Genomic DNA, 57,671 nt, shown 5'->3' with positions numbered 1-57,671 from the left:
CTTCGCCAGTATTAACTGTGTCAGGTTCAATGGGTATAATCTCAGCTTTCCGCACCCCAAATGTCACTACTATATTCATTTATATTCGATATTACCATATCGATATGAAAAAGGAAACCTAAAAATAACTATTATTTGAGTTATGCAATTTTACATAGCAATATTTATGTTTATCAATTATTTTCCGGTCAACTTTTTATAAAAAATAGCGTCGCATCAAAGTATATAAACTCTGATACGACGCCTTTTATAAGATGGACCGACAGGGGCTCGAACCCTGGACCCACGGATTAAGAGTCCGTTGCTCTACCAACTGAGCTATCAGTCCAAATTCATTAATTTGCCAAATACAATACTAAAATTCTACACCCAATCAAGGAATCTTTCAAGGCATTGTACTTAAAAAATATATATTTATCCTAAATAGCCATCCCTCAAAAAAAGGATGGCTAATTATTTTAAGTATCAAACTTTTTATAACTATACTTTAAAGCACTTTAAGCGAAGGGCATTTAACAACACAGAAACTGAACTCAAGCTCATGGCTGCACCAGCAAACATAGGACTTAGTAATGGGCCACCAAACAGGTAGAGGATACCCATGGCAATTGGAATCCCAACTACATTATAGGCGAAGGCCCAAAAGAGATTTTGTTTAATGTTGAGAATAGTTGCTTTACTCAACTCAACTGATGTTGGTACGTCCATTAAGTCGCTACGCATCAAGACAATATCTGCTGATTCAATGGCTACATCAGTCCCTGAACCAATGGCAATTCCGACATTGGCTTGGGCAAGCGCTGCCCCTGTCCCAATAGCAATCAAAGAGTCCATATTGGGATGTCCTTTAAAGAGGGCTTTAAAACCCACTTTGTAGAAGTCGCGTCCCAAATAGACAACTGGTAAGGTCAGCAACAACTGAATGACCGCAAAATTCATGGCATTGGTCATTGGATTCAAGAATTCAGGTAAGGGTAAACCGCCAAAGGGTAGCATGGGACCCATTGCTATATAAAGTAAAGGCACAGTAAATATGGTAGACCACAAAAAGCGACGCCATAAAGCTTGGATATGGGCGCTTTGACGCTCAGCTTGACTAGGCCCCTCCTGTTCACTGGTTCCTAATTTAGCTTGGTAGCCCGTATCTTCAACTGTACGGACAATATCAGAAACATTTAAGGCCGCCTCATCAAAGGTTACTGTCATTTTTTCAGTGGCTAAATTTACATTCACCGAGGAAACAGCAGCTAATTTACTTACCGATTTCTCAATGGCTTGGGCACAAGACGCGCAGGTCATCCCTTCAATTTCAAAGCTAGTCACCGATAAATTCTTCACCGCCTTATAACCTGCATTCTCAACTGCCTGAGTGATATCAGCCTCTGAAACTTGTTGGTTGTCATAAGTAACCGTTAACTTTTCAGTTGCCAAGTTCACATTCGCAGCATCCATGCCCGTTAACTTGGCGACCGATTTCTCGACCGCTTGCGCACAGGATGCACAAGTCATGCCTTCAATTGTATAAGTATCTTTCATTATAGATTCTCCTTTAGACGAAAATTATTGCGGGTTGGCTGTATAGCCCGCTTCCGCAACAGCAGCCACAATGGCCGCACTATCTACTACTTGATCATCAAATCGGACCGTTAGAACGTTACTTTCAACCGGTACATCCGCCACTTCAACACCTTTTAAGCCAGTTACTTCCTTTTCAATACGCGCCTTGCAGTGGGCACACGACATATCTGGAATTAAATAAGTTTTCGTATTCATGTTAAATCGCGCCTTGTTTATGTATGTGTTTCATTTGTTTACATTTGTAATCTTAATAAACTAAATATACCTCGACTGATTACACTTGTCAACGATAAAGTCAACATTTTTTAATTTCCTGAAATAATGAAGGCTAACTAGCTCATATAGTGAATTTTTTATCATCAATTTGACTCATCTAAAACTACTCCTACTAATGCTTGATTTCCCTCCTAGTTTCGTAAGTGCAAATCATTTCAATTTCATCTAAACTTTGATAATTACTTAAAAGAAAAAAGCAGGACTATCAAAGCCCCGCTTGTGAATATCTTATAAATGTTGTATCTAATTAGCTATTCCAGATATCGTCTAAAATGTTTGTTTGCGTACGGTCTGGACCCACAGAGAATGTCGCAATATTTACACCAACTAATTCCGATACACGTTCAACATATTGACGTGCGTTTGCTGGTAATTCTTCTAAAGATTTACAAGCAGTAATATCTTCAGACCAACCTGGTAACTCTTCATAAACTGGTGTACATTCAGCTAATTGTTGCAAACTAGCTGGATAATGTTCAATACGTGTACCATCTGCTGTTTCATAGGCAACGCAAATTTTTACAGTTTCTAACCCTGACAATACATCAATTGAATTCAATGATAAATCAGTTAATCCAGAGATACGCTTAGAGTGACGCATCACAACAGAGTCGAACCAACCCACACGGCGTGGACGGCCAGTAGTTGTACCAAATTCGCGCCCAACTTCTCTGATTTGATCACCAACTGCATCAAATAATTCAGTTGGGAAGGCACCTTCACCAACACGAGAAGTATAAGCTTTCGCTACACCCACAACTTTATTAAAGCGTGTTGGTCCAACACCAGTACCAACTGTCGCACCACCTGAAACTGGATTAGATGAAGTAACGTAAGGGTATGTCCCTTGGTCAATATCCAACAGGTTTCCTTGAGCACCTTCAAATAACACATTTTCGCCGCGATCTAAGAAGTCATTAATAATCACTGAAGTGTCTGCTACATAACCTTTGATTTCTTGGCCATAAGCGTAGTATTCGGCATAGACTTCTTCAAAGTCTAAAGGTTGACCGCCATAGATTTTGGTAATAATTTGATTATTATAATCAAGATTGGCTTTTAACTTCGTTGCAAAAGTATCTTTTTCCAATAAGTCACACATACGAATACCGCTACGGCTAGCTTTTTCAGTATAAGCTGGTCCAATACCTTTAATTGTTGTACCAATCTTGTCGTCGCCCTTAGCTTCTTCTTGAAGACGGTCCAACTCAATATGATAAGGTAAAATCACATGGGCACGATCTGAAATACGTAAGCCGCTCACATCAATGCCATGGTCCTTTAGGTAATTCAATTCTTTAATCAATGCTTTCGGGTTTACAACAACGCCGTTTCCGATGACAGATAACTTCTCAGATGAAAAGATACCTGATGGAATTAAGTGTAATGCGTACTTGGTGCCGTCAAATTGAATCGTGTGACCTGCGTTGTCCCCACCTTGGTAACGTACGATCACAGATGCATCTTTGGCTAGGAAATCGGTAATTTTACCTTTACCTTCGTCTCCCCACTGTGTACCTACTACGACAATCCCTGACATAAATGATTTTCCTCTCTGTTATGCAAACATTTCGTCATCAGTTCTAAAACTCACTGATGAGAATTTGTTAAATTCTTTTGTAAAAATAAGTTTCACTGTTCCACGCGCACCGGACCGGTTTTTCTCGATAATAACCTCTACGATATTATCTTCCAATCTCGGTTCGCTACCACCATCATCATCTTCGCCCTCGCCACGTTCGTAATAATCATCACGATATAGGAAGGCGACGATATCCGCATCCTGCTCAATCGATCCCGACTCACGAATGTCAGAAAGGACGGGACGTTTATCCTGTCGCTGTTCCACACCACGTGATAACTGAGATAAGGCGATTACAGGTACGTGTAATTCTTTGGCGATTTTCTTTAATTGTCGCGAAATATCAGATACTTCCTGTTGTCTGTTTTCATTTCGTTTACCAGACCCCTCAATTAATTGAAGGTAGTCTATCACAATTAAGTCTAGCCGCCCCCGTTCTTTAAGTAGACGCCTACTCTTAGAACGGATTTCGGTTACCCTAATACCTGGTGTATCATCAATATAAATATCCGCTTCTGATAGCGCCCCTGAAGCAACGATCAAATCTGACCATTCATCTTCAGTTAATTGTCCAGTCCTTAAATGACCCGCATTTATACTACCTTCCGCACAAATCATACGATTTACCAGGGATCCAGCCCCCATCTCCAAAGAAAAGACTGCGACAACACCATCTTGCTTAGTCGCCACATTCTGTGCGATATTCAAAGCAAAGGCTGTCTTACCAACGGCCGGACGTGCTGCCAGAATAATCAACTCTTCTGGTTGCAACCCGGCTGTCATCGCATCTAGATCAGGGTAACCAGTTGGAATACCAGTTACATCCTGACCATTTTTAGATAAATCATCTAAATTTTGCATAGACTCGAACACGACATCTCGAATATGGATAAACCCATTTCGATTTCGGTTCTCTGCTACGTTTAAAATAGACTTCTCAGCCTCATCTAAAATGACAGATACTGACTCTTCTTGCTCAAAACTCTCGCGGGCAATCTTATTAGAAGCTTGAATCAGCTTTCTCAATAAAGACTTCTCTTCAACTATGCGGGCATAGTATTCCGCGTTCGCTGCAGTCGGCGTATCATTTGCCAATTGGAAAATATACTCATAGCCGCCAACATTCTCAAGCATATGCATGTTATTTAATTTTTGTTGAACCGTCAACGCATCAATAGCCTCATCATCCCGGTTCAGTTCTTCCATCGCTTCAAAAATAAGTTGGTTTGCACGACTATAAAAATCATCGGCAGAAACATACTCCAGCACTGAAATGAACACATCGGAATCAAGTAAGATGGCACCGAGCACAGCTTGCTCAGCCTCTATACTTTGAGGCGGTGTTGTATGATCTAAATTCTCCGCCAAATCAGCACCTCCATCACCTAACTATTATACTAAAAAACATAAGCACATTGATATAAAAATTGAATAAAATAGGAGGCCAGGAATCCATCCTAGCCTCCAATATATAGGTAGACTAGCCCTATTCTTCGACGATATGTACGCGAATAGTAGCTTCAACCTCATGATGCAATTTTACTGGTACATTTGTGTAACCAAATGAACGGATTGGTTCGTCCAAGTCCATTTTGCGTTTATCTAATTTAATACCGTATTGTTTCAACATAGCAGTAGCAATTTGTTTAGATGGGACTGAACCGAATAAACGGCCATCTTCTCCACCCTTAGCTTTAATCGTTACAACTGTTTTTTCGTCTTCGATTTTCGCTTTTAAATCTTTTGCTTCTTGTAATTTTTCTTGCGCTTGCTTCTCGTTGGCTTTTTCTTTACCACGTTGCGCAGAAACAGCACTTGCTGTGGCTTCTTTAGCTAAACCTTTTTTCAATAAAAAGTTTTGTGCATAGCCATTAGGGACTTCTTTTACTTGACCCTTTTTACCTTGATTTTTAACATCTTGTAGAAAAATAACCTTCATAATTATTCATCCTCCTCATCTTTATCCATAATAACAGATTTTAACATGTCTACTGCTTCAGAGACAGTCACATCTGAAATTTGTGTAGCAGCATTCGATAAATGACCACCGCCACCTAACTCTTCCATTGTACGTTGAACATTAATCGTTCCAAGACTACGTGCAGAAATACCTACACGACCATCTTCTCTTAAGTAAACCACAAAAGACGCATCCACATTACGCATAGATAACAAAGTATCCGCTGCTTGAGCAGCCGTAACTGAGTCATAGACATCGTCATCTCCACCACTAGCAATACCCAGATTGCCAGAAATCAATTCAACATTTTCAATTAATTGATTACGTTTAATATAGTCCGTTAAGTCCTCTTTCAATAGGTTTTGAATCATAAATGAATCAGCACCTACAGATTTTAAGTAACTAGCCGCATCAAAAGTTCTTGACCCTGTACGGAGAGAGAAATTTCGTGTATCCACAATCATACCCGCTAACATAGCAGTTGCTTCAATTCGTTTGATTGGTTCACTTTCTTGATTTTGATACTCGAAAAACTCTGTAATTAACTCACTTGCAGAAGAAGCATAAGGCTCAATATATTCTAACAATACATTATCCGGCACTTCTTCACCCTTACGGTGGTGGTCAATAATAATAACAGGTCTATTCGGTGTAATCAAGTCTGGTGCAATGGTAATTGACGGACGATGCACATCCACCAAGAATAATAATGAATCCTGTGCCATCAACTCTTCTGCCTGTTCAGGCGAGATGATTGACTCCGCAATTGATTCATCTTTACGAAGTTCTACCAATAAACGTTCAATATCATCATTAATACGACTTTCATCGATAATCACATAACAAATTTGATTATTCATTTGAGCAATACGACGAATACCCAAGCAGGCACCAACAGCATCCATATCTGGGTAATCATGCCCCATAACGAATACGGAAGATGTATTTTGAATCATTGTTGAAATAGTATTGGCGATTTGACGTGAACGCACACGTGTACGTTTCTCCATCGGGTTCGTCTTACCACCATAATAACGCGCTTTTTGATTTTTAGTACGGACAACGACTTGGTCACCCCCACGACTTTGCGCAAGGTCCAAGTTTGACTGTGCTTGGTCAGAAATATCATCCACATCAATAACATCATCTTTCTCTTGGTATGAGATCCCCATAGAAATTGTTAATGGCGTATTAGCCTTTGATGTCTTCTCACGAAGGTTATCAACGACCACAAACTTGTTCTCTTCCATTCGAGACAACTGACCATAAGTTGATACCAGTAAGAAATGATCATCATCCAAACGTTTAATGTAAGAATCATAGTTTTTAGCCCACTTAGACAAGTCACTCGTTACCAAGTTGTCAATCGTAGATTTTCTTCTATCATTCATTGAAGATACCGTTTCATCATAATTATCGATCACAATATGACCAATGACAATACGCCCAAGGTCAGCATTCTCAGCAATAACCCCGTACTTGGTTGCATCAATAAAGTACATAGCATGCTCATCCCTTAAATAAGTGACCTCGAAATGTGCATTCTTCCACTGAAATCGTTTAGATTTCAATGACGGGTCTTCCTGAAATTCCTTGTACAATTCAAAAATCTCTTCATCTAAATCATTTATATTTAAGCCAATGATTTCCTTCTGGTAGAAGTACTTTTGTAAAAAGGGATTTACCCATTCAATTGTTGGGTCATTTTCATCGAAGACAATAATACCGATAGGCATCTTCAATAAAATTTCACTTTGCACAGATTTAATCTGGTTACCTAATCCTAATATATATTCACTCAAAGCGGTTAACATCTGGACCAAAGCAAAACCAAGCAAACCTATCACAACAACAATCAAACTAACAATTACAAAACCCATTTGTAAACTAACTGTTGCACTAAGACCAATCACGATAATCAATAATAATAGCGCAATAATAAGTGGCCATATAATTGCCGACTTCAATAAGAAAGAAGGAATTTTAGACTGCCAATTCTCTCTTTTCATAATAATCTCCTTTAGGTCAAAATTCGATATTTTAACATATACCATTTTAACACAATCTTAAAAAACAATCATTTTTATATATTTTAAGTTTTTACAAACATATGTTCTTATATATTGTTTCACGTGAAACAATCAAATAATATCTAATCATAATGGAACTATTGAGTTCTGAATGAAAAATTGTAATATGTCCATATTCTATAAAAATCCTATGTCTTATAAAATTAATCTAAAACTCTATTGTCTATGCATTTTGAAAATAGATAAGCACCTACAGTAGATTTGATGTTGTTTCTGGGAGCGAAATATGAATGTTTTATCACAATAAGTAAGTAGAAAAGAAATATAGCTCCCCTTTAAGTCGCTACCATCATGTCTTATTAATAATATCAAAGTCAAAACTTCTTTAAGAATACTCCATATGAAGATTTCACGTGAAACATTCATATAAATATCGCGAATCCTCAAGATTGCTTGTTTTATAATGTTTATTCTTTCCAATACGGAAATCTTCTCACAGTCCACTAATAAATACTTCTAATGATGACATATGTCATTCTATTAACTCCCCTTAGCTTTAACTTATCCGCATAGCAAGTTTTCCTAAAGTGAATTGATTTTTATACCGTCCTATCCACTCTCACTAGAAGCTATTTATTCATCGCACATCAAAGTGATGAATGAAAGTAACTATCCAGTAGCTGGTTGCAAATTAGAATGTGTGGAGTCAAATCTTTCTTTTTCATCATTACCTGCATTCATTATTTATTAGCTATACCAACTATCATTGATAACATAAGAAAAAGAGGGATACAAATTTGTAAATCTTTGTAATAATCATAGGCTTCTGCTGATAGTTTAGTTTATTAGTACCGTAATAGTTTAATGATTAACTAACGGATATCATTACAATTAAATGAATGCAATACTACATAGAATCTCTCATTGTTACTATGAATGGATATTGGAATAACCCGACTATGAATGATGTTTCACGTGAAACATCATCAAGATCAAATTGACTTTAAGTTTATTGAAGTAGCTGCTATATGATCTTAAATCAACAGAGCACACCATATGATTAGTCAATTCTATGTTAATTAGAAATCTAACTTACAAGCTATTGGGTACTACTAATTACTCAACACATCAATACATCAACACATCAACACATGGCATTATCTATTAAATCTAAAATTAATTGAAGTTACTTGTGGTTTACTACTATAGAATTTTTTTAATATAGCCCGCCCCCGCCGCCTGCTGCGCATCTAAAAAATAAGTATTTATATCACAGAAAACTCGATATACTGCATTAATCTTTTACCACTATTATTGACATATCATTACCATTACCATTACCTTTTCCTATATATAAGTCCTATTAATCTTAAAAAAACTTCTATTTACATCAGAATAATACTAATAAATTTTTTTTGGACGATTGTTTCACGTGAAACATACGAAAATAGGATAATTTTATCAGTGTTTATAAAAAAACTTTTTTAAAGTAAACATAGTGAATAACTATAAAACATTGTAATTTATAAACTAAAAAACTATAGCATCAGCCACGAGTGACTAATAATTAATTCAAATTTATCTAATATTGACTTAGTACGGTGAGAACTAATACTTTTTCTCTTTAAACATGATTTGGAAAGAAATACCCAGCTAGAATTAGTCTGTTTGTATAAGGATTATAAGCCTAAGGCATTTAATTTTTGCCACGCATAGAGGGATAATTAATACTAAAGCGGAATGTTTCACGTGAAACATTCCGCTACCTTATTAAAAAAACCTAGTTAAAGTTAACTCAACATCTAAAATAATATAAGTCATTCTATAATCACAGAAACTGTTGTCACTAATTATAGTAGACGATCTGTTTTACTTTTAACAGGTATATGGAATGATGATTTTCGTAACCGATACTCTAAAAATTGTCTAAAATAAGCTTTATTAATAAGATATTGGCCAAAAAAAGTCAAATTCTCATACAATAACCTTTTATTGGACAAGACTTTAATCAATCAAACTATATAAGAAGAATACACTAAATAACGCCTTCCTAACTCTTATCTGCTGCTGAAAATTACCAATTAAGTAGAGATAGGAACAAGATAAGCACGTAAGAAGGGTGCTTATTCATACAGTTCCAAGTGAAAGCTCATCAAAACTAACCGTCTGGTAATTTACTAACTTTCTTCTTCTACTTTTCTTAGTTATATCCATACATCTCTTAGTTATTCACTTGTTTCAAGTGTAACTAACACATTACCTATCTAAATTATCCTATTAGCCTGTTATATCTATATCTAAGCCATCTGAATGCTTTCTTGATGTTTTTGCAACCTCATTTGCTTGTGAAATTTTACATCAATATTCACTTGAAAAGAGATACTCCTCATTCTTTTCTACTTTTGCTGCTTTGAATATATCTCTTTATTTTTAACGACTTATTACCATCTTATTGGATCGATTATCTTTTATCTACTTTTTATCTCTCCCACCCTATTTTTTTCACATAAAGCCACTAGCAATCCATATTCATTTTTTAAAAATTGCAATCTTTTCACCTAAAATTCCTTCACTGTACTACAACAATTAGTAATTGTATATGTTATATATCCTTACATGACATAGGCTATTTTTGCTTCTTATTTCGTTTTCAAATACTTATATACCATCAATTTATTGACACCAATATCCAGCTATTTTAACAACAGTTTTCATGTGAAACAGCCATTTTATTAAAAATTATTGGTTAGAATCTACCTATCTCCACATGTGGATAAGTCATTTATACTCAGGAATCTAATCAACTTTTTATTTTTATCCACAAGATAATTGCGTACAGCACCAGGATAATTCGAACGTTTTTTCGACTTAGTCACAGACTTATCCACAAACGCATTTTTCCTATTTTGAATTTTATTTTCAAGCTGCTTAATTCACTTCTCTTCCTATTATTATTAAAACAATAAGAAGTAATATTAAAAACAATTAAGAAAAATGTTACGAAATTATGAACAAAAATCTATTTTTCCTTGAAATTTTAATCTAGTTCATGTAAAGTATTTAAAAATCAAAATGATTAGAATTAAATTAAAGAATTTACTGAAATATCATTTTTTAAGGAGCTGAAACCATGTCCTCTAACCAGGTATTATTAGAAATTAATCATTTACATACAGGATTTCGTTTTGGCGATGAGTACTTTAATGCTGTCGATGATGTCACTTTGACTTTGAATGAGAATGAAGTCCTTGCTATCGTAGGGGAGTCAGGGTCTGGTAAAAGTACTTTAGCTACCTCGATTGTTGGCTTACATAATCGAGCGAATACGCAAATCCAGGGAGAGATTCTCTATAGAGGGGATAATCTTTTAGAAAATACTGAAGCGCAATTTAATAAAATCAGGGGAAATGATATTGGGATGATTTTCCAGGATCCTTTAGGTTCTTTAAACCCCTTGATGACAATACAAGATCAAATTGAAGAAACATTATTGTATCATTCAGATTTATCCAAATCTCAACGTCTTGCAAGGGTGGAGGAGCTATTAACACAGGTTCAAATTCCTCATCCAAAACGTGTGATGAAACAATATCCGCATGAATTGTCTGGTGGTATGCGTCAACGGGTAGTGATTGCTATTGCTTTAGCAAACAAGCCTGCCATTATTATTGCTGATGAGCCGACTACTGCCTTAGATGTGACTGTGCAAGCGCAAATCTTAGATTTAATGAACGATATTCAAGATGAGACGGGATCTGGCATCCTATTAATCACCCATGATTTAGGGGTAGTTGCACAAACGGCAGATAAGGTAGCCGTGATGTATGCCGGAGAGGTAGTTGAGATTGCTGATGTGGGTGAACTATTTAATAATCCAAAACATCCTTACACGCGATCACTGTTAAATTCAGTGCCACACGAACTTGAAAATGAAGAAGATGAACTTCATGTTATTCAAGGGACTGTGCCTTCACTGCAAAACCTGCCAAGAAATGGTTGCCGTTTTGCCAGTCGTATTCCATGGATTGATGATAGTGAGCATGAAGAAAAACCGACCATGCATCAGCTGGCCCCTAATCATTTCGTGAAATGTACTTGTTGGCAGCATTTCGATTTCCCTGAGGAAGAGGATGTTGCGGACTTGAAGGAAGGGGTCGAGTAATGGGATTTATTGAAGTAAAAGATTTGAAAGTACATTATCCTATTCGCGGCGGATTCTTTAATACGGTACAGGACAATGTGCTTGCCGTGGATGGTGTTGATTTAGAAATTGAAAGCGGCAAAACTTACGGCCTAGTTGGTGAATCAGGTTCTGGTAAGACGACTATCGGCCGTGCCATTATCGGTTTGGAGAAAGCGACTGCTGGACAAATTTTATATGAAGCAACCGATGTCACCAATAAAGCGCGGAAGCGGTCTGGTAAATACGGCGAATATAACCGGAATGTTCAGATGATTTTTCAAGATTCGACTATGTCTTTGAATCCGAAGAAACGGATTTTAGATGTGATTGCTGAACCAATTCGCAATTATTATCAATATTCTGAAAAAGAAGTGAAGCATCGGGTAATCGAGCTGTTAGAGATTGTTGGTTTGAATGAAGATACAATCTATAAGTATCCGCATGAATTCTCGGGTGGTCAACGGCAACGTTTAGGGGTTGCTCGGGCAGTAGCCAGTAACCCTAAACTGATTATTGCCGATGAACCCACTTCAGCCCTTGATTTATCGGTTCAAGCGCAGGTTTTAAACTTTATGAAGCAAATTCAAAGTGAATATAACTTGAGTTACTTGTTCATTTCCCATGATTTAGGGGTTGTGGAACATATGGCAGACGAAATTGCTATTATGCATAAAGGACGATTTGTTGAGCGTGGTTCCAAGAAAGAAATCTTCAATAACCCGCAACATATTTATACTAAACGGTTATTGGCTGCAATTCCTGAAATGGATCCAAATAAACGGGCTGAGATTAAAGCACGACGTCAGCAAATTGATGCTGAGTATCAAAAGACGTCTAACATTTATTATGATGAAAATAATCGTGTTTATGATTTATCTCCATTCTCAGAAAATCATGATGTTGCCTTTGATCAATCATTGAAAGGGGGCAATTAATATGTGGAAAACAATATTTAGAAGAGTTCTGTTGATGCTACCGCAAATTTTAATTTTGAGTATCTTAGTATTCGCGGTAGCTAGGTTGATGCCTGGTGACCCATTTACAGGGCTTATCACACCAGAAACTGATCCTTCAACGATTGAAGCCTTGCGTGAACGAGCTGGTTTGAATGAACCGATTATCGTCCAATATTTGAATTGGTTGAAGAATGCCTTTCAGGGTGACTTTGGGATGTCTTATACCTATAAAGTGCCTGTATCCACTTTAATTGGTGGACGGGCGGTTAATACGATCTTCCTATCATTACTCACTTTGATTTTTACCTACTTAATTGCCATACCGCTTGGGATTTTATCAGGTCGTCATAATAATTCTTCTTTCGATAAAGGGGTCGTATTATACAACTTCATTTCCTATGCAATTCCAACTTTCGTACTTGCTTTACTAATGGTTTGGCTATTCGGGTATGAGTTGCAGTGGTTCCCAACAAATGGATCAGTATCTACCGGATTAGATGCCGGTACACCTGCTTATTATTGGGACCGGTTCTACCATATGTTACTACCGGCAATTACCTACGCCTTGCTTGGTACAACAGGGATCATCCAGTATTTACGGAGTGAGGTAATTGATGCAAAACAGCAAGACTATGTGAAGACGGCTCGGTCTAAAGGGGTACCTGAGAATGTGGTGTATAACCGTCACATTTTTAGAAACTCGCTATTACCAGTGGCTTCAACATTTGGTTATGAAATTACTGGTTTAATCGGGGGTTCAGTATTTATTGAACAAATCTTCGCTTATCCTGGTATGGGTCAACTATTTATTCAATCGATTAATAGTCGTGACTATTCGGTCATTACTGCCCTGGTATTGATATTTGGTATTTCAACAATTCTAGGTACGCTACTTTCTGACATTATTATGACGATTGTAGATCCTCGTATTCGAATTGATTAGGGAAGGGGTGATGACGAATGGAAAATTATAAAAAAACAACTGGGCAAGATGCGATTGCACAAGAATTAGCTAGTGCACCGCCAACTGGTTTGCGCGTAATTTGGCGTGAATTTTTAAAAGATAAGCTAGCACTATTTAGTTTAATCTTATTTATCCTAATTATTCTTGGGGTATTCATTGGGGCAATTGTCATCGACCAAGATGAAGTATTGCGAATATCTCTATTAGATTCCTATTTGCCACCTAATGATGAATTTATCTTAGGAACTGATTCCGGTGGTCGTTCTATTTTTGGCCAACTGATTATAGGTGCTAGAAACTCCATTACAATTGGTTTTACCATTACGGCACTTACCAGTATTGTTGGGATTACGATTGGTTTGGTTGCTGGTTACTATGGCGGTATTATTGATAATTTCTTGATGCGGATCATTGATTTTATCATGTTACTTCCAACAACTATGTTGATCATCGTATTTATCACACTGGTTTCAGACTATAATGTGTGGACCTTTATCCTCATCATGAGTGCCTTCTATTGGGTAGGGCAAGCGCGGTTAATCCGTAGTAAAGCCTTATCTGAGAGTCGAAGAGATTATATCTCAGCATCAAGAACGATGGGGACACCAACTTACAAGATATTATTTAGGGAAATTCTCCCGAATTTAAGCTCTCTGATCATCGTAAATGTCACTTTGAACTTTGCCGCAAATATCGGTATTGAAACTGGGTTAAGTTATCTAGGATTTGGGTTACCTACTTCCACACCTAGTTTAGGGACATTGGTCAGCTATGCTCAGTCACCAGATATTCTGGAAAATAAGACTTGGGTATGGCTACCTGCATCACTACTGATTTTAGTATTGATGCTTTGCATTAACTATGTGGGTCAAGCTTTAAAACGATCTGCAGATGCAAAACAACGTTTAGGGTAATTATATTTTTTAAAATTACAACATCACAATTTAGTTTAGGAGGAAAGTGTATGAAGAAATGGTATAAGTTATTGGGTTTAACAGCTGCTGCAAGTTTGGCTTTGGTGGCGTGTGGTAACAATGATAGTGACAGTGAAACTGCAGATTCATCTTCTAGTAGCGAAAGTGGTGAGGTAGTTGCACCAGAACTAGCGACTACAGTTGATAATGAAGGTGAAGCAATTGATGGTGGTACCTTACAAGTTGGTTTAGTAACGGACTCACCTTTCCAAGGTATTTTCTCTTGGGAGTTTTATGAAGATAATTATGATGCAGAAATCATGCAGTTTGGTTTTGATTCATTATTTGGCACTGATGATGACTTCCAAATTGACGACTCCGGTAAAGCCACGTTAGCATTAGATCAAGAAAATAATAAAGCAACAATTACCTTAAAAGAAGGTTTGAAATGGTCTGATGGTGAACCATTAACTGCCGAAGATGTTATCTATTCTTACGAGGTAATCGGTCACCCAGACTACACTGGTATTCGTTATGATGGTACCTTCCAAAACGTAGTCGGTATGGAAGAATACCATAGTGGGGAAGCTGATACGATTTCTGGTATCACACAAGTTGATGATGTCACTGTTGAAATCGAATTCCAAGAAGTAAGCCCTTCAATGCTTCAAGCAGGTGGGGGTGTTTGGTCATACGCAATGCCTAAACATTATTTAGAAGATGTTCCAGTAGCTGAATTAGCTTCATCTGAGAAAATCCGTTCAACACCAGTTGGTGACGGTCCTTTCCGTATTACTAAAGTAACACCAGGAGAGTCCGTTGAATATGAAGCCAATGAATACTACTGGCAAGGTGAACCTAAGTTAGACAATGTTGTCGTTGAAGTAGTGCCTTCAAGTTCGGTTGTACCAGCTTTAGAAAATGGGAAATATGACGTTGCTTTAAGTATGCCAACTGATTTATATGAAAGTTATGCAGAATTACCTGGTTATACATTACTCGGTCGCGAACAATTATCTTATACATATATTGGATTTAAGTTGGGTAAATGGGACTCTGAAGCCGGTGAGGTTGTGTATGATGAAGATGCCAAAATGGCTGATAAATCCCTTCGTCAAGCAATGGGGTATGCTATTGATAACGATGCTGTAGCACAACGATTCTATAATGGTCTACGTTCCAATGCAAATACCGTTATTCCACCTGTATTTGGTAGCTTTGGGGCAACAACTGAAGAAGTACCTGGCTATAGCTACGATCCTGATAAAGCTAACCAACTATTAGATGATGCTGGCTACGTAGATACAGATAACGATGGTATTCGTGAAGATCCAGATGGTGAACCATTACAAATTAACTTTGCCTCTATGGAAGGTGGAGAAACGGCTGAGCCGATTGCACAATACTATATCCAAGCTTGGAATGAAGTTGGATTAGATGTCCAATTAACAGATGGTCGTTTACTAGAATTCAACAGTTTCTATGACCGTATTGAAGCAGATGATGAAAATATCGATATCTATCAAGCTGCTTGGGGTACAGGTACTGACCCAGCACCAAACGGTTTATACGCGCGTAATGCTGCCTTTAACTATACACGTTGGGCAACTGAAGAGAATGACCAATTCATGGCTGACTTTACAAGTGCAGAAGCCTTTGACGAAGAATTCCAACGTAATACCTTTGTTGAGTGGCAAAAATACTTCTCTGAAGAAGCACCAGTTATTCCAACATTATTCCGTCAACAAGTTATGCCTATTAACAACCGCGTAAAACACTTTGACTACGCGCATAACCCAGCGGATGACTTCGGATGGCACACAGTTGAAGTAACAGCTGATGCACCCGTATCAGAATAAAGTAATTTCAACTAGATCTTACAACCACTTTTAGATAGTGATTAGGCGTATGTGGCGTGGCCATATACGCCTTTTTATTAAATAATTTTAATTTATTTACATTTTTATTAGATTTTTTTCATTTTACCTATTGCAATCATTATTATTTTAGGTTATATTAAATTCACATTAGAAAACGAAAGAGGTAGTCTCATGAAAAAGACAGCACAAGTGGTCATTATTATTAATAAACAGGACTTTACGAATTAGTGTTTTTCACTAATAACAAATCGTAAGTCCTATTCGTGCTTGTTAACGCTGAATGGGACTTAGGCCTCCCACCAGCGCGTGGGGGGCCTTTTCTTTTGCTAATAAATTGCTGATATTGTTACTTAGAAATTAAACTTAAAGGAGTTGCTCTATATGACTGACAAATTAAACTGGGATGAATTAGATTTTTCTTATACGGAAGTACCATACCGCTGGCGTGCATACTGGAAAGATGGCGAATGGTATAAAGCAGGATTAGAAACAGATCCTCAATTACCCATTCGTGAAGCTGCTCCAATCGTCAACTACGGCCAAGGGGTATTCGAAGGTAATAAAGCTTATGGTACAAAAGATGGCAAGATTGTTTTATTCCGTCCAGATGAATTTGGTGAACGTTTAAACCGTGGTGCTCGTCGTATGGCGATGCCAGAAGTACCAGTTGAAGAATTTGTCCGTGCTTGTAAGGAAGTTATTAAAGCTAACCGTGACTATGTGCCACCATACGGCCACAACGGTGCTGCAATGTTTATCCGTCCTATGTTATTAGGTATCGGTGACCACGTACAAGTATCAGCAGCTGAAGAATACTTATTTACAATCTACGTAACACCAGTTGGTCCATTATACAAAGGTGGTTTAGCACCACATAACTACATCATCGACCACGAACATGACCGTGTAGCAGCTGATGGTACTGGTAACATCAAAGCAACAGCTAACTATGCATCAACATTAGCAACAGCTAAACGTATTCAAGAATCTGGTTACGATGACGTATTATACTTAGACCCAGCAACACATACTAAAGTAGATGAATTCTCATCAGCAAACTTCTTTGCTATCGAGAAAGATACAAACAAATTTGTAACACCTAAATCAGATACAGTATTACCATCAATCACTAAAAAATCATTGTTATGGTTAGCGGAACACCGTTTAGGATTAGAAGTTGAAGTTGGTGACATCAAAGTGGACGAATTTGACAAATATTCTGAAGCAGGAGCTATGGGTAACGCGGCTGTTATCTCTCCAGCTGGTTCTGTAACATACAAAGACAACCGTCACGTATTCTTCTCAGAAACTGAGGTTGGTCCAGTATCACAAAAATTATACAAAGAATTAACGGGTATCCAATTTGGTGAGTTAGAAGCGCCTGAAGGATGGATCGTAGACGTTGATGAAGATTAATCATTTTGCAAAAAGCCTTTTAAACCAAGCATAAATTAGTTTAAAAGGCTGATTATGAAGAAAGAAGGAAAATAAATATGTCTCTATCAGTAAACCTACCAAATTTAACAATTGGTGTTGATGCCTTTGATGCAATTGATGAATATTGTAGTCAATTTGGTACAACCGTCGCGATTCTAGGTGGTGAAAAAGCCTTGGCAGCTAGTAAGGAACGCTTAACTGCTGCCCTAGAAAAATCATCATTAGAAGTGGCTACCGTGCAAGTCTACGGTAAGGAAGCATCTTATACCAACGTTGAGAAAATGAAAGCGATCAAAGAAGTGCAAGATGCGGATATGATCTTTGCAGTTGGTGGGGGACGCGCGATTGATACAATTAAGGTAGTAGCTCGTGACTTAGACAAACCATTATTCAGTATCCCAACTCTAGCTTCCGTTTCTGCGCCAACTTCGTCAGTATGTGTTATGTATCATGATAACCATGAGATGGCTGGTTTAGCTTACCGTAAAGCACCAGCTGACCATACCTTCATCGATACACAAATCATCGCTGAGGCGCCTGTTGAATATTTATGGGCTGGTATTGGTGACTGTATGTCTAAAGAAGTAGAGACTAGTTTTTCTTCACGTGGCAGAGACCTAAGCTTTGAAAATCGTTTAGGGGTAAATATTGTCAAAGGTACGAATGATAAATTGATGGCTGTTGGTGCTAAAGCTTTAGAAGCTGTACGTAACCAAGAAGCAAACCAGGCCTTAGAAGATGTGGTCCTAGAAATTATCGGTGCATCAGCTTATGCGTCTGTATTAGTTGAGAATGACATCAACTCAAACATGGCACATGCCTACTACTATGGCTATACTGTTCTGCCACAAGCCCATGAACACTTACACGGTGAGGTAGTTTCATATGGTATCTTGTTATTACTAACAATGGACCATCAATTTGAATACCGTGACCGTATGAAAGCATTCATGGAATCAATTAAATTGCCAACTAAATTGGCAGCTCAAGGGGTAACAACGCAAGAAGATATCGACAAATTAGTTGATAAAGCGATGACTATGGATGATTTAACATTCTCTCCATATACCATTACCCGTGAGAAATTTGAACAAGCAATTAGAGATGTTGAAGCGCTAGACTGATCCGATTTTCCTCCTTAGAACATGAGATTAAACAAGTAATCAACATACTTAACATAGGAATTCTCCTACCAACGAGTTGTGACTAGTGTCACAGCTCGTTTTGCTTTATCATATGATGTGTAAGCGCATTCTAAATTGTACACTAAAGGAGTTTATATATGAAAATTGAACACGTTGCTTTATGGGTGACTGACTTAGAACTTGTCAAAGCTTTTTATGAAAAATACTTTGAGGCCGAAGCAGGTGACCGCTACCATAATCCTAAAACACGTTTTTCATCATACTTTTTAAGCTTTGATGAGGGCAGTCGCCTAGAATTAACCAATAAAAAGCATTTAAGCCCCCGTATTGCTGATGCTTTAGGTTACGGACACATTGCCCTAGCAGTAGGCGATAAAGAGGCTGTAGACGGAAAAACAGCTCAATTAGTCGCAGATGGGTTCCCACTTTTTTCTGGTCCACGAACAACCGGTGACGGCTACTATGAATCAGTAGTCCAAGACCCAGAGGGTAATCTAGTCGAAATTACGACGAATTAAGTCGATTTAAGCGAAGAAAAAAACCATTTCACCAGAAGGCGAAATGGTTTTTTTGATTAGTATTAGTCTGCTGTAGTAAATGGAATTAAAGCCATAATACGAGCGCGTTTAATACCAGCTGTTAAAGTACGTTGGTGTTTTGCACATGTACCAGTTACACGACGAGGTAAGATTTTACCTTTTTCAGAAATATAACGTTTTAATAAATCTGTGTCTTTGTAATCTACATGATCAATGTGGTTAGCGCAGAAGAAACATACTTTTTTACGTCTACGACCACCGCGGCGTTGTGCTGCCATATTTTTTACCTCCCTCACTTATACCATTAGAATGGTAAGTCATCATCGGTAACATTGATTGAACCAGAACCATCATTAGATGATGGGAATGGGTTATCGTTACCATTGTTAAATGAAGAGGAGTTTTGATTAAAGCTGCTTCCACCAAATGGATCAGCATTTTGATTGTCATAGCTGTTGTTGTTTGCGTTATTGTTATTAAATCCACCAAAACCACTGTTATTGTTATTATCAGAGGCAGGGCGACTTTCAGTAACTGATTTTGATTCTAATAAACTAAAGTTATCAACCAAAATCTCAGTAACGTATACACGTTGTCCTTGGTTATTCTCGTAGTTTCGAGTTTGGATGCTGCCTTCAACACCTACTAATGAACCTTTACGGGTAAAACGCGCAAAATTCTCTGCTGCTTTACGCCAGATAACACAGTTAATAAAATCTGTCTCACGTTCACCTTGGGCATTTTTAAAGTTTCTTTCAACGGCAACGCTAAAAGATCCAACGGCAACGCCACTTTGCGTATAACGCACATCGACGTCACGAGTTAAACGGCCGACCAGTACAACATTATTAATCATGAAATAACTCCTCTCTCACGAAATATGTATTGTTAATTAGTCTTCGATTTTAGTAATCATATGACGTAAGATATTGTCATTGATTTTGGCAAGACGGTCGAATTCGTTGATTCCTTCCGCATCGTCAGCTTCCATATCAACTAAGTGGTAGATACCTTCTTTGTAATCGTTGATTTCATATGCAAGACGACGTTTTGCCCAGTCTTTAGATTCATTAATTGTTACACCGTTTGAAGTTAAGATTTGATCGAATTGTTCAACCAAAGCTTTTTTAGACGCTTCTTCCATATCAGGACGAATAATGTATAAAACTTCGTATTTAGTAGTGTTTTCACTCATCAGACTTTTGCACCTCCTTTTGGTCTATTGGCTCTCAACATCCTTGAGAGCAAGGAGAGTATATTAATACTCACAATAAAGTATTCTATCAAAATAATCCATATAAATCAAGTGATATTTTAAGAATCAGATGTATATTGGTAAGAAAATAATTTAGGTTAATATACCAGAATAATCTAAATGACATCAAAAAAAACCATGAAATGGCTGTTGATACGCCATTTCATGGGATTTTTGCAACTTTTTTACTGTGTTACCAATTTTAGTCTTCTGTTTCTTCTTGGTCAGATAGGGCGTCGTCTGCGAATTCTTGCATACGAGAAACCATTTCTTCTGATGGTGCATCTGCTAATGTGGTACCAACAGCTGGTTCACCTTCAACTGGTGTTACGGCAAGATCTTCTTCTTCAACTGCATCTACTTTGGTAATGGTAGAAACGACAGCTTCATCGGATAAACGAATGAGACGGACACCTTGGGTTGCACGACCGGTTTGAGAGATGTTTTTCGCGTGGAAGCGAATGGCTACCCCTTGGTTGGTCATTAACATGATGTCCTCTTCTCCTGAAACGGTTGTTAAACCAACTAAGATACCATTTTTCTCGGTAACATTAATGGTTTTAACCCCTTTACCACCACGGTTTTTAATACCATATTCGCTGGCTGGTGTTTGTTTACCGTAACCTTTTTCAGTAACCACTAATACACTGTCGTCTGGTCCAAGTACAGACATTCCAACCACTTGATCGCCTTCGTTTAAACGAATACCGCGAACACCTGTAGCGGTACGCCCCATACTACGGACGTTTGTTTCTTGGAAACTTACAGCATAACCATCTTGGGAAGCAATAATAATATTGTCATCACCACTAGTTAAGACAACTTTCACTAATTCATCGCCGTCAGCTAGTTTCAAGGCGATTAATCCATTGTTACGGATATTGAAGTAGTCACTAGCATTGGTGCGTTTTACGGTTCCGTTTTTCGTTACGAATAATAGGTGTTCTTTTACTTCTGCGTCTTCAATTGGGGTCACGTTGATCATGGCTTGAACAGTTTCGTCTTGTTGTAAGTTCAATAGGTTCACAACTGGAATCCCTTTGGCTGCGCGACCAAACTCTGGAATTTCATAACCTTTAGATTGGAATACGCGACCAGTGTTGGTGAAGAATAGAACTGAGTCGTGGGTTGAGGTGGACAGCATGGTTTCAACGAAGTCTTCATCGTTCATGCTCATCCCTTTAACCCCTGTACCACCACGATTTTGGGCTCTAAATTCTATATCATCAATACGTTTGATGTAACCGTTATGCGTTAGGGTAACAATCACGTTACTTTCTTCAATTAGGTCTTCATCATCGATATTGTGGATTTCACCAACCATTAACTCTGTACGACGGTCGTCACCGAATTTACTTTCGATTTCAACTAATTCATCATAAATGATTTGGTAACGCATTGTTTCAGATTCTAACACTTGGTTTAAGTAGTCAATTTGCGCCATTAATTCGGCGTGCTCTTTATCAATTTTCTCACGTTCTAAACCAGTTAGACGAACTAGACGCATGTCTAAGATAGCTTGTGATTGTTTATCTGATAGCTTGTAGTCCTCGATAAAACGGGCTTTTGCTTCGTCACCTGACCGAGACGTCCGTAAGATATTAACGATTTCGTCAATATGGTCTAAGGCAATTTGCAACCCTTCTAGGATGTGGGCACGCGCTTCAGCCTTGTTTTTCTCGAAAATCGAACGACGACGGATTACTTCTTCTTGGTGAAGTAGGTAATTTTCTAGGATTTCTTTCAAGCTTAGGGTACGGGGTACACCATTTACAATGGCTACCATGTTAATACCGAAGTTTGTTTGTAATTGCGTGTATTTGTAAAGGTTATTGACGATTACAGATGCGCTGGCATCTTTACGGCATTCAATAACGACACGCATACCTTCACGACCAGATTCGTCACGTACAGCGGTGATCCCTTCTACCCGTTTGTCGCGGGCTAGTTCAGCAATACGTTCGACTAATTTAGCCTTGTTTACCATGTAAGGAATTTCATGAACGATAATCCGTTCTTTACCTGAAGACATGGTTTCAATGTCTAATTTAGCACGGACGATGATGCTCCCTTTTCCAGTCTCATAAGCCTTACGGATACCTGATTTCCCGATGACAATACCACCGGTTGGGAAGTCTGGTCCTGGTAAAGCCTCCATTAATTCGTTGGTTGTTGCATCAGCATTCTGCATTAAAATTTTAATGGCGCCGATGACTTCGCTTAGGTTATGGGTTGGAATATTGGTAGTCATCCCAACTGCGATACCGGTTGTCCCGTTAACTAGTAGGTTAGGAAAGCGAGCTGGTAATACTTCTGGCTCACGCTCTTCACCGTCATAGTTAGGGATAAAATCAACGGTATCTTTATTCATGTCACGAACCATTTCGTGGGCAATCTTACTCATACGCGCTTCGGTATAACGCATAGCTGCCGCTTGGTCACCATCGACTGAACCGAAGTTCCCGTGACCATCCACTAGCATGTAGCGGTAAGAGAAGTCTTGAGCCATACGCACCATTGATTCATAGATAGCCGAATCACCATGCGGATGGTATTTACCCATTACGTCCCCAACGATACGGGCTGATTTTTTAAAGGGTTTATCTGAGGTAACCCCTAATTCATTCATCCCATAAAGGATACGACGGTGAACGGGTTTTAAGCCATCACGGACATCCGGTAGGGCACGTGCCACAATAACTGACATGGCATAGTCAAGAAATGACGTCCGCATTTCTTGCGATAGCTCACGTTGTGGGAATTGTTCTTTAATTTCTTCACTCATGAAACTTTTCCCTCCTTACTATAAATCGATGTTGGCGTAGGTAGCATTATCTTCGATGAAATCACGTCTTGGTTCAACGTGGTCACCCATCAACATATTGATGATTTTGTCTGCTTCTACTGCATCATCTACGTTTACTTGTAATAATGTTCTGTTAGTTGGGTCCATTGTGGTTTCCCAAAGTTGTTCAGCATCCATTTCACCCAAACCTTTATAACGTTGAATGGCTGGTTTTGGTGTTGTTGGGATAGTTTGTAGGTACTCTTCTAATTGATTTTCAGTATCTAGGTAGACAATCTTTTTACCTTGACGGACTTGGTATAAAGGCGGCACTGCGATATAGACGTAGCCAGCGTCCAATATAGGGCGCATATAACGATAAATTAAGGTCAATAGTAATGCACGGATGTGTGCACCATCGACATCGGCATCGGTCATAATAACCAATTTGTGGTAACGTGCCTTGGTGATGTCGAACTCATTTTGCCAGCCTGTACCCATTGCAGTAAATAATGAACGGATTTCTTCGTTGGCTAAAATTCTGTCCATCGATGCTTTTTCAACGTTCAGGATTTTACCTCGAATCGGCAAAATAGCTTGGAAGTGACGTGAACGGCCTTGTTTGGCTGATCCACCGGCCGAGTTCCCCTCAACGATGAATAATTCAGATTCTTCTGGATTACGGCTTGAGCAGTCGGCTAATTTACCTGGTAGGTTAGAAATCTCTAAACCTGATTTTTTACGAGTCATTTCACGGGCACGCTTAGCTGCTAGACGGGCTTTAGAGGCTACAGTCCCTTTATCGACAATACGACGGGCAATTTGCGGGTTTTCTAACAAGAAAGTTTCAAAATGCGCTGCGAATAAGTTGTCGGTAATCGTCCGAACTTCCGAGTTCCCTAATTTCATCTTGGTTTGACCTTCAAACTGTGGGTCTGGGTGGCGAACAGACACAATCATAGTGATTCCTTCACGCACATCTTCCCCAGTTAGGTTATCGTCATTTTCTTTTAAGATTTTTTGTGAACGAGCGTAGTTGTTAATGACACGGGTTAGGGCTGTTTTAGCACCTGATTCATGCGTACCACCCTCAAAGGTATGGATATTGTTGGCGAAACTTAGGATATTTGAATGAAAGCCATCTGTATATTGTAAAGAGACCTCTACTTCAATACCATCTTGCTCGTCTTCAAGATAAATTGGTTTTTCAAATAAGACATCTTTGTCCTTATTCATATACTCAATATATTCTTTAATCCCACCTTCATAGTGGTAAGAAGCTGTTTCTTGGTTTTCTGATCTAGCATCCGTTAAAGAAATACGAAGGCCCTTATTCAAGAAGGCTAACTCACGGACACGACGGTTTAAAACTTCAAATTCAAAGATGGTTGTATCGGTAAAAATCTCTGCATCCGGTTTAAAATGCACAACCGTACCATGGGTATCTGTATCACCAGTTTGTTCAACATCAGACACAATAGCCCCTTGTCGGAATTCTTGGTGGTAGATGCGACCATTTTTATGGACATAGACATGCAACCATTCAGAAAGGGCGTTTACAACAGAGGCCCCAACCCCGTGAAGACCACCGGATACTTTATACCCGCCACCGCCGAATTTACCACCGGCATGTAGGACAGTAAAGACTGTTTCTACCGCTGGACGACCGGTATTTGACTGGATATCAACGGGAATCCCACGGCCATCGTCGACAACTGTTATGGAATTATCTTTTTCAATGGTGACTTGGATGTGACCCGCAAATCCTGCTAGGGCCTCATCAATTGAGTTATCGACAATCTCCCATACTAAATGGTGTAAACCACTAGCTGAAGTTGAGCCGATATACATCCCTGGACGCTTACGTACAGCTTCTAGACCTTCCAATACTTGAATTTGGCTGGCATCATAGTCTTTCGCCAATTCGCGTTTCTTAGCCATTTTTTCTTCTTCAGAAACAAGCTCCTCTGGTTGGACGAGTGCTTCTTCATTGGTCAACATTTCGTTTTCATTGTTGTTATTTTCATTTGCATTGTTTGCCATTTTCCCACTCCTATTACGTGAATTATTCAATCTCAATAGCGCCATGGGATTTTAGGCCACGCCTCACCCGCACGCTTACTTATTCCGCTATCGCGCCTGCATCAATATTGAAAACTCTTGGTTGTTCAATTAATTCTCTTTGAATACCATCTAAACTTGTTGTTGTTATAAAGGTTTGGACTTTCGACTGTATAGACTTCAACAAGTGGGTTTGCCGCTCATTATCTAATTCACTGAGTACGTCATCCAAGAGTAAAATAGGATATTCCCCTAAAACTTCATGCATGCATTCGATTTCTGCTAATTTCATACTCAATACAGTCGTCCGTTGCTGGCCCTGGGAACCAAATTTCTGCACATCACGGCCATTCACCTTAAAGGTCAAATCATCCCGATGTGGACCAACCAAAGTAACCCCTCTGGCTAATTCATGGTCTTTTTTCTCTTTAAATTTCGTCATCAACTGCTGGTAGATGGCATCTTCAGTCATATCTAAAGTCAATTCAATTGGACCACGATAGGCTAAGGTCAACTCCTCAAGTCCATGTGAAATGGTTGAATGAATGGGTTTAGCCCATGATTCCAATTGGTCTACAAAACGTAGCCGTTGGTAAATAACATGGGTAGCAGACGCCGCTAACTGTTCAGTGAGGATATCTAAATAGATTTGGTCTTGGGTTTCTTTATATAATAATTGCTTGAGGTAGGCATTTCGTTGCTTTAATAATCGATTATATTGGACCGACTCATACAGGTATTTTGGGCTCATTTGCCCAAGCTCCATATCAATAAACTTCCGTCTAAGTTGCGGGGCACCTTTAATTAGTTCTAAATCTTCCGGGGCAAAAAGGATCACATTCAATTTGCCAATATAATCACTCATCCGGTTTTGGTTCAAGTGGTTGACTTTTGCGCGTTTACCAGATTTCGTGATGGTCAGCGCTAGTGGTAATTCTGGATTCGTACTCGTTGATATACTACCTTCAATACGCGCAAAGTCTTGTTGCCAACGGATGGTATCTTTTTCATTGGCCGTACGGTGACTTCTTGCCAGTGACATCATATAAATAGCCTCTAATAAAGATGTTTTCCCCTGGGCATTCTCGCCGATAAAGACGTTCACCCCAGGAGAAAATGTGACTGTTAGATCTTCATAATTTCTGAAGTCCTTTAGCTTAATGTCATTTAGCTGCATGTCCATCACCATGCGTTTCATGGCTTTCGATGATAAATTCACCTTCATTCGGTATCGCAATAACCATACCTGGATACAATTTACGTCCACGTCTATTATCAATTTCGCCGTCTACAACGACATCATTTTCTTGTAGATACCATTTCGCTTCTCCGCCAGTACCTATCGCACCAGAAATTTTTAATAACTGACTCAATGTAATATATGCTGTTTCAATTTTTACGATTTCAGCCATCATTTCACCCCGCATTCATCTTCCAAATTCGCTCTTCACATAAAATAAATCGTCTCTTCTTGCCATCACTGGACACAGCTAGTGGTCCTTAGCAGATTCAACGATTTCACTTTTATTTATACCCCTTAATTATACGCTAATTTACCGTATTTAGCAAATAAAGGCCCTGTATTAAAAGTTGTCATTTTGGATAGGGAAATACCTAGAATCTTACTTAAAGGGCTTAAAAGTCAAAAATTGGCACATTTTTATACATAGACCGAAAAAAAGGATCAAAACCAGTAAATGATTTTGATCCTTATTCATATGGTTAACCATATGAAGATGATCCGACGGTCGAGATCATCTTAACGACTTTTGTCAATTAGCTTCAATTAGCCTCTTGGTGTACGAATTGGGGTAATTAATTGAACGAAATTGAAGTTATCCGTTTGATCACTTGGTAATAGGGTGAAGGGATGTGAGGATGACTGGAAGCCAATTTGTACGTTTTGTTGACCAAATGATTTCAAGGCTTCACGTAAGTAGTCAGGGTTGAAGGAAATTTCTAAAGCTTCCCCTTCAGCTTTCACTACATTGATTTCTTCTTCTACATTCCCAACTTCAGCAGACTGACTAGATAAGATAATATCTTGGTCTGAAATATTCAAACGAACCACATTATTTTTACCTTCATGACTTAAAATCAAAGCACGTTCAACAGCATTCACTAATTCACTCGCTGCCACTTCAATAACTGTTGAGTGGTCATTAGGTAATAAACGGTCTGTATTTGGGTAATTACCTTCTAGTAAACGAGAGTATAGGTAGATATTACGAGCTTTAAATAGTACTTGATTGTCTGTCACCATCATCTCAATGTCTTCATTACTATCTACAATACGGATTAATTCTTGTAATGAACGACCAGGAATATTGATGTCTAACACTGTATCACCAGCCGCTTCTGGCATTATTAACGGCATAACACGTTGACTTAAACGATGAGAGTCAGTGGCAACTGCTTTTAACTCACCATTCCCAATTTCAAAATGAATCCCAGTGAAAATAGGGCGAATTTCTTGGTTGGATACAGAAATAATGGTTTGATTGACCACTTGCTTAAAGGTATCTGTTGGTAATGCGTAAGTCTGTTTTGCATCAATTTCAGGTAAACGTGGGTATTCATTACCATTAATGCCATTTAAGGTAAATGATGCACGGTCAGAAGTGATTTCTGTTTGGAAGTTTTCAACAACTTCTAAATTCATCATATCTGATGGTAATTTCTTCACGATTTCACCTAGGAAACGAGAAGGTAAGACAATATCACCAGTGGCTTCAATTTTTAACTTATTGTCATCATCTTTAGCGTCAATAAATGCCTCAATGGAAATTGTTGCATCAGAACCAGTTAAATAAAGGCCTTCTTCTTTAACTGAGATTTTAACACCTGTCAAAACAGGTATTGTTGTTCGTGAACTAATAGCTCTTTGAACGTCCGTCAAATTTTGAATAAAAACAGAACGATTAATAGAAAATTTCATGTGTGCACTCCTTGTTTATATATTTTAATTATAGATAAAAAAATAGTAATAGTAATAGGCCCTGTTAATCTTGTTGATAACTTTTAGAAAGCTTGTCAAAATATACTTTTCCACATGTGTATAAACTGTGGAAAAAACAGAGAGGTTATGAACAATTATCCACAACCTCCTTTTCTTACCTATATTTTAGCATAAGTCATTTCAAACGCTGACTTAGATGATGTAGATAAGTCATTATTTTTCTAATAAACGACGAATACTGTCAACATCACGTTCTAACTCACTTTTTTCATCGATATCTTTTTTAATCTTGTCATAAGCATGTAGGACCGTCGTATGGTCTTTACCGCCGAATTCTTGCCCAATTTTCGGTAGAGAAGCATCTGTTAACTCTCTACTTAAATACATGGCAATTTGGCGTGGAACCACGATTTGACGTACCCGTTTCTTCCCTTTAAGATCAGAAACCTGCAAATTAAAGTATTGGGCCACCGTCTCAAGGATATTTGGAATGGTCGGTGAATTACTTTTCACATTGCTCTTGTAATTTCTGAGCGCTTTAGCTGCAGTATTTGGCGTTAAGTCCTCTTGGTTCATGACCGCAAAGGCCTGTACGCTGGTTAAGGCACCTTCCAATTCACGAATGTTGGAGTCAATTTGTCCAGCAATATATGAAAGGGTATCGTCTGGAATTTGTAAGCCGTTGACGTTGGCCTTATTGCGCAAAATGGCAATCCGTGTCTCTAAATCTGGCGGTGTAATATCAGTTGATAAGCCTTGTTTAAAGCGGGAAACTAACCGGTCCTCTAACTCAGGGATCTGACTAGCGTCACGGTCACTGGTTAAAACGATGTGTTTATTATTATTGTAGAGCACGTTAAATGTATGGAAGAATTCTTCCTGGGTGGACTGTTTGTTCCCAATAAATTGAATATCATCCACTAATAACATATCGACTGTTCGATACTCTTGGTGGAAGGCGTCTGTAGTGTTCTTACGAATGGCATTAATAAAGTCATTGGTGAAGGTTTCACTAGAGACGTATTTTATTTTGGCATTTGGGTTTGTTCGTAATACTTCATGGCCAATTGCTTGCATCAAGTGGGTTTTACCTAACCCTACACCACCGAAGAAGAATAGGGGATTGTAGTCGCGGCCGGGGCCTTCTGCAACAGCTAAGGCTGCAGCGTGAGCCATTTTATTGCCTTCACCGACGACGAAGTTATCAAAGGTATATTTTGGATTTAATAGATCTGATCCGTTGTCTTCAATATTGTCATTATGATTGTTTACTTGAATTTGATTGGCAGATTGTGACCGATCATCCTTTAAACTCACGACTAGATTCACGTCATGGTTTAAGTATTCAAATAAAACTTGTCGAATCTGTATCGAATAATGTTTCTCAATATGGTCCTTGTGCAGCACTGAAATGGCTTTTAAATACAAGGTATCGTTCTCAAAGGCAACAGGATCTAGGTCTTTAATCCAAGTATCAAAACTTGTTTTAGGCAACTCTTCTTTGAAGTATTGGGTGACGTAATCCCATAATCGGTTTAATTCACTCATATATTTCCTAGCTCCTTAGTGTACAAAATTTCTACATCGAACATATTTCAATAAGTTGGTACGACGAATCTTTAAATTCGTTAAGCTTATTCATAATATCATGAAAAAAACCAGTTTTCCACAGAAAAATCAGGATGTGAATAAAAATAATCCCAACTTTTGACAAATGTTTTCCACAAGATGTGAATAAATCTTTTGATTTTTCAGCAAGTTTAAAGCCTTGTGTATAATCACCCTTATTCAAAGGGCAAGTTATAAGGGTTTTATACGGGTTATCAACAGATGTGGAAAAGTTTTGCAAAACTGTGGATTTGTTGAAAAGTCTTTTAAAAACTTTGGGGATGAATTTTAACTTGCTGCAACTAACCACAGGCTTGTGCAAATTTCGTACACACTTTGTGAATAAGAGTTTACCACTTTTTTTCTTCACATAGTTTGTGAAATTTAAAAGCAGGGCTTGTGAAAAAAGTAAGAGTCAATTTTAGGAGTGTTTTTCTTTTTGCGGGAAATATCTGTTATAATATAGATGAGTCTTACTGGTCGAAAAACTCAAAAAAACCAATATTTGTACAAATAGTATTGTGATATGGGTTATAATGTGGTAAAATCTTGATTACGAGTGCGAAATTTCGCACCTGAAATTGAATTTCGACTTTTTATTGTATATAATATTACAGTCGTTTTATATTAATGAAAAAACGAAAGACTTAATCGCAACAGGAGGTGCAAGTAATGAAAAGAACATACCAACCTAAAAAACGTCATCGTCAAAAAGTTCACGGTTTCCGTAAACGTATGAGCACTAAAAACGGTCGTCACGTTTTAGCAGCTCGTCGTAGAAAAGGAAGAAAAGTTATTTCTGCATAAGATCACATTAATATGTGGTCTTTTTTTATTAAGGAGGCGAACTTACGTGCGGAAATCTTATAGAGTCAAATCTGAGAAAGATTTTGGCAAGGTATTTCATCAAGGTCATAGTACTGCGAATCGCCAATTTGTTATTTATCGACTGGAGAAGGACCAACCCCATTTCCGGATTGGTATCTCTGTCGGTAAGAAAATTGGAAACGCTGTTACTCGTAATGCAGTGAAGCGGAAAATTCGTCAAAGCATTACTGAACTCAAGGCAGGCATTGATCCGTCCAATGATTTTATCGTGATTGCTCGTAAGCCAGCTGCAGATATGACAACAGCTGAAGTGAAAAAAAGTTTGATTCATGTGCTATCTTTGGCGAAAATTTATCATCCGATAAAAGAGCATACAAAAGCAAAGCCATTACCACATGAATAGTAGAATTCGTGGAGGATTTGTAAAAATTGAATATTCGAAGTAAAAAAATGTGGAAGATTTTAGCAATCACCATGATGGCTGTTATCTTTCTAGCGGCTTGTGGGACAAGTCCAATCGATGAGAATTCGACTGGTTTGTGGGACCGTTACATCGTCTATAACTTTTCACGTATTATTGTGTGGTTATCAGATATTTTTGGTAACTATGGTGTTGGGATTATCGCCTTTACTTTGATCATCCGTATCATCTTGATTCCATTAACCAAGTACCAAACACAAAGTACTGAAAAAATGCAAATGATGCAGCCTGAGCTAAAAGCTTTGCAAGAAAAATATGCATCTAAGGATCCAGAAACTCAGCAAAAATTACAAGAAGAAACAGCCAAGTTAAATGAAAAATACGACTACAGCATGTGGTCTGGTTGTTTACCAATGTTAATTCAATTGCCAATCTTGATGGCCTTATACCAATCTATTTCCAGAACAGAAGTACTAAGCCAAGGTCACTTCCTATGGTTAGAATTAGGTGTTCCTGACCAACTATTTGTAATTCCAATTATTGCAGCTATTCTAACATGGTATAACACACGTTTAACAACAATTGGTACACCAAATAGCAATCCATCAATGGCGATGATGCAATGGACAATGCCAGTAATGATTTTATTCATGGGTGTAACGTTACCATCAGCAATTTCCCTTTACTGGGTGACGTCCACTGGATTTACAATTCTTCAAACATTAGTGATGAATAATCCTTTTAAGAAACGCGATGCACGCGAAGAACAAATTCGTAAAGAGAAAGAGCTAGAACGTCGTTTAGAAAAAGCAAAACGTAATCCTAATGGTAAGAAGAAATAATAGGAGGTTCTTGTATTGAAAACTGAAAGATTTGAAGCGACTTCAGTCGATGCTGCTATTGCCAAAGGCTTGCAACAACTTCGGTTGGCGCGAGAAGATGTTGAAGTTCAAGTAATTCAAGAAGCCAAAAAAGGATTTCTCGGTTTAGGGGCAAAGGATGCGATTGTAGCCATCCATTACACTGAACGAGAAGTATCCGAAATTGATACCACAACAGATGATTTATTGGCCTTCTCTGATTTAGGTCAAGAAAATACATCAGCAGTGGCGCCATCTGATGATTTAGAGGCTCAACCAGCTGAACATACAGATACAGAAATCAATTCAGTAGTAGATGAAACTGAAGAAGAAGTTGTTGAACCAACAAGTTTTGAGAAAGAGCTAGAGGTCCAAGGCGCTGAGACTGAATCCGAGCAAGCAGTTGAAAAAGCACTTGCCTATGATGAAGTGACTACTGAAAAGTCTGAACCATTAGTTAATGAGGAAACACCTAATGATTCAGTAAATATTGCTGAAGTAGCAATTGAATCAGAAGAAGTGGCAACTGAAGTAGTTGAAACGCCTGTTCAAGCGGATCAAGACTTAGAAGTGGTAGATGAAGACTTCAAAGATGTGGAACATGTTGCTAAATACCTGATAGACGTGTTGGCATCCTACCTAGTAGACGCCAATATTGAGGTTGAAGACCGTGGTCGTACTGTTATTTACAATATCCAAACTGAGAAAAAAGGGTTGGTTATTGGTAAACACGGTAAGATCATTAATTCATTAGAAACACTTGCCCAGGTGATGACCCACCAATATGTGCGCCCACATGTCAAAGTGATTGTAAATGTTGGCAATTATCGGGAAAGACGTCAAGAAACCTTAGCGAGATTAGCACGTAAAACAGCGGACCAAGTAGCCAATTCAAAACAACCTGTTTTCTTGGACCCACTACCTGCTGCGGAACGTAAAATTATCCACGCGCAATTGGCTAGATATTCATATATTGCGACCCATTCTGAAGGGAAAGAACCGCATAGATATCTAGTTGTATCTTACAAAGACTAAAAATAATAAAAATATTAACAGCAAACGACCCCCATTATCACTGGATATTGAGGGTCGTTTTTTCTGGTTATTATCGTAGTATTCACTCATTTTCTTATACAAATTGCCCCAGATTCACATCATATAGCCCATTATCTGTTAGCCGTAATTCTGGAATGGCTGTTAAGGCAATGAAAGATAGGGTCATAAACGGATCGATAGATTCAGGTACACCAAGTGCTCTAGCATGCGCCACCATTTTATTTAATTGCGCTTGTACCGTTTTGCCTGACTGGATACTGATAATACCAGCCAATTCCAGTGGTAGGGCTGCAACAATTTCCCCTTTAGAAGCAATCACATAGCCCCCTTGAATACGGTCCAATTCTTTCACAGCTAGTAGGATATCAGCGTCGTTATCGCCCACAGCCGTAATATTATGCGCATCATGGGACACACTAGTTGCAATCGCGCCATTTTCAATATTATAGCCCTTAATCACGCTCACGCCGATACCACCTGATTGCCCGTGACGTTCAATCACACAAGCCTTATTGAAGTCTTTATTGGCTTCAAATTTGCCATCTACACTAGGTAATATCTCTTCAGACCCTCTTGTCAAAATGGATTGTGCCACCAAGTTGATAACTTTTACAGGCGTGTCATCAACCATTAATTCAAGATCTTCTTGACTCATTTTTGGCAGTTTAACTGAATTTAAGAGGTCAACGTCTGTTATGGGCGCAATAATTTGGCTATTTAATTGGTCAAAATCAATGATTTCCCCGTTTTTGATGACAAGTTCAACTGATACTTGGTCAAGGTCATCGATGATGAGTAAATCAGCTAAGTAACCAGCCCCAACGGCCCCTAAATCATGTAAGTTATAAGCGCGAGCGGCATTATATGAAGCCATTTTGTAAGCTGTGGCAGCAGGGACGCCTAGTGCGATCGCCTTACGGACGCAAAAGTCGATATGGCCTTCTTTTTCAATATCTTCAAGATGTTTATCATCCGTACAGAACATGCAATGTTCTAGGGCGATATTATGTTCAACAAAGCCTTTAAGGATTGCCTCAAGGTTTCTAGCGGCACTGCCTTCACGGATCAATAATTTAAAGCCAGCCCGTAATTTTTCAATCGCTTCCTCGTAATTCTCCGCCTCGTGTTCAGTATCAATACCGGCAGCCCGGTAGGCTTGTAGGGCTTTCCCCGTTAATCCAGGCGCATGACCATCTACAATTTGGTTTTTAAAAAGTGCCAATTTATCCAGTATTTCCCCGTCAGCTTTGACCACATCATCAAACCGCATCATCTCAGCTAGACCAAAGACTTGCTTACCTTCAAGGTAGGGCGCCATGTCAGCTGCTAGAATTTCGCCAGCCCCATTGTTGTCGATATCTGTTGCCGGCACACATGAAGGCATCATAATATGGGTGGTCATGGGCGTTTCTTCAATACTGTTCAACATAAAGTCCAAGCCTTTTAGCCCAAGGACATTGACTAATTCGTGAGGATCAGCAAAAACAGTTGTCGTCCCTTTAGTTAGGGCGTATTTTGAAAATTCTAAGGGCGTCACCATGGCAGATTCGATATGCATGTGGGCATCTATAAAGCCTGGTGCAATGTATTTGCCTGTACAATCAATGGTTTGCTTACCTTCGTACTTGCCTAAGGCCGCAATTTGGTTGCCCACAATAGCCACATCAGTTTGAATGATTTCTTCTGTAAATACATTAATCACATAGCCGTTTTTTAAGACGATATCAGCTATTGTTTTGCCGTTTGCGACGTCAATTAGATTTTTCATGCTTGTCCCCTTTGTTCGGATGCCTATTTGCTTAAAAATTGATTGTTAGAATTGCTGAAAGTAGCGAAACTTTCTTCACTAAATTAACTCGATTAATCGGATTTGAAAATTTGAATAGTATTATAACCACAATTAGCCTTAAAAGTATAGGGGGATTGATAAAAATACGAATTATAAGATAAAGATAATAAAATATTGTTCGGATAAATTCGATTTAAATCAATAGATAAGGTTCTATCTTTCGGAAGAAGGGGGTAAAATTCCGATTAAACCGAGGTTAACCGGCCAAAAAAATGAAAACAAAAGTGTATTACAAAAAACGCAGATTTTAAGTCTGCGTTTTAACATATTTAGATATTTGGTCACTTTTTATTTAGTCACTTTGGTTTATGTTCGTTGAAAGTTTCCTCTAAAAGTGCCATCAACCAAGATCTAACGACAGGCCCGTTGTTCCACAATTTTGAAACAGCTGCAAAATCAAAATCATAATTTGAGACTTCTTGGACACTAAATCCTTCACCAATGGCCTGCATCATGCCATATTCAATCCCATTATGGACCATTTTTAAATAGTGACCTGACCCACAGGGACCAGTATAGAATAAACGTCTGTACAAGCAATATCACTAATGAAGGGTTCAACACTTGATAACGTGGTGAAATTGGTAAATGTTGAAGATGAAACAGAAATTATGACTTTGGTGGATAGCCTTGAGCAGCCTATATAGAAGAATAAATGCATACATAAGGAGTTAGCTTATCTGTAGGGGGAAGGTAAGCTCTTTTTTATTTAGGTTTTGACTGAAAAAATCATTTTTCAAGAGATTAAAATACAAAAAGTGTTAAAATTGTATTTATAATGTATTTTATATATAAATAAAAAACACAAAACCCTATTATGCTAAAGGTTATAAAATAAACCAAAGTATATCGCGTGAATATCACTTATAAATATAGTAAACTAGAAATAGGCTTAAGGAATTCTTTATTTTTGTAGTTTTCCAAATAAATTTTAGATAAACAAAAGGAGATGGAAAAAATGGATTTAGCAGGTTTATGGGCTAGCTTAGCTGCTAGCATACCAGCCGTCATTGGTGGTATTTTATTAATTCTTGTTGCGTGGATCGTAGCAGTATTAGTTAAGAAGGCAGTTTCAAAAGGTTTAAAAGCGGTAGGTTTACCTGGTCGCTTCGTGAAATGGAATGTTGCAGAGACTGAGGATCAAGCGGAAACAACGATTGATACTATCGCGCAAATTCTATACTATATCGTTTGGGTGCTATTCTTACCTGGCATCTTCGATACATTTGGTTTAACTTCTATCGCGACACCAATTCGCGATATGACATCAAATGCTTTAGCTTTCTTACCATCAATCGTTGGCGCAATCATCATTATGATTGTGGCGGTAGTGGTAGCGCGTTTAGTGAAACAATTAGTTTACTCACTAGTTAAAACAGTTAACATCGACAAATATGTAGCTAAATTTACTGGTAACAAAACAGCAGATGGTCAAACAGCAAATACAATTGCTAACGTACTTTCTTATGTAGCTTACATTGTTGTCTTCATTCCAATTGCAGTTGTAGCCCTTGAAACATTAGGTATTTCTTCAATTGCGACACCAATCATCGGCGTGTTAAATAGTATTGCTGCTGCAATTCCAAATATCTTAGTAGCGGTAATCTTATTAGGTGTTGGATTTGCAATTGCTAAAGTCATTGGTGACTTAGTACAAAACTTACTTGAAGGTACGGGTTTAAACAACTTGTTCAACCGTGAAACTGGTGCAGCAACTAAAAACATCAATGTTTCAGAAATCATTGGTCAAGTAGTTGCAGTAGTCATTGGTTTATTCTTCACAGTTGAAGCCTTAAACGTATTAAACTTAGCAATCTTAAACACTGTGGGTGCAGCAATCATTGCTTACCTACCGAACGTGTTAATTGCCTTAATTATCTTAGGTCTTGGTATCTTTGGTGGCCGTTTCGTTGGCGACTTAGTGAATAAAGCAACTCAAAGTAAATGGGTTGGGGAAATCATTAAAGGCGTATTCGTAGTCTTCTCAGTATTTATGGCATTAGATCAATTGAACTTTGCGAACAATATTGTGAACATGGCCTTCCTATTCATCATTGGTGGTCTATCAGTTGCCTTTGCATTATCATTCGGTCTAGGTGGACGTGACTTCGCGAAAAACCAACTAGAAAAATTAGACAAAAAAATTGAAGAAGAATCTGATCAAAACAACAATATTGACCAATTCTAATCATCATATAAGATAAGATTTTACCCCCGGCTGTGTGCTGGGGGTTTTTATTTGTGCGATTTAATTGCTTGAATCTTTAAGATCGACTTAAGTTTTATCGTATCTCTTTAACTTTGTTATGAAAAAGAATACAATAAAAGTGATAAAGGTATTCATGATTGATTCTGGGAGGTGTCAAAGATGAAACAAAAAGCAAGATGGTTTTTACTATTGAGTACGTCATTACTGTTAGGTTCGTGTTCTTGGTTTAATAATGCAGTAGAGATTTATGATGAAAGTGAGGCATCCTCGTCTGAACAAGTATCCTCAAGTGCTGGTCATAGTGCCAATGATGATGCATCAGGAGATTCACAATCCAGTCAGTCGAGTCCAGAAGCAGAAAGTGATACGGATGATGAAGCAAGTGAGAGTTCATCCTCAGAAGTGACGTCCGCTTTAACAGTGGCTGATTATTTTCCCCTGACAACTGGTTATGCCAGTGAATTTGCGGGTACCGGGAATGAGTATGCTAGTTTTAGTAGAACCTATGATTATATTGAGGACGATACGATATATATGCGGACGAACAATGGCGGGACATCTGTTTTAGAGATGGTAGAAGTAACTGAAGATGCGGTGCGTGTGGTCTATACTCAGCCGGAATACTATGCGCATGAGAAGATAGATGCGGCAGCTTTAATTGATCCAGAAAATACAGAGACCTTACTTGAAGGGCCTATAGCATTAGGTCAGTCTTGGGAAACAGGCCTTGGTACTACTAGGGAAATCACTGCGATTGGTGTCCCCATGTCGACTCAAAATGGTCTATATGACACGATTGAAGTGACTGAAGATACGGGTGATTTTGTGAATAAAGAATATTATGCAGCCGGCGTTGGTTTAGTTTATGCCTCAAGTGAATCGACAGACCCGGATGCCCCGTATACTGTAGTCCAAGATTTGGCTGAATTGAGTACTGAAGGTTGGGCCGAACCAGTTTCAGTCTACTATCCAGTAGCTAAAGATGGATACACACAAGCTAACGAGTCGGTCAATATCACAACCAATGATGATATGACTGCAGCTTTTACAAGTCTATTCCAAAGCGAAAATGACAGCCGTCCGCAATTATTACCAGCGGATGCAGCAATTCAAAGCTTAACAACTGAAACAAATGAAGAAACATTTGAAAAGACGCTTTATGTCGACTTTTCGTCTGGCATTACAGCTTTGGCGGATGACGAATGGGGTATGCAAAAGCTCAATAGTATCATGGCTAGTTTGAAGAGCTACTATAATGCAGACTATATTGAACCGCGTATCGATGGCGATCCTATTGAAATCGACGGACTAGTAGGGTTGAATGAAGCCAATCCAGTATTTGAAATTCCCGAATCGGTCATGAACGCCAGTATGATTGAAGAGTAAAACATATAACGCTAAGGGGTATGGCAGTCGTGTCATACCCCTTATTTGTGCCTTTAAATATTCTGCTTCAATGAAGACTTTATTGTTTACTTTTAAATGGAGATTGCGTATAATACCGAATGTATAAAAAAGTAGTTTGACAGTCAAAGTGTCTTTCTAGTCCGACCAGGCCATGGGAGGGGTAGATTGGGCGCTTTTTTATTTGCACAAATATAAACAATATTAGATAAAATTAGATAGAAAGGAATATATTCATGATTACTCGTGGTTTTGATACAATTGCAGCTATTTCATCGGCGCCGGGCGAAGGTGCGATTGGGATTGTCCGTCTTTCAGGTGATGACGCACTAGCGATTGCAGATAAGGTTTATAAATTAGGTCAGAAAAAATTGAGTACGCAAGATAGTCATACCATTCACTATGGCCATATTGTGGACCCAAAAGATGGTCAAGAGATTGACGAAGTGATGGTGTCTGTTATGCGTGAACCAAAAACATTTACGCGTGAAGATATTGTTGAGATTAATACCCATGGTGGGATTGTGGCGACAAATCGCGTGCTGGAACTCGTTTTGCGGGAAGGGGCTACCCTAGCAGAACCAGGTGAATTCACCAAACGTGCTTTTATCAACGGGCGAATTGACTTAACCCAAGCAGAAGCTGTGATGGATTTAATCCGTGCCAAGACGGACCGGTCAATGGATTTAGCTGTGAAGCAGTTGGACGGAAAATTATCCAATTTAATCGAAAATTTACGTCAAGACATCTTAAATACCTTGGCGCAAGTTGAAGTAAACATTGACTATCCTGAATACGATGATGTGGAAGAAATGACCCTTAAATTATTGGGTGAGAAGACAACTATTATCAAGGATCGAATTGATGGCTTATTATCAACCGCTAAACAAGGAAAAATCTTGCGTGACGGGATTTCAACTGCCATTGTGGGTCGTCCAAATGTGGGGAAATCTTCCTTACTGAATGCCTTATTAAGAGAAGAAAAGGCCATTGTAACGGATATTGAAGGCACAACGCGTGACACGGTTGAAGAATATATCAATATCCGCGGGGTACCCTTGAAATTAGTGGATACAGCGGGTATTCGTGACACAGAAGATGTGGTGGAGCGTATTGGTGTGGAACGATCGAAGAAGGCCTTAACGGAAGCCGAATTGGTGTTATTATTGCTCAATCAATCTGAAGCCTTAACAGCTGGTGACCGCGAGCTTTTAGCCTTAACCCAAGACCATAAACGAATTATTATCATGAATAAAATTGATTTACCAAACCAACTTTTAAAAGAATCCCTGTTAGAGTGGGTTGAAGAGGACGAAATCATTGCCACGTCTATGATGACTCAAGAAGGTATTGACGCTTTAGAGGAGAAAATTGCAGACTACTTCTTCTCAGGACAATCAGGGGAAAAAGACGCGACTTATGTTTCTAACGCGCGTCATATAGACCTTTTACAAAAAGCTAGTCAATCATTAGACGAAGTGAGAAACGGGATTGATATGGGCATGCCAGTTGACTTGATTCAAATCGACTTTACCCGTGCTTGGGAGATTTTAGGTGAAATTATTGGTGAAAATGCACCGGATGAACTATTAACACAACTATTCAGTCAATTCTGTTTAGGTAAATAAAAGAAGCGTAGAAAGGATGAGATGATGCAAACTTATGAAGCAGGCAAATATGATGTCATTGTAGTTGGTGCAGGGCATGCAGGTAGTGAAGCAGCCTTAGCCGCAGCGCGTATGGGGGCTGAAACCATGTTGATCACGATTAATATTGATATGGTGGCCTTTATGCCATGTAACCCGTCAATTGGGGGACCGGCTAAAGGGGTAGTTGTCAGAGAAATCGACGCCCTCGGTGGTGAAATGGGCCGCAATATTGATAAGACCTATATCCAAATGCGTATGCTAAATACAGGTAAGGGACCAGCTGTCCGTGCCTTACGTGCGCAAGCAGATAAAGATGAATACGCCAAAGAAATGCGTAAAACTATCGAAAACCAAGACCACTTAACCCTACGACAAGGTTTAGTAGACGACTTGATTATTGAAGATGATACGGTTAAAGGGATTATCACCAACACAGGTGCTATTTATCGTGCAGATGCTGTTATTTTGACAACTGGTACGGCAGCCCGTGGTGAAATTATTATTGGAGAATTAAAATATTCTTCAGGTCCAAACAACTCGCAACCAGCTGAGAAATTGACTGGGAATATGGCGGAAAAATATGGTTTTGATATTGCCCGCTTTAAAACGGGTACACCGCCACGCGTGGATAAACGTACGATCAACTATGAGGCAACGGAAATACAACCGGGTGATGATGCACCGAATCATTTTTCATTCATGTCTAAAGACGCGGATTACTTACCATTAGTAGACCAAGTCCCATGTTTCTTGACTTATACTAATGAAGCAACCCATGGAACGATTCGTGAAAACTTACACCGTGCACCGATGTTTACAGGGATTGTTGAGGGTGTAGGTGCCCGTTACTGCCCGTCAATTGAAGATAAGATTGTGCGTTTTGCAGATAAACCAAAACACCAAATCTTCCTTGAACCTGAAGGGTTAGACAACGAAGAAATCTATGTCCAAGGACTTTCAACTTCACTACCAGAAGACGTTCAAAATGACATGATTCATTCAATTAAAGGCTTGGAAGATGCACGTATCATGCGTAACGGCTATGCCATTGAGTACGATGTGGTGAAACCAAACCAATTGAAAGTAAACTTAGAGACAAAACAAGTGGCCAACTTATTTACAGCTGGTCAAACAAATGGTACTTCTGGTTATGAAGAAGCTGCTGGTCAAGGTTTATACGCAGGAATCAATGCCGTCCTAAAAATCCGCGGCGAAGAACCATTTGTTATTGGCCGTGACCAAGGCTATATTGGGGTAATGATCGATGACTTAGTCACAAAAGGGACAACTGAACCGTATCGATTATTAACATCACGTGCTGAATACCGTTTATTATTACGTCATGACAACGCTGATACTCGTCTAACTGAAAAAGGTTATGAATTTGGTTTAGTATCTGAAGAACAATACAACTTATATAAATCAAACCAAGCAGAGGTTGCTGAAGAGTTAGACCGTTTAGCCAATGTTCGCTTGAAACCAACTCAAGAATTACAAGACTACCTTGCAGAGAAAAATTCTGCAGCTTTAAAAGATGGTATTATGGCGAGTGACTTACTACGTCGTCCAGAGCTTAAAATTGATGATATCCTTAAATTTGCCCCAAGCGACAAGGATTTATCACGTCAAGTATTAGAACAAGTTGAAATCCAAATCAAATATGCTGGCTATATTGTGAAAGAACAACGTAAAGTAGAAAAATTACATCGTTTAGAGCAAAAAGAAATTCCAGCTGACATCGATTGGGATGCCATCGACAGCTTAGCCACCGAAGCGCGTCAACGATTGAAAGAAATCGGCCCACGTACTTTGGCACAAGCCAGTCGTGTATCAGGGGTAAACCCAGCAGATGTATCCATTATTATGGTTTACTTACAAGGCGGGCATGTAGCACGCGTTTAACCAGTAAGTACATTAAAAAAAGCTATCCCAGAAAATAGGGATAGCTTTTTGTGATTTATCATCAATAGTGCATCATATTTACAGTCAAATGGTCTGTGATGGGCATCATTTCGGGTCTATTATAATTTGTGTTCTTCAAGGACCTTATCTTCTTTTAAAAAGCGGGCTATGCTATAATTTGATTGAGAAAACATTGGGAATTGAATCGAAAAGGAGTAGTCATATGCTAAAACGTTTTATTTTCCATGTAAATGAAATAGAAGAATGGGAAAGCATTTTACCAAGTATTTAATATGGCCTCAGAATTCAATATAGAAAGTAGACGATTATGAATCCAGAACAATTTAAAAGTAGCCTTGCTGAAGCTGGGATCCAACTAAATGACCAACAAATGGCACAATTTAACCGTTATTTCGAGTTATTAGTTGAATGGAATGAAAAAATTAATTTAACAGCGATTACGGCATTAGAAGAAGTTTATTTGAAGCATTTCTATGATTCGCTGACTGTAGCCATGCATGTAGAGATGGCTGACCAGGAATATCGCTTGGTGGATGTAGGTTCAGGAGCTGGTTTCCCAAGTATTCCACTGAAAATTGCCTTGCCAAACTTAGACATCACCATTGTTGATTCATTGAATAAACGCATCAACTTTATCAATGAAGTGGTGAATGAACTTGGTTTAGAAGGTGTGCATGCCTACCACGATCGCGCTGAAACCTTTGGTCAAAACCTACAATTCCGCGGCCAATTCGACTTTGCAACAGCTAGAGCAGTAGCCCGCCTCAACTTGCTAGCAGAATTTTGTTTACCTCTAGTGAAAAAGGACGGCCAATTTCTAGCTATGAAAGCGCAAAAATCAGATGATGAAATCGAAGAAGCCAAACATGCCATTGCTATTTTAGGCGGTAAGTTTGCGGAAGATATTCAATTTGACCTGCCAGCTGAAGCAGGCGAACGCCATATTCTACGGATTGAAAAACCAAAAGAAACACCAAATAAATATCCGCGTAAGCCAGGAAAACCAGCGAAAAGTCCATTATAGTTAATTGAAAGCTATACTCAGTAAAGGTATTTTATTTGATAATAGAATTCTTTAAACAATATAGAGGCTTTTTTGGTACAATGGAAAAGAATAGACGACATGACAAGCATAATATTGCGAAAAATAGTCCAAACTATTTTGAATGAATGCGAAAGGAACGGAAACGCATTCCGTTCCTTTTTTATTGAAAATGATGTATACAACGTAGGGGGTTAGAAAATGGGTAAAGTAATCGCAGTCGCCAATCAAAAAGGTGGTGTCGGGAAGACAACAACAACTGTCAACTTAGCATCCGCACTTGCCTATCAAGGAAAGAAAATTTTATTGATCGATAGTGATGCGCAAGGGAATGCGACCAGTGGTTTAGGGATTGCTAAGGGTTCTGTTGATAATAGCATTTATGACGTATTGATCAACGAAGTTGCCGTAAAAGACGCGGTAGTGTCTTCATCACGCGAGAACCTTTCTGTTGTACCGGCAACAATTTCATTGGCAGGGGCTGAGGTTGAGTTAACCAGCATCTCCCACCGTGAACAAAAGATGAAAGAAGCCATCCAATCAATTAGAAATGACTATGACTATATCTTCATTGACTGTCCACCTTCACTAGGTCACTTGACAATCAATGCCTTCACCAGTGCTGATTCCGTACTGATTCCAGTACAAAGTGAATACTACGCACTAGAAGGATTAAGTCAATTATTGAACACAATCCAATTAGTTCAAAAACACTTCAATGCAAGCTTAAAAATTGAAGGTGTTTTAATGACAATGTATGATGCAAGAACAAACTTATCGAACGAGGTTGTAGAAGAAGTCCGGAAGTACTTTGGTCAAGCAGTGTATACGACCTTGATTCCGCGAAATGTGCGCCTGTCTGAAGCACCATCATATGGACAATCCATCATTGATTATGATATTCGTTCTCGTGGTGCTGAAGTGTATCTGGAATTGGCAAAGGAAGTGCTAGAAAATAATGGCGAAACAAACAAATAAGCATAATAAGGGACTTGGCCGCGGGATTGATGCCTTTTTTGGCGGCGAAGCACTTTTTACCCAGGATGAGACAGACCAAGAGCAAGTTGACGTAAAAGATACAGCCGAAACAAGTAAGCAAACTACAAGTGAAGCGACTGTTGAAGCCACTGCGACTGACAAAATGGTGCAGGAGATCAGTGTTGAAGATATTCGTCCAAACCCTTACCAACCCCGACACCAATTTGATGAAGATGCCTTGAACGACTTGGCCAAATCGATTCAAGAGCAAGGCATTTTTCAGCCGATTACCCTACGTAAATCTGCGGTGAAAGGGTATGAAATTATTGCTGGTGAACGTCGTTTTCGTGCGTCTAAAATCGCCGGTTTAACGACAGTTCCAGCCATTGTACGTGAATTTTCTGATGAACAGATGATTGAAGCGTCTATCATCGAGAACTTACAACGTGAAAACCTAACTGCCCTAGAAGAAGCTATGGCTTACCAACAATTGATTGATGTTTTAGCCATTACACAAGATGAAGCTGCTAAACGGCTTGGGAAATCCAGAACTTATATCACCAACCATTTACGTTTACTAGGTTTGAGTGACGATATCAAAGCCCTAGTGCAATCAGGTGCTTTATCAGCAGGTCAGGCCCGGACTATTTTAGGGTTAAAATCGAAAAAAGACCAATCAAGTCTAGCTAAGAAGGTTGTTGCAGAAGGCATTACCGTTCGCCAATTGGAGAAAATGGTACAAGCCTTAAATGAGCCAGCGGACAAGGATATAAAAAAAGACGACGGCAAGAAAGAAGTCGTGCCACCTTATATCCGCGAAAGCGAAGACCGGTTAATGGATAAATTTGGGACGAATGTCCAAATCAATAGTCGCGGAAAACGCGGTAAAATCGAAATCGAATACCTTTCTGAAGAAGATTTAACCCGTATTCTAGATATTTTAAATATTGAATTTGAAGATTAGAGGTGTATGTCTTGGGAGACAAAGAATATGGCATGCACGATATCGTGCAAATGAAAAAACAACACCCTTGTGGTGAAAATGCTTGGAAAATCATTCGTTTAGGTGCGGATATCCGCATTAAATGTCAAGGTTGTGGTCAATCAGTCATGATGCCACGCCGTGAATTTGAAAAGAAAATGAAGAAAATCATTCAACCCGCAGACAATAACTAGGGGTTAATACAAGTATTGCCTATATTGGTCTGATGTGTTCGAGTTTTCAATCATCAAAATGACTTAAATGATAGAAATAAAGAAAAAATACCCTTAATAAAGAAAGTAGCGTGAAGAAATGGCCTTAACTGCCGGAATTGTAGGATTACCAAACGTGGGAAAATCTACCTTATTTAATGCAATCACAAAATCTCAAGTAGAAGCTGCAAACTATCCCTTTGCAACAATCGACCCGAATGTGGGGGTTGTAGAGGTACCAGATAGCCGTCTACAAACACTTACTGAAATCTACGTACCAAAGAAAACTGTCCCAACAACTTTTGAATTTACGGATATTGCCGGAATTGTTAAAGGGGCAAGTAAGGGTGAGGGGTTAGGAAACAAATTCTTAGCCAACATTCGTGAAGTAGATGCGATTATCCATGTAGTTCGTTGTTTTGAAGATGGAAATATCACCCACGTTTCTGGAAAAGTAGATCCAGCTGACGATATTGAAACAATTAACCTAGAATTAATCTTATCTGACTTAGAAACAGTCAATAAACGCTATGAAAAAGCAGTTAAAATGGCTAAATCGAAAGACCATGATGCAATCGTTGAAGCCAACGCTTTAGCTAAGGTAAAAGAGGTACTTGAAGCTGGTAAATCAGCTCGAACAGTGACTTTTACTGAAGAAGAACAGCCATTTATTGACCGCATGTTCCTTTTGACAACAAAACCAATCTTATACGTAGCGAACGTAAACGAGGATGATGCAGCAACTGGTAATGACTATGTTGAAATCGTACGCGGTATTGCGAGTGAAGAGGATGCTGAAGTGGTAATTGTTTCAGCACAAATCGAAGAAGAATTGGCATCGTTGGACGATGAAGACCGTGAAATGTTCATGGAAGACTTAGGGATGGAAGTGTCTGGATTAGACCGTTTAATCCAACGCGCCTACACTTTATTAGGTCTTGAAACTTTCTTTACTGCTGGTGAACAAGAAGTACGTGCTTGGACCTTCAAAAAGGGCATGAAAGCCCCACAAGCAGCGGGTGTCATTCACTCAGACTTTGAAAAAGGCTTTATCCGTGCAGAAACCTTATCTTATGAAGATTTACTGACTTATGGTAGTGAAAAAGCAGCCAAAGAAGCAGGTCGCTATCGTTCTGAAGGTAAGGACTACGTTGTGAAAGACGGCGATATCTTACTATTTAGATTTAACGTTTAAAATCATTCAGGCAAAAGGAGATTTGACCAACAATGGCATTAGGAAATGAGAAAAAATCGAGAGCTGAAATTCAAGCTGAACGTGAAGCGACTGAAAAAGCAGCCCGCCAACGCATCAAAAACGAACGCGAAGGCCTATACGCAGGCTTAACCAAACGTAACCAAGAATTTATGATTAAATTTAAGAATGAAATCAATACTCTAGGTTACGATGGCGATATCGACTTAAAAGAAAATCAAATGTTGCATACCCTTATTGAAGAGCAAGATAAAGGGGTTACTGCTAAACAATTATACGGCACACCAACAACTTACGCCCAAGAACTACACCAAAACCCTAACAATGGGGATGGGGTAGTTCAAGCAGGCGACAGCCCGTTCTGGCACTACTGGGTTGAAGGTGGCTTATTAATTGGTGGTGTATTCGCGGGTATTTCTGGATTGACCTTATTAATCGGTTCAGAAAATGCTTCATCAGGCCCAGCTGGTTTATTCACCTTAATCTTGAACTTTATTGTTGGGGGGCTAGCAATGGCTGTTCTGACAACAAACCAACCAGATATGTCTAAACCGAAGAAAGAACGCGGCACTATGCGGTATATCTTGATTTCAGTAGCCGTTTTATTGGCCTGGATCCTACTCATTTCCCTAACTGAATTCTTGCCAGCGGGTATTAACCCAGAATTGCCATTATTCGCTTACTTAGCCCTAGCAGTCCTAGGTTTAGCCGGCAGATGGTGGTTTAAACGCGAATTCAAAGTGCAAAATACCTTATTCTAAAGACTAGGGTCTGTCAGTTATTCTGGCAGGCTTTTTTGATAGCTTCGAGTTGATATTTTTGGCATAACGACAAAACTTCGTTAAGATAAAGGTATTAAAAGTACAAAGGACGTGTAATAAAATGGATGCAACAAATATTGATTTCTCAACAGTTTCAGATGACTTAGGATTTCGCTACGGGAAAGCAGACGCACCGGTAAAACTATATGCCTACTTAAACGTAGAATGTCCTTTTTCACGAAAATTCGAACAACAAAATACGGCGATTATTCAAGAATTCGTTGAAGCGGGCAAAGTACAATATATTGTGAAGCCTCTAGACCGCCCAACTGGTCACTTGCGAAAAGGGAATGTGATGCATAGTTACCTGACTTACGATGACCCAGAAAATGCCTTCAAGCAGTTAACAGAGATGTTTGCAACCCGTCAGGAATGGACGGAATTAGACGAAGCAGGCGTGGCAGCTTATGCTGAAAATCAATTAGGTTACACTAAACAAGACAACGACGATACCCAGGAAGCCATTAAAGCTGAAGCGGTTGAAGTAGGGGCAAAAACAGTGCCAACTGCCTATGTATTTGGCCAAGCCTTTGACGAGCACGAAGACAATAATACCATCCGCGAATGGTTTAACGCTGCTTACCAAACAGCTACTGCAACAGAAGCCTATGATTTCGGGGCCGACAAATTAGATTTAGACAAGGTTACGGATAAACGGGCTATTAAATACGGCCAAGATGATGCGCCGATTAAGGTGACAGAATACATCAACTTCCGTTGCCAAGGGTCTAAAAACTTTGAAGACGCCGTGTCTGAAAAATTAGAGGGCCTAGCGGATGAAGGGAAGATTCAACGGATTATCAAACACGTTGATATCGATAAGGCTGGCTTAGCTAAAGGGGAAGTTATTAACCGTTTTGTAGACTACAAGGACCAAGGAAAAGCCTACAAACAATTCAAAGAAATCTTCGCCCGTCATGGTGAATGGAAAACGACAGACTTTGGTGGCATCGTTGACTATGCTATTGAAACGCTATCTTACCAATACCAAGGCAACCGCCTGCAAAACGATGTCGTTAAAGCTGAATTTGAAGCTATTGGTGGTTCAGCAACCCCAACAATTGTCGTAAATAATGACAAAGCCTTTGTTGGGCCAGATGCAGCTACTGAATTAATTGCTTACTTAGACGATCAAATTGCCAAGTAAGGAAATTTAATAAGGAGGCATTTTAATGACCTTTCAAACAGATAAAATCACCTACCAAGATGCGATTAAACTTGGAAAAGATACAGCCAAGGTTAAAATCGTTGAATACTACAATCTTGCTTGTCCGGATGTCTTAAATTACCATGAGCAATTCGCCTTCTTCCTAGATCCATTAGTTCAAACAGGACAGGTGCAACGGATTTTGAAGCACTATGATAAAACCAGTCCGCGTCTACAAAAAGGCAATCTGGTCCATGATTACATCGATTACGACAACCAAGAAGCGGCCTATAGTGTGGCAAACCAATACCTTCGGTCGCAAAAAGACTGGGCGCGTCTAGATCTTGATAAAGTTGAAGCCTATTTAACCCAACAAGGACGTGTGCAACAAGACAATAGCGAACTAGCAGCTCGCGTATTTGAAGAAGCACAAGCAGTCGGTGTCGGTGCGGTGCCAACAATTTTCATCGAAGACCATGCCTTCGTTGAAACAGTAGACCCAGAAGCATTCAAACAAGCCATAATGGAAAGAATCTAAGTGTTTTGATTTTTTCTTGGCAAACTTATACGAATGATCAATCAAAGGTCGTGACTTAATGTCACGGCTTTTTGTGTCGTATAAATATTGGATTTGAATTTTTAAAAGTATGTCGTTGCGTCATAGATTTATGGGGGCTTGTTAACAATGGATTTTGCTATAGGCACAAGGTAAATATATCTAGGCAAAAGAAGAGGTAATGCCTTTAGCCAATTTACGAACGTTAAAATTTGATACAAGTTTTCAAAACCACATATTCCTTTTTCAACCAAATGAAAAACGAACTATATCTTTAATATATAAAAATAATCCATTTATTTACGAAATATAAGGTTGACCTTGTTGGTGTATGGTGGTAGGATAGTAAAAATCAATTTATACAGAAAAGGGGAATGAATGACAATGACTACTGCATGGGAAAACAAGTTCGCTAAAGAGGGATTAACATTTGATGATGTCTTACTATTGCCGGCACATTCAGAGGTGTTGCCTAACGAGGTAGATTTAGGCGTACAGTTGGCACCCAACTTGAAATTAAATATTCCAATCCTTTCAGCTTCAATGGATACTGTAACGGATGCAAGAATGGCCATCGCTATGGCACGCCAAGGTGGACTTGGTATTATTCACAAAAACATGACAATCGCCCAACAAGCGGATGAAGTACGTAAGGTGAAGCGTTCAGAATCAGGTGTCATTTCAGATCCATTCTACTTATTCCCTGAATCTTCTGTGAAAGAAGCAGTGGCATTAATGAGTCGTTACCGCATTTCTGGTGTACCAATTATCAATAATGAAGAAGACCACAAATTGTTGGGGATCTTAACAAACCGTGACATCCGTTTCTTGGAAAATCATGACCAAGCCATTGAAAATGTCATGACTAAGGATGACTTAGTGGTTGCACCACAAGGGACTTCTTTAGAAGAAGCAAGCCATATCTTATACGAAAACCGTATTGAGAAATTATTATTAGTTGATGACCAAGGCCGTTTAACTGGCTTAGTCACCATTAAAGATATTGAACGGGTAACAGACTATCCAAATTCTGCTAAAGACGCAAAAGGTCGTTTGATTGCGGGTGCTGCAGTTGGCGTTACTTCAGATACATTTGAACGTGTTGCTGCTTTACTTGAAGCAGGCGCAGATGCGATTGTAATCGATACTGCACATGGTCACTCTGCAGGGGTTTTACGTAAAATTGCACAAATTCGCCAAGAGTTCCCAGAGGCTACTTTAATCGCTGGAAATGTAGCGACAGCTGAAGGTACGCGTGCTTTATATGAAGCAGGTGTTGACGTGGTTAAAGTAGGGATTGGACCTGGTTCAATTTGTACAACACGTGTGGTTGCTGGTGTTGGGGTACCACAAATTACAGCGGTCTATGACGCAGCTAGTGTAGCTAACGAATACGGCAAGACTATTATTGCGGATGGTGGGATTAAATTCTCAGGGGATATTGTCAAAGCTTTAGCGGCTGGCGGCCATGCAGTGATGTTAGGATCAATGTTAGCGGGTACTGACGAAGCACCTGGGGAATTAGAAATATTCCAAGGGCGTCAATTTAAAACTTACCGTGGTATGGGTTCATTAGGGGCTATGAAAAAAGGTTCTGCGGACCGTTATTTCCAAGGTGAGGTCAACGAAGCCAACAAATTAGTGCCTGAAGGCATCGAAGGACGCGTTGCTTATAAGGGTTCTGTTTCTGGTATTATCTTCCAATTACTTGGTGGTATTGAATCAGGTATGGGCTATTGCGGTGCTGCAACAATTGAAGACTTACGTCAACATGCACAATTTATTCGCATGACAGGTGCTGGTTTAATTGAATCACATCCGCACGATGTACAAATCACTAAAGAAGCGCCAAACTATTCAAGAGGCTAATCGATTAAAAATGAAAATTTTCCAAGGGCAAGTGGGTCAGCAAGACTGCGCTTGTCCTTTTTCAATTGGGAAAATGTTTAAACTGGGTCGAAAAAGCCTGTGATATCAAGTCTTAAGGCATTCTTAACTACTTTTAAATAGAAATATAGGACTTATGTGGTTGGGGTTTGTTAAAATAAGATAGAGAAACTATAGTGTTCGGAGGATGACCTAATGAAAATTTTAATTACTGATGACGATAAGGAAATCGTTGAATTATTAACTATATATGCTACAAATGAAGACTACGAGGTAATCCAGGCTTTTGATGGGGATGAGGCCTTGAAGAAAATTGCTGAAAATCCTGATATTGCTATGATGGTGTTGGATATTATGATGCCTGGTAAGGACGGAATTACGGTGATCAAGGAGTTACGTAAACGTGATGTGGATATGCCAATCTTACTATTATCTGCTAAATCGTCTGATATGGACAAGATTTCTGGATTAACGACTGGTGCGGATGATTATGTGACGAAACCCTTTAACCCGCTTGAAGTTATGGCTCGTATCAAGTCTTTATTGCGTCGTGCTTCTTCTGCTGGCGATGATTCAGCAACGATTGAGGTTGGTCCACTTGTGATCAACAAAAATTCTCATGAGGTAATGACAACGGATGGACAACAAATTCAACTAACTGCGCTAGAATTTGGTATATTATACTTACTAGCTAGTAATCCAAATAACGTATTCTCGGCTGACGAGATTTTTGAACGTGTGTGGCAGCAAGAGTCTGTGGTATCAGCGAAGACGGTTATGGTTCACGTGAGCCATTTGCGTGATAAGATTGGTGAAGCTACAGGTGGGGACAAGGTAATCTCAACTGTTTGGGGTGTCGGTTATAAAATTACAGCCTAAGTGCTAAGTATAGAAAGTGTCTGGTATCATGGTCAATGTTCAATAAGACTGGGGAATGCGATATTGGTATCAAGGTTCCTAGTCTTTTTTACATTTTTATAGTAGTTGGGTAATCGGTTAGTTAGTTAATAGTCTAGTGATAGTTAGAAGGTGCGCTCTTGCAAAAAAAGAAAAGTAGAATGCATACAGAGCTTTTTTTTGAAGCGATTGTGTGGCTAGCGATATTGGTCATACTGTATTTTGGGTTAATGTTCGTGTTGATCACGGTTTATGAAACCAATTATTCAGTCTTATTACGGACATATCCTGGCTCTTTTTTTGTCCACCCACAATTTCAACAAAATTTCTTTCTGTCTCTAACCATGGTTTACTTGGTGATGAGTGTTTCCTTTGTTGGCTGGCGGATTTATCGTCGGCTACGGGCGGTTCAATTGGGCTATGTTCTTGAAGAGTTGCACTATATCTCGCAAGGAAACTACCATCATAAGATTTCTACTTCCGATCTGAATGGCATGCAGCCGGTTGTAGATTCGATTAATCGTTTGGTTGACTCCACTGTAAAAGCGAGGGAAGAGGAGCGACGGATTGAACAGTCTAAAGATGACTTGATAACCAATATGAGTCATGATATTCGTACGCCCCTTACTTCCGTGATTGGTTACTTGACCTTATTGAAGCAGGAAGAGTTGAAAGACCCAGAAAAGGCTATGAAGTATATCAACATTGCTTACGATAAGGCCATTCAAATGCAACGTATGACTGAAGATTTGTTTGAATATACGAAGGTTAAACAAGTGGATACTAAGTTGGCCATTAACCGGATCAATGTGGTCCGTATGGTAGAACAAATTACGGTAGAATTTGAATTAGAAGCCCATAAAGTCGGCCGTGAATTTCAAATTGTGGCCGAACCGGATGACAATATCCTGGTCGATATTGACCCAGAAAAATTTGTGCGTATCTTTTCCAATTTATTTACCAACGTCTTTAAATATGGTGGAAAGGGTAAGTATATCAGGATTTCAATCTATCAAGACCAAGAAAAGACCAAGTTTATCGTTGAAAATGACGGCGCTAAGATTCCTAAAGGGCAATTAAAGGACCTATTCCAGAGATTTTATCGGGGGGATAAATCTCGAACTGAGCCACAGACGGGTAGTGGTTTGGGGTTAGCGATTACGCAATCGATTATTGAACTGCACCGTGGTGAAATTCACGCGGAGTCGGACCATAAAGGGACGCGGTTCATTTTCACCATTCCTAATCGCTTTGAAGATTTAGAAGATTATGTAGAAATGGAGCGAATGTAAGTGAAGAATAAGTTGACAAAAGTTTTAACCACAGCATTGGTTGCCTTGTTAGGACTCAATTTGGCCCAAGTGCCAATGGCTGTGTTAGCAACTGAAAATACAACTGTAGATACTAGTCAAGCGAGTGAGGCGACAAGTGGTACGGTAGCAGAGTTCTCAGAAGAAATTGCGACAAATTACGGGTTGAATATTGATGCCGCGATGGCCATTGATAGCGAATCTGGCCAAATTTTATATGACCAAAATGGGGCCGAGTTACACGGGATTGCTTCATTGACCAAGTTAATTGCCTTGTTTGTTGTATATGATGAAATTGCAGCAGGAAATTTGTCTTTCGACACTAAAGTGCCTGTCTCAGAGGCAGTTTCAGCGCTTTCCGTAGCGGCTGGTTTATCCAATGTGCCACTAGAAGAATCAACTGATTATTATACAGTGGATGCTTTAATTGATGCTGCTGTGATTGGGTCAGGGAATGCAGCTGTAGTTGCCTTGGCTGAATATATTGCTGGCTCAGAGCAAGCTTTTGTTGAAATGATGAGTGACAAATTAACCGAATTAGGCATCAAAAATTTCGAACTATATACCGCTTCTGGTCTAGCTGGTTCATGGTTAACCACAACTGATGGTTCTGCGTCACCGTACTCAATTGACCAAGAAAATATGATGCAGGCTCGCGACATCTTGTTCGTGGCCCGTGAAATCGTCAATGAATATCCGGATGTTTTAGAACGGTCTAATGTCACTTCAAAAGAATTCCAAGTATCGGATACGGAGACTTATACTTTAGAGAGCACCAACCTGTTTCTACCAGGCAATGCCTACGAACGTGACGACGTATCTGGTCTTAAAACAGGGACTGAATCTATTGCCGGTCGTTGTATCATCATCATGAGTCAAATCGATGGCCGCGACATCATGCTTGTGACTCTAGGTGCTGAAACAGAAGATGAACGGTATGTAAATACAGGCACATTACTGACTGCCCTACAAGAAAACCTTGCTTATACTACCCTTTATGAAGAAGGTACCACTTGGTTGCCCGCTGATAACGTAGCTATTTACCAAGGTGTCGTTAGTGGCGTGGATCTGAATTATGCCAAAACAAATGCCCTATTCTTACCATACAATTATGATTTAGAAAATAATTCGACTACAACTTATGATGCAGCCTTCCAATATGACGCTGTAGGGAATTTGGCGCTTACAGCGCCGTTGTCAGTGGACCAATCAATTAATACTTTCAATACGATGGTAAACTTTGATGAGAGTCTCTTTAACCAATTGGACATGTCAAATGCCATTGTACCAGCAGAAGATGTCGATAAGGTCAGCATTGTTGTACAAGTGGCCCGGATTATGGAAGATTTATTTAAAGGCTGGAAGGAAGATATCCAAGGCGTTTTTAGTTAATAACAATATAGATTTTCAAGAAATGAAATACTCGTATTTCTCAAATGATTTATAAATTTATCTAGAGACGGACACACTTCGTTTTTTACACAGGCCTGAACTACACTATTTGTAAAAGAATTATATTTTTCGCTAAAGTCATGATATCTTGTCATGACTTTTTAACGTTTCTGTAGAAGCTTATTTGTGACTTTATAGGGGTGCTTTGTACGAAGCAGCCTAGATTTGAGTGTTGCTTAATTTTGCGTATGTGAAGTGACAGCCACAAGTGAAAGTGTCAACTATCTATAAATGACTTTTCCCCCAGCTCTGCCCATGTCTAAATGACTTTATTAACACCTAATTTGAGGCAATTGACTTTTATTTCACTCAAATATATAATGGAGGCAATAAAAGAAAGTATCGATTGTGACTAGTAATATAGGCTGATTTCTAGAGAACTTGCGGCAGGTGAAAGCAGGTAATTAAGCGATATGAATCCACACAATCACTGACTACGAATATGAGGATATTATCCTAATTAAGTAGAACCGGGTTAGCCGTTATCTAATGAGCGTAAGACATAGTGTTTTTGTGTCTTAAAGTAGGGTGGCACCGCGCAATAATATATGAACTTCAAGCTATTTCGTCCCTTCCATTTTTTGGGAGATCGAAATAGTTTTTTTATTTTTACTTACTATAGGAGGAAAAGAAATGATTGATATTAAATTACTAAGAGACAACTTTGATGCGACTGCTGAGAAATACGCTAGCCGTGGGGTTGCGAAAGACGAATTAGAGAAATTAATTGATTTAGACGGCCAACGTCGTGAAGTGATTTCTCAAACAGAGACCTTAAAGGCTGAACGTAATGCCGTTTCTGATGAAATTGGTTTATTACGCCGTAACAAAGAAAATGCGGATGATAAAATTGCCCGCATGAAAGAAGTAGGGGAAGAAATCCTTGTTTTAGACGAGAAATTGGCTAAATTAGACGAGCAAGTAACTTACATCATGGATCGTTTACCAAACTTACCACATGATTCAGTACCAGTTGGTACAGATGAAGATGACAACGTTGAAGTGCGTCGTTGGAGCCAAGCCCCTGAGTTTGATTTTCAACCAAAAGCTCACTACGAAATTGGTGAAGAATTAGGTATTTTAGACTTTGAACGTGGTGCTAAAGTTTCAGGTGCCCGCTTCCTTTACTACCGTGGTTTAGGTGCCCGTTTAGAGCGTGCAGTTTATAACTTTATGTTAGACCAACACCAAGAAGAGGGTTACGAAGAAATCATTCCTCCTTACTTAGTGAATGACAAAGCTATGTATGGTACTGGTCAATTCCCTAAATTTACAGAAGATGTCTTCTCAACATCTAACGAAGATCGTCACCTAACATTGATTCCAACAGCCGAAGTACCTTTAACAAACTATTTTGCTAATGAAATCATCCCAGGTGAAGATTTACCAATCTACTTCACAGCAATGTCTCCAAGTTTCCGTTCAGAAGCAGGGTCTGCTGGTCGTGATACTCGTGGTTTGATTCGTTTACACCAATTCCAAAAAGTTGAGATGGTAAAATTCGCACGCCCAGAAGATTCTTATGAAGAATTAGAAAAAATGGTTACAAATGCTGAAAATATCCTACAAAAATTAAACTTACCTTATCGTGTCATCACATTATCAACTGGAGACATGGGCTTCTCTGCAGCCAAAACTTATGACTTAGAAGTATGGGTACCAGCGCAAGAAACATATCGTGAAATTTCTTCATGTTCAAATACTGAAGCTTTCCAAGCGCGCCGTGCTTTAATTCGTTTCCGTAATGCAAATGGTAAACCAGAATATGTACATACATTAAATGGGTCTGGTTTAGCAGTTGGACGTACAGTAACAGCTATTCTAGAAAACTACCAAAACGCTGATGGGTCAGTAACAATCCCTGAAGCATTAGTCCCTTACATGGGTGGTATTACAGAAATCACAAAAGAAAATGCATCTGGCGTTTCAAAATTAAAATAATGTAATACAATAGAGATGGATTAATTTCTTTTTAATATAACGAAAGGGGCAATTAGGATGTCTAAAGAAACAGCAGTATTTGCCGGCGGATGTTTCTGGTGTATGGTACAACCATTCGAAGAAATGGACGGTATTGAAAAAGTGACATCAGGTTACACTGGTGGACATAAAGAAAATCCTACATATGAAGAAGTTTGCTCGGGAACAACCGGTCATACAGAAGCAGTTGAGATTGAATTTGATAATGAAAAAATAAGCTATCCAGAATTGCTTGATATTTATTGGCAACAAACAGACCCAACTGACGCAATGGGTCAATTTGTTGATCGTGGTGATTCTTATCGACCTGAAATCTTTGTGAACAGCGAAGAACAGGCAGAAGCTGCAGAGAAATCTAAAGCAGCCTTAGATGCGAGTGGTCGTTTTAGCAAACCAGTTCTAACACAAATCACGAAAGCATCAACTTTCTGGCCAGCAGAAGATTACCACCAACAATTCTACAAAAAGAATCCAGCCCACTATAAACGTTATAGTGAGTTATCTGGACGTAAAACATTCATCCAAGATAGTTGGGAAGAAGCTTAAACGCTATATTTCACTATAAAGAATTTAGGAGATCCTAGGTATATTATCTAGGGTCTTTTATTTTTTGAAGAAATACGAAAAAGAGGTTTACAAGAACCTAGAAAGGTGATAATATATTTTTCAGACGTTATTATTGTTTCTGTTGTAACAGAGAAAAACATTAAAAAAAATGTTGACTTCAATCAGCTGAACATGGTAATATCTAATAGTTGCGTTACAGCGTAACAACAACCGAGAAAACAACCTTTTAGACAACTTTTAAAATGTTGTTGACTTCCAGTCAAACTCGTGATAATATTAAATAGTTGTCACAAGGGCGACGAGATAGACCTTTGAA

General features: G+C 38.9%; 45 protein-coding genes, 1 tRNA gene, 3 pseudogenes, 1 riboswitch and 1 other annotated feature (1 of these 51 running past the window's edge). Of the genes and pseudogenes, 30 read left to right on the top strand and 19 right to left on the bottom strand.

What is annotated here, in order from left to right; genetic code table 11:
* Positions 1-69, bottom strand: a riboswitch (TPP riboswitch); it reaches 20 nt to the left of the window's first position.
* A gap of 186 nt (positions 70-255) precedes the next feature.
* The 8 genes and pseudogenes from B2V22_RS06530 to B2V22_RS06500 form a co-directional block, all read right to left on the bottom strand.
* Positions 256-328, bottom strand: a tRNA-Lys gene (locus B2V22_RS06530).
* A 152-nt stretch (positions 329-480) separates the two neighbouring features.
* Positions 481-816, bottom strand: a pseudogene (locus B2V22_RS08510) (heavy metal translocating P-type ATPase); the annotation flags it as partial.
* Positions 817-1,140: 324 nt separating this feature from the next.
* Positions 1,141-1,536: pseudogene (locus tag B2V22_RS08505) on the bottom strand (copper ion binding protein); the annotation flags it as partial.
* 24 nt (positions 1,537-1,560) lie between these two features.
* Positions 1,561-1,773 carry a heavy-metal-associated domain-containing protein gene (locus tag B2V22_RS06520; RefSeq protein WP_111856435.1) on the bottom strand — a complete coding sequence of 71 codons (213 nt, stop codon included), beginning with the start codon at positions 1,771-1,773 and terminating at the stop codon, positions 1,561-1,563.
* Between the two features lie 328 nt (positions 1,774-2,101).
* Positions 2,102-3,394, bottom strand: a complete 1,293-nt coding sequence (locus tag B2V22_RS06515; protein WP_290491256.1) for an adenylosuccinate synthase — start codon at positions 3,392-3,394, stop codon at positions 2,102-2,104.
* An 18-nt stretch (positions 3,395-3,412) separates the two neighbouring features.
* Positions 3,413-4,804 carry a replicative DNA helicase gene (gene dnaB / locus B2V22_RS06510; protein ID WP_290491254.1) on the bottom strand — a complete coding sequence of 464 codons (1,392 nt, stop codon included), beginning with the start codon at positions 4,802-4,804 and terminating at the stop codon, positions 3,413-3,415.
* A gap of 118 nt (positions 4,805-4,922) precedes the next feature.
* Positions 4,923-5,375: a 50S ribosomal protein L9 gene (gene rplI, locus B2V22_RS06505; RefSeq protein ID WP_290491252.1), complete on the bottom strand. Its 453-nt coding sequence runs from the start codon at positions 5,373-5,375 to the stop codon at positions 4,923-4,925.
* Positions 5,376-5,377: 2 nt separating this feature from the next.
* On the bottom strand, positions 5,378-7,405 hold the full coding sequence (locus B2V22_RS06500) for a DHH family phosphoesterase (RefSeq protein ID WP_290491250.1): 2,028 nt from the start codon (positions 7,403-7,405) through the stop codon (positions 5,378-5,380).
* Between the two features lie 3,151 nt (positions 7,406-10,556).
* Between B2V22_RS06500 and B2V22_RS06495 the strand changes: the two genes are divergently transcribed.
* From B2V22_RS06495 to B2V22_RS06460, 8 genes are all read left to right on the top strand, one after another.
* Entirely contained in the window at positions 10,557-11,588 is a 1,032-nt protein-coding gene (locus tag B2V22_RS06495) for an ABC transporter ATP-binding protein (RefSeq protein WP_290491248.1), read from the top strand.
* Positions 11,588-12,544, top strand: a complete 957-nt coding sequence (locus B2V22_RS06490; RefSeq protein ID WP_290491246.1) for an ATP-binding cassette domain-containing protein — start codon at positions 11,588-11,590, stop codon at positions 12,542-12,544. Before B2V22_RS06495 ends, B2V22_RS06490 begins: the two co-directional genes overlap by 1 nt.
* 1 nt (position 12,545) lies before the next feature.
* Positions 12,546-13,508, top strand: coding sequence for an oligopeptide ABC transporter permease (opp4B, locus tag B2V22_RS06485; protein ID WP_290491244.1), 963 nt, complete (start codon positions 12,546-12,548; stop codon positions 13,506-13,508).
* A 17-nt stretch (positions 13,509-13,525) separates the two neighbouring features.
* Positions 13,526-14,443 carry an ABC transporter permease gene (locus B2V22_RS06480; protein WP_290491242.1) on the top strand — a complete coding sequence of 306 codons (918 nt, stop codon included), beginning with the start codon at positions 13,526-13,528 and terminating at the stop codon, positions 14,441-14,443.
* Between the two features lie 50 nt (positions 14,444-14,493).
* Positions 14,494-16,302: an oligopeptide ABC transporter substrate-binding protein gene (gene opp4A, locus B2V22_RS06475; protein ID WP_290491240.1), complete on the top strand. Its 1,809-nt coding sequence runs from the start codon at positions 14,494-14,496 to the stop codon at positions 16,300-16,302.
* A 402-nt stretch (positions 16,303-16,704) separates the two neighbouring features.
* On the top strand, positions 16,705-17,739 hold the full coding sequence (locus B2V22_RS06470; RefSeq protein WP_290491238.1) for a branched-chain amino acid aminotransferase: 1,035 nt from the start codon (positions 16,705-16,707) through the stop codon (positions 17,737-17,739).
* 77 nt (positions 17,740-17,816) lie between these two features.
* Complete coding sequence (locus tag B2V22_RS06465; protein WP_290491236.1) at positions 17,817-18,884, top strand: iron-containing alcohol dehydrogenase family protein; 1,068 nt, start codon at positions 17,817-17,819, stop codon at positions 18,882-18,884.
* 158 nt (positions 18,885-19,042) lie between these two features.
* Positions 19,043-19,423, top strand: a complete 381-nt coding sequence (locus B2V22_RS06460; protein ID WP_290491234.1) for a VOC family protein — start codon at positions 19,043-19,045, stop codon at positions 19,421-19,423.
* 62 nt (positions 19,424-19,485) lie between these two features.
* On the opposite strand, the gene rpsR is transcribed toward B2V22_RS06460, so the two are convergent.
* The 9 genes from rpsR to dnaA all read right to left on the bottom strand — a co-directional run bounded on the left by rpsR (position 19,486) and on the right by dnaA (position 30,052).
* Positions 19,486-19,722 carry a 30S ribosomal protein S18 gene (gene rpsR, locus B2V22_RS06455; protein WP_003142905.1) on the bottom strand — a complete coding sequence of 79 codons (237 nt, stop codon included), beginning with the start codon at positions 19,720-19,722 and terminating at the stop codon, positions 19,486-19,488.
* A gap of 26 nt (positions 19,723-19,748) precedes the next feature.
* Complete coding sequence (gene ssb / locus B2V22_RS06450; RefSeq protein WP_290491232.1) at positions 19,749-20,300, bottom strand: single-stranded DNA-binding protein; 552 nt, start codon at positions 20,298-20,300, stop codon at positions 19,749-19,751.
* 36 nt (positions 20,301-20,336) lie between these two features.
* Positions 20,337-20,639 carry a 30S ribosomal protein S6 gene (rpsF, locus tag B2V22_RS06445; RefSeq protein WP_003142910.1) on the bottom strand — a complete coding sequence of 101 codons (303 nt, stop codon included), beginning with the start codon at positions 20,637-20,639 and terminating at the stop codon, positions 20,337-20,339.
* 262 nt (positions 20,640-20,901) lie between these two features.
* The gene (gyrA, locus tag B2V22_RS06440; RefSeq protein ID WP_290491230.1) at positions 20,902-23,484 is read right to left on the bottom strand and encodes a DNA gyrase subunit A; all 2,583 of its coding nucleotides are present in this window, start codon (positions 23,482-23,484) and stop codon (positions 20,902-20,904) included.
* An 18-nt stretch (positions 23,485-23,502) separates the two neighbouring features.
* A complete protein-coding gene (gyrB, locus tag B2V22_RS06435; protein ID WP_290491303.1) occupies positions 23,503-25,425 on the bottom strand; it encodes a DNA topoisomerase (ATP-hydrolyzing) subunit B in 1,923 nt (640 codons plus the stop codon).
* Positions 25,426-25,606: 181 nt separating this feature from the next.
* Positions 25,607-26,722: a DNA replication/repair protein RecF gene (gene recF / locus B2V22_RS06430; RefSeq protein WP_290491228.1), complete on the bottom strand. Its 1,116-nt coding sequence runs from the start codon at positions 26,720-26,722 to the stop codon at positions 25,607-25,609.
* Entirely contained in the window at positions 26,709-26,957 is a 249-nt protein-coding gene (gene yaaA / locus B2V22_RS06425; RefSeq protein ID WP_396159352.1) for a S4 domain-containing protein YaaA, read from the bottom strand. Before yaaA ends, recF begins: the two co-directional genes overlap by 14 nt.
* Before the next feature lie 374 nt (positions 26,958-27,331).
* Positions 27,332-28,483 carry a DNA polymerase III subunit beta gene (gene dnaN, locus B2V22_RS06420; protein WP_290491224.1) on the bottom strand — a complete coding sequence of 384 codons (1,152 nt, stop codon included), beginning with the start codon at positions 28,481-28,483 and terminating at the stop codon, positions 27,332-27,334.
* Between the two features lie 234 nt (positions 28,484-28,717).
* Positions 28,718-30,052 (bottom strand): chromosomal replication initiator protein DnaA, encoded by a 1,335-nt coding sequence (dnaA, locus tag B2V22_RS06415; protein WP_003142919.1) that lies wholly within the window; start codon positions 30,050-30,052, stop codon positions 28,718-28,720.
* Between the two features lie 732 nt (positions 30,053-30,784).
* Between dnaA and rpmH the strand changes: the two genes are divergently transcribed.
* From rpmH to jag, 4 genes are read left to right on the top strand one after another with little or no spacing between them, the layout of a single operon-like run.
* On the top strand, positions 30,785-30,919 hold the full coding sequence (rpmH, locus tag B2V22_RS06410; protein ID WP_003142921.1) for a 50S ribosomal protein L34: 135 nt from the start codon (positions 30,785-30,787) through the stop codon (positions 30,917-30,919).
* A 46-nt stretch (positions 30,920-30,965) separates the two neighbouring features.
* Positions 30,966-31,343, top strand: coding sequence for a ribonuclease P protein component (rnpA, locus tag B2V22_RS06405; RefSeq protein ID WP_290491219.1), 378 nt, complete (start codon positions 30,966-30,968; stop codon positions 31,341-31,343).
* Positions 31,344-31,375: 32 nt separating this feature from the next.
* On the top strand, positions 31,376-32,203 hold the full coding sequence (gene yidC / locus B2V22_RS06400) for a membrane protein insertase YidC (RefSeq protein WP_396159355.1): 828 nt from the start codon (positions 31,376-31,378) through the stop codon (positions 32,201-32,203).
* 15 nt (positions 32,204-32,218) lie between these two features.
* Positions 32,219-33,256 (top strand): RNA-binding cell elongation regulator Jag/EloR, encoded by a 1,038-nt coding sequence (jag, locus tag B2V22_RS06395; RefSeq protein ID WP_290491217.1) that lies wholly within the window; start codon positions 32,219-32,221, stop codon positions 33,254-33,256.
* A gap of 94 nt (positions 33,257-33,350) precedes the next feature.
* On the opposite strand, the gene ade is transcribed toward jag, so the two are convergent.
* Positions 33,351-35,045, bottom strand: a complete 1,695-nt coding sequence (ade, locus tag B2V22_RS06390) for an adenine deaminase (RefSeq protein WP_290491215.1) — start codon at positions 35,043-35,045, stop codon at positions 33,351-33,353.
* A gap of 392 nt (positions 35,046-35,437) precedes the next feature.
* Positions 35,438-35,694 (bottom strand): annotated as a pseudogene (locus B2V22_RS06385) (6-phosphogluconate dehydrogenase (decarboxylating)); the annotation flags it as partial.
* A 390-nt stretch (positions 35,695-36,084) separates the two neighbouring features.
* Here B2V22_RS06385 and B2V22_RS06380 point away from each other — a divergent pair.
* From B2V22_RS06380 to msrA, 18 genes are all read left to right on the top strand, one after another.
* Complete coding sequence (locus tag B2V22_RS06380) at positions 36,085-37,314, top strand: mechanosensitive ion channel (RefSeq protein WP_290491213.1); 1,230 nt, start codon at positions 36,085-36,087, stop codon at positions 37,312-37,314.
* A 180-nt stretch (positions 37,315-37,494) separates the two neighbouring features.
* Positions 37,495-38,721, top strand: coding sequence for a GerMN domain-containing protein (locus B2V22_RS06375; RefSeq protein WP_290491211.1), 1,227 nt, complete (start codon positions 37,495-37,497; stop codon positions 38,719-38,721).
* A gap of 254 nt (positions 38,722-38,975) precedes the next feature.
* The gene (mnmE, locus tag B2V22_RS06370) at positions 38,976-40,367 is read left to right on the top strand and encodes a tRNA uridine-5-carboxymethylaminomethyl(34) synthesis GTPase MnmE (protein ID WP_396159341.1); all 1,392 of its coding nucleotides are present in this window, start codon (positions 38,976-38,978) and stop codon (positions 40,365-40,367) included.
* A gap of 24 nt (positions 40,368-40,391) precedes the next feature.
* The gene (mnmG, locus tag B2V22_RS06365; RefSeq protein WP_290491297.1) at positions 40,392-42,290 is read left to right on the top strand and encodes a tRNA uridine-5-carboxymethylaminomethyl(34) synthesis enzyme MnmG; all 1,899 of its coding nucleotides are present in this window, start codon (positions 40,392-40,394) and stop codon (positions 42,288-42,290) included.
* A 328-nt stretch (positions 42,291-42,618) separates the two neighbouring features.
* Entirely contained in the window at positions 42,619-43,335 is a 717-nt protein-coding gene (gene rsmG / locus B2V22_RS06360; RefSeq protein ID WP_290491209.1) for a 16S rRNA (guanine(527)-N(7))-methyltransferase RsmG, read from the top strand.
* A 219-nt stretch (positions 43,336-43,554) separates the two neighbouring features.
* Positions 43,555-44,331, top strand: coding sequence for a ParA family protein (locus B2V22_RS06355; RefSeq protein ID WP_290491208.1), 777 nt, complete (start codon positions 43,555-43,557; stop codon positions 44,329-44,331).
* Positions 44,312-45,295 carry a ParB/RepB/Spo0J family partition protein gene (locus B2V22_RS06350; protein WP_290491206.1) on the top strand — a complete coding sequence of 328 codons (984 nt, stop codon included), beginning with the start codon at positions 44,312-44,314 and terminating at the stop codon, positions 45,293-45,295. Before B2V22_RS06355 ends, B2V22_RS06350 begins: the two co-directional genes overlap by 20 nt.
* A gap of 11 nt (positions 45,296-45,306) precedes the next feature.
* Positions 45,307-45,507: a DUF951 domain-containing protein gene (locus tag B2V22_RS06345; RefSeq protein WP_026465520.1), complete on the top strand. Its 201-nt coding sequence runs from the start codon at positions 45,307-45,309 to the stop codon at positions 45,505-45,507.
* A 118-nt stretch (positions 45,508-45,625) separates the two neighbouring features.
* The gene (ychF, locus tag B2V22_RS06340; RefSeq protein ID WP_290491204.1) at positions 45,626-46,720 is read left to right on the top strand and encodes a redox-regulated ATPase YchF; all 1,095 of its coding nucleotides are present in this window, start codon (positions 45,626-45,628) and stop codon (positions 46,718-46,720) included.
* Between the two features lie 32 nt (positions 46,721-46,752).
* Entirely contained in the window at positions 46,753-47,499 is a 747-nt protein-coding gene (locus tag B2V22_RS06335; protein WP_290491202.1) for a DUF1129 domain-containing protein, read from the top strand.
* A 121-nt stretch (positions 47,500-47,620) separates the two neighbouring features.
* Complete coding sequence (locus tag B2V22_RS06330) at positions 47,621-48,706, top strand: thioredoxin domain-containing protein (protein ID WP_290491200.1); 1,086 nt, start codon at positions 47,621-47,623, stop codon at positions 48,704-48,706.
* A gap of 25 nt (positions 48,707-48,731) precedes the next feature.
* Complete coding sequence (locus tag B2V22_RS06325; protein ID WP_290491198.1) at positions 48,732-49,244, top strand: thioredoxin domain-containing protein; 513 nt, start codon at positions 48,732-48,734, stop codon at positions 49,242-49,244.
* Positions 49,245-49,646: 402 nt separating this feature from the next.
* The gene (guaB, locus tag B2V22_RS06320) at positions 49,647-51,131 is read left to right on the top strand and encodes an IMP dehydrogenase (protein ID WP_290491196.1); all 1,485 of its coding nucleotides are present in this window, start codon (positions 49,647-49,649) and stop codon (positions 51,129-51,131) included.
* Between the two features lie 213 nt (positions 51,132-51,344).
* Entirely contained in the window at positions 51,345-52,028 is a 684-nt protein-coding gene (locus tag B2V22_RS06315) for a response regulator transcription factor (RefSeq protein ID WP_290491194.1), read from the top strand.
* A 158-nt stretch (positions 52,029-52,186) separates the two neighbouring features.
* The gene (locus tag B2V22_RS06310; protein ID WP_290491192.1) at positions 52,187-53,338 is read left to right on the top strand and encodes a sensor histidine kinase; all 1,152 of its coding nucleotides are present in this window, start codon (positions 52,187-52,189) and stop codon (positions 53,336-53,338) included.
* Positions 53,339-54,748 carry a D-alanyl-D-alanine carboxypeptidase family protein gene (locus B2V22_RS06305; protein WP_290491191.1) on the top strand — a complete coding sequence of 470 codons (1,410 nt, stop codon included), beginning with the start codon at positions 53,339-53,341 and terminating at the stop codon, positions 54,746-54,748.
* 393 nt (positions 54,749-55,141) lie between these two features.
* Positions 55,142-55,384 (top strand) — a binding site (T-box leader).
* Positions 55,385-55,441: 57 nt separating this feature from the next.
* Positions 55,442-56,749: a serine--tRNA ligase gene (gene serS, locus B2V22_RS06300; protein WP_290491189.1), complete on the top strand. Its 1,308-nt coding sequence runs from the start codon at positions 55,442-55,444 to the stop codon at positions 56,747-56,749.
* Between the two features lie 57 nt (positions 56,750-56,806).
* A complete protein-coding gene (gene msrA / locus B2V22_RS06295; protein WP_290491187.1) occupies positions 56,807-57,334 on the top strand; it encodes a peptide-methionine (S)-S-oxide reductase MsrA in 528 nt (175 codons plus the stop codon).
* The last annotated feature ends 337 nt before the right edge of the window (positions 57,335-57,671 follow it).

Source organism: Aerococcus sp. UBA6277 (assembly GCF_002440555.1).
GTDB lineage: Bacteria > Bacillota > Bacilli > Lactobacillales > Aerococcaceae > Aerococcus.
This window is presented reverse-complemented; position numbering and strand designations above follow the sequence as displayed.

What these genes read in the sequence shown, in the direction of transcription:
- B2V22_RS06520 (WP_111856435.1), bottom strand. Translation starts at nt 1,773, where the DNA reads ATGAATACGAAAACTTATTTAATTCCAGATATGTCGTGTGCCCACTGC.
- B2V22_RS06515 (WP_290491256.1), bottom strand. Translation starts at nt 3,394, where the DNA reads ATGTCAGGGATTGTCGTAGTAGGTACACAGTGGGGAGACGAAGGTAAA.
- rplI (WP_290491252.1), bottom strand. Translation starts at nt 5,375, where the DNA reads ATGAAGGTTATTTTTCTACAAGATGTTAAAAATCAAGGTAAAAAGGGT.
- B2V22_RS06500 (WP_290491250.1), bottom strand. Translation starts at nt 7,405, where the DNA reads ATGAAAAGAGAGAATTGGCAGTCTAAAATTCCTTCTTTCTTATTGAAG.
- B2V22_RS06495 (WP_290491248.1), top strand. Translation starts at nt 10,557, where the DNA reads ATGTCCTCTAACCAGGTATTATTAGAAATTAATCATTTACATACAGGA.
- B2V22_RS06490 (WP_290491246.1), top strand. Translation starts at nt 11,588, where the DNA reads ATGGGATTTATTGAAGTAAAAGATTTGAAAGTACATTATCCTATTCGC.
- opp4B (WP_290491244.1), top strand. Translation starts at nt 12,546, where the DNA reads ATGTGGAAAACAATATTTAGAAGAGTTCTGTTGATGCTACCGCAAATT.
- B2V22_RS06480 (WP_290491242.1), top strand. Translation starts at nt 13,526, where the DNA reads ATGGAAAATTATAAAAAAACAACTGGGCAAGATGCGATTGCACAAGAA.
- opp4A (WP_290491240.1), top strand. Translation starts at nt 14,494, where the DNA reads ATGAAGAAATGGTATAAGTTATTGGGTTTAACAGCTGCTGCAAGTTTG.
- B2V22_RS06470 (WP_290491238.1), top strand. Translation starts at nt 16,705, where the DNA reads ATGACTGACAAATTAAACTGGGATGAATTAGATTTTTCTTATACGGAA.
- B2V22_RS06465 (WP_290491236.1), top strand. Translation starts at nt 17,817, where the DNA reads ATGTCTCTATCAGTAAACCTACCAAATTTAACAATTGGTGTTGATGCC.
- B2V22_RS06460 (WP_290491234.1), top strand. Translation starts at nt 19,043, where the DNA reads ATGAAAATTGAACACGTTGCTTTATGGGTGACTGACTTAGAACTTGTC.
- rpsR (WP_003142905.1), bottom strand. Translation starts at nt 19,722, where the DNA reads ATGGCAGCACAACGCCGCGGTGGTCGTAGACGTAAAAAAGTATGTTTC.
- ssb (WP_290491232.1), bottom strand. Translation starts at nt 20,300, where the DNA reads ATGATTAATAATGTTGTACTGGTCGGCCGTTTAACTCGTGACGTCGAT.
- rpsF (WP_003142910.1), bottom strand. Translation starts at nt 20,639, where the DNA reads ATGAGTGAAAACACTACTAAATACGAAGTTTTATACATTATTCGTCCT.
- gyrA (WP_290491230.1), bottom strand. Translation starts at nt 23,484, where the DNA reads ATGAGTGAAGAAATTAAAGAACAATTCCCACAACGTGAGCTATCGCAA.
- gyrB (WP_290491303.1), bottom strand. Translation starts at nt 25,425, where the DNA reads ATGGCTAAGAAACGCGAATTGGCGAAAGACTATGATGCCAGCCAAATT.
- recF (WP_290491228.1), bottom strand. Translation starts at nt 26,722, where the DNA reads ATGCAGCTAAATGACATTAAGCTAAAGGACTTCAGAAATTATGAAGAT.
- yaaA (WP_396159352.1), bottom strand. Translation starts at nt 26,957, where the DNA reads ATGGCTGAAATCGTAAAAATTGAAACAGCATATATTACATTGAGTCAG.
- dnaN (WP_290491224.1), bottom strand. Translation starts at nt 28,483, where the DNA reads ATGAAATTTTCTATTAATCGTTCTGTTTTTATTCAAAATTTGACGGAC.
- dnaA (WP_003142919.1), bottom strand. Translation starts at nt 30,052, where the DNA reads ATGAGTGAATTAAACCGATTATGGGATTACGTCACCCAATACTTCAAA.
- rpmH (WP_003142921.1), top strand. Translation starts at nt 30,785, where the DNA reads ATGAAAAGAACATACCAACCTAAAAAACGTCATCGTCAAAAAGTTCAC.
- ade (WP_290491215.1), bottom strand. Translation starts at nt 35,045, where the DNA reads ATGAAAAATCTAATTGACGTCGCAAACGGCAAAACAATAGCTGATATC.
- B2V22_RS06380 (WP_290491213.1), top strand. Translation starts at nt 36,085, where the DNA reads ATGGATTTAGCAGGTTTATGGGCTAGCTTAGCTGCTAGCATACCAGCC.
- B2V22_RS06375 (WP_290491211.1), top strand. Translation starts at nt 37,495, where the DNA reads ATGAAACAAAAAGCAAGATGGTTTTTACTATTGAGTACGTCATTACTG.
- mnmE (WP_396159341.1), top strand. Translation starts at nt 38,976, where the DNA reads ATGATTACTCGTGGTTTTGATACAATTGCAGCTATTTCATCGGCGCCG.
- mnmG (WP_290491297.1), top strand. Translation starts at nt 40,392, where the DNA reads ATGCAAACTTATGAAGCAGGCAAATATGATGTCATTGTAGTTGGTGCA.
- rsmG (WP_290491209.1), top strand. Translation starts at nt 42,619, where the DNA reads ATGAATCCAGAACAATTTAAAAGTAGCCTTGCTGAAGCTGGGATCCAA.
- B2V22_RS06355 (WP_290491208.1), top strand. Translation starts at nt 43,555, where the DNA reads ATGGGTAAAGTAATCGCAGTCGCCAATCAAAAAGGTGGTGTCGGGAAG.
- B2V22_RS06350 (WP_290491206.1), top strand. Translation starts at nt 44,312, where the DNA reads ATGGCGAAACAAACAAATAAGCATAATAAGGGACTTGGCCGCGGGATT.
- ychF (WP_290491204.1), top strand. Translation starts at nt 45,626, where the DNA reads ATGGCCTTAACTGCCGGAATTGTAGGATTACCAAACGTGGGAAAATCT.
- B2V22_RS06335 (WP_290491202.1), top strand. Translation starts at nt 46,753, where the DNA reads ATGGCATTAGGAAATGAGAAAAAATCGAGAGCTGAAATTCAAGCTGAA.
- B2V22_RS06330 (WP_290491200.1), top strand. Translation starts at nt 47,621, where the DNA reads ATGGATGCAACAAATATTGATTTCTCAACAGTTTCAGATGACTTAGGA.
- B2V22_RS06325 (WP_290491198.1), top strand. Translation starts at nt 48,732, where the DNA reads ATGACCTTTCAAACAGATAAAATCACCTACCAAGATGCGATTAAACTT.
- guaB (WP_290491196.1), top strand. Translation starts at nt 49,647, where the DNA reads ATGACTACTGCATGGGAAAACAAGTTCGCTAAAGAGGGATTAACATTT.
- B2V22_RS06315 (WP_290491194.1), top strand. Translation starts at nt 51,345, where the DNA reads ATGAAAATTTTAATTACTGATGACGATAAGGAAATCGTTGAATTATTA.
- serS (WP_290491189.1), top strand. Translation starts at nt 55,442, where the DNA reads ATGATTGATATTAAATTACTAAGAGACAACTTTGATGCGACTGCTGAG.
- msrA (WP_290491187.1), top strand. Translation starts at nt 56,807, where the DNA reads ATGTCTAAAGAAACAGCAGTATTTGCCGGCGGATGTTTCTGGTGTATG.